56 protein-coding genes (2 of these 56 cut by a window edge) are annotated in these 55,729 nt (G+C 69.9%); 20 read left to right on the forward strand and 36 right to left on the reverse strand.

Going from position 1 to position 55,729, the window contains the following annotated elements:
* The 5 genes from HF323_RS04635 to HF323_RS04655 all read right to left on the reverse strand — a co-directional run.
* Positions 1-1,063 carry the 5' portion of a ribonuclease J gene (locus HF323_RS04635; RefSeq protein WP_169581433.1) on the reverse strand. 614 nt of this gene lie to the left of the window's left edge, so only the first 1,063 of its 1,677 coding nucleotides appear in the window; its start codon is at positions 1,061-1,063; its stop codon lies off the left edge, out of view.
* A 114-nt stretch (positions 1,064-1,177) separates the two neighbouring features.
* Positions 1,178-2,155, reverse strand: a complete 978-nt coding sequence (gene dapA, locus HF323_RS04640; RefSeq protein ID WP_169581434.1) for a 4-hydroxy-tetrahydrodipicolinate synthase — start codon at positions 2,153-2,155, stop codon at positions 1,178-1,180.
* A gap of 46 nt (positions 2,156-2,201) precedes the next feature.
* On the reverse strand, positions 2,202-2,966 hold the full coding sequence (locus HF323_RS04645) for an SDR family oxidoreductase (protein ID WP_169581435.1): 765 nt from the start codon (positions 2,964-2,966) through the stop codon (positions 2,202-2,204).
* A 9-nt stretch (positions 2,967-2,975) separates the two neighbouring features.
* Positions 2,976-3,485, reverse strand: coding sequence for a dihydrofolate reductase (locus tag HF323_RS04650; RefSeq protein ID WP_169581436.1), 510 nt, complete (start codon positions 3,483-3,485; stop codon positions 2,976-2,978).
* Positions 3,482-4,291, reverse strand: coding sequence for a thymidylate synthase (locus tag HF323_RS04655; RefSeq protein WP_169582098.1), 810 nt, complete (start codon positions 4,289-4,291; stop codon positions 3,482-3,484). Before HF323_RS04655 ends, HF323_RS04650 begins: the two co-directional genes overlap by 4 nt.
* Positions 4,292-4,398: 107 nt before the next feature.
* Between HF323_RS04655 and HF323_RS04660 the strand changes: the two genes are divergently transcribed.
* The 4 genes from HF323_RS04660 to HF323_RS04675 all read left to right on the forward strand — a co-directional run bounded on the left by HF323_RS04660 (position 4,399) and on the right by HF323_RS04675 (position 6,878).
* A complete protein-coding gene (locus HF323_RS04660) occupies positions 4,399-4,836 on the forward strand; it encodes a thioredoxin family protein (RefSeq protein WP_169581437.1) in 438 nt (145 codons plus the stop codon).
* A complete protein-coding gene (locus HF323_RS04665; protein ID WP_169581438.1) occupies positions 4,829-5,407 on the forward strand; it encodes a DUF4395 domain-containing protein in 579 nt (192 codons plus the stop codon). The genes HF323_RS04660 and HF323_RS04665 overlap by 8 nt, the downstream gene beginning before the upstream one ends.
* 123 nt (positions 5,408-5,530) lie before the next feature.
* Positions 5,531-5,956 (forward strand): OsmC family protein, encoded by a 426-nt coding sequence (locus HF323_RS04670; protein WP_169581439.1) that lies wholly within the window; start codon positions 5,531-5,533, stop codon positions 5,954-5,956.
* Positions 5,949-6,878 (forward strand): TIGR01777 family oxidoreductase, encoded by a 930-nt coding sequence (locus HF323_RS04675; protein WP_169581440.1) that lies wholly within the window; start codon positions 5,949-5,951, stop codon positions 6,876-6,878. Before HF323_RS04670 ends, HF323_RS04675 begins: the two co-directional genes overlap by 8 nt.
* Before the next feature lies 1 nt (position 6,879).
* Here HF323_RS04675 and HF323_RS04680 read toward each other — a convergent pair whose 3' ends face one another.
* Together HF323_RS04680 and HF323_RS04685 are read right to left on the reverse strand one after the other, a co-directional pair.
* The gene (locus tag HF323_RS04680) at positions 6,880-7,329 is read right to left on the reverse strand and encodes a tetratricopeptide repeat protein (protein WP_169581441.1); all 450 of its coding nucleotides are present in this window, start codon (positions 7,327-7,329) and stop codon (positions 6,880-6,882) included.
* Positions 7,326-8,144 carry a dihydrodipicolinate reductase C-terminal domain-containing protein gene (locus HF323_RS04685; protein WP_169581442.1) on the reverse strand — a complete coding sequence of 273 codons (819 nt, stop codon included), beginning with the start codon at positions 8,142-8,144 and terminating at the stop codon, positions 7,326-7,328. The genes HF323_RS04680 and HF323_RS04685 overlap by 4 nt, the downstream gene beginning before the upstream one ends.
* A gap of 56 nt (positions 8,145-8,200) precedes the next feature.
* Here HF323_RS04685 and HF323_RS04690 point away from each other — a divergent pair, with 56 nt between their 5' ends.
* On the forward strand, positions 8,201-8,695 hold the full coding sequence (locus tag HF323_RS04690; RefSeq protein ID WP_169581443.1) for a GNAT family N-acetyltransferase: 495 nt from the start codon (positions 8,201-8,203) through the stop codon (positions 8,693-8,695).
* On the opposite strand, the gene HF323_RS04695 is transcribed toward HF323_RS04690, so the two are convergent.
* From HF323_RS04695 to HF323_RS04705, 3 genes are all read right to left on the reverse strand, one after another.
* Positions 8,683-9,285 (reverse strand): histidine phosphatase family protein, encoded by a 603-nt coding sequence (locus tag HF323_RS04695; protein ID WP_169581444.1) that lies wholly within the window; start codon positions 9,283-9,285, stop codon positions 8,683-8,685. The genes HF323_RS04690 and HF323_RS04695 overlap by 13 nt on opposite strands.
* Before the next feature lie 337 nt (positions 9,286-9,622).
* Positions 9,623-10,660, reverse strand: a complete 1,038-nt coding sequence (locus HF323_RS04700) for an aldo/keto reductase (protein ID WP_169581445.1) — start codon at positions 10,658-10,660, stop codon at positions 9,623-9,625.
* Positions 10,661-10,931: 271 nt separating this feature from the next.
* A complete protein-coding gene (locus HF323_RS04705; RefSeq protein WP_169581446.1) occupies positions 10,932-13,211 on the reverse strand; it encodes a polyribonucleotide nucleotidyltransferase in 2,280 nt (759 codons plus the stop codon).
* 314 nt (positions 13,212-13,525) lie between these two features.
* Between HF323_RS04705 and HF323_RS04710 the strand changes: the two genes are divergently transcribed.
* Both HF323_RS04710 and HF323_RS04715 read left to right on the forward strand, forming a co-directional pair.
* Entirely contained in the window at positions 13,526-13,708 is a 183-nt protein-coding gene (locus HF323_RS04710; RefSeq protein WP_169581447.1) for a DUF5302 domain-containing protein, read from the forward strand.
* Between the two features lie 10 nt (positions 13,709-13,718).
* The gene (locus HF323_RS04715) at positions 13,719-13,907 is read left to right on the forward strand and encodes a hypothetical protein (RefSeq protein ID WP_223169204.1); all 189 of its coding nucleotides are present in this window, start codon (positions 13,719-13,721) and stop codon (positions 13,905-13,907) included.
* A gap of 47 nt (positions 13,908-13,954) precedes the next feature.
* Here HF323_RS04715 and HF323_RS04720 read toward each other — a convergent pair whose 3' ends face one another.
* Complete coding sequence (locus tag HF323_RS04720; RefSeq protein WP_169581448.1) at positions 13,955-15,406, reverse strand: cation:dicarboxylase symporter family transporter; 1,452 nt, start codon at positions 15,404-15,406, stop codon at positions 13,955-13,957.
* Positions 15,407-15,569: 163 nt separating this feature from the next.
* Between HF323_RS04720 and HF323_RS04725 the strand changes: the two genes are divergently transcribed.
* The 4 genes from HF323_RS04725 to HF323_RS04740 are packed head-to-tail and all read left to right on the forward strand — an operon-like array spanning position 15,570 to position 19,014.
* Complete coding sequence (locus HF323_RS04725) at positions 15,570-16,202, forward strand: YrhK family protein (RefSeq protein ID WP_169581449.1); 633 nt, start codon at positions 15,570-15,572, stop codon at positions 16,200-16,202.
* A 30-nt stretch (positions 16,203-16,232) separates the two neighbouring features.
* Complete coding sequence (locus HF323_RS04730; protein WP_169581450.1) at positions 16,233-17,489, forward strand: ATP-binding protein; 1,257 nt, start codon at positions 16,233-16,235, stop codon at positions 17,487-17,489.
* On the forward strand, positions 17,486-18,163 hold the full coding sequence (locus HF323_RS04735; RefSeq protein WP_169581451.1) for a response regulator: 678 nt from the start codon (positions 17,486-17,488) through the stop codon (positions 18,161-18,163). Before HF323_RS04730 ends, HF323_RS04735 begins: the two co-directional genes overlap by 4 nt.
* 35 nt (positions 18,164-18,198) lie before the next feature.
* Positions 18,199-19,014: a DNA/RNA non-specific endonuclease gene (locus tag HF323_RS04740; RefSeq protein WP_169581452.1), complete on the forward strand. Its 816-nt coding sequence runs from the start codon at positions 18,199-18,201 to the stop codon at positions 19,012-19,014.
* A 3-nt stretch (positions 19,015-19,017) separates the two neighbouring features.
* On the opposite strand, the gene HF323_RS04745 is transcribed toward HF323_RS04740, so the two are convergent.
* The 3 genes from HF323_RS04745 to HF323_RS04755 all read right to left on the reverse strand — a co-directional run bounded on the left by HF323_RS04745 (position 19,018) and on the right by HF323_RS04755 (position 21,911).
* On the reverse strand, positions 19,018-19,662 hold the full coding sequence (locus tag HF323_RS04745; protein WP_169581453.1) for an FMN reductase: 645 nt from the start codon (positions 19,660-19,662) through the stop codon (positions 19,018-19,020).
* Between the two features lies 1 nt (position 19,663).
* Positions 19,664-20,869 carry an LLM class flavin-dependent oxidoreductase gene (locus tag HF323_RS04750; protein ID WP_169582100.1) on the reverse strand — a complete coding sequence of 402 codons (1,206 nt, stop codon included), beginning with the start codon at positions 20,867-20,869 and terminating at the stop codon, positions 19,664-19,666.
* 160 nt (positions 20,870-21,029) lie between these two features.
* Positions 21,030-21,911 carry an alpha/beta hydrolase gene (locus tag HF323_RS04755; RefSeq protein WP_169581454.1) on the reverse strand — a complete coding sequence of 294 codons (882 nt, stop codon included), beginning with the start codon at positions 21,909-21,911 and terminating at the stop codon, positions 21,030-21,032.
* Positions 21,912-22,065: 154 nt separating this feature from the next.
* Between HF323_RS04755 and HF323_RS04760 the strand changes: the two genes are divergently transcribed.
* Positions 22,066-23,241: an acyltransferase family protein gene (locus tag HF323_RS04760; RefSeq protein WP_169581455.1), complete on the forward strand. Its 1,176-nt coding sequence runs from the start codon at positions 22,066-22,068 to the stop codon at positions 23,239-23,241.
* Here HF323_RS04760 and HF323_RS04765 read toward each other — a convergent pair.
* Entirely contained in the window at positions 23,238-24,230 is a 993-nt protein-coding gene (locus tag HF323_RS04765; RefSeq protein ID WP_169582101.1) for a WYL domain-containing protein, read from the reverse strand. The two genes, HF323_RS04760 and HF323_RS04765, sit on opposite strands and share 4 nt — an antisense overlap.
* Before the next feature lie 65 nt (positions 24,231-24,295).
* On the opposite strand from HF323_RS04765, the gene HF323_RS04770 reads away from it, so the two are divergent.
* Together HF323_RS04770 and HF323_RS04775 are read left to right on the forward strand one after the other, a co-directional pair.
* The gene (locus tag HF323_RS04770; protein ID WP_169581456.1) at positions 24,296-25,435 is read left to right on the forward strand and encodes an epoxide hydrolase; all 1,140 of its coding nucleotides are present in this window, start codon (positions 24,296-24,298) and stop codon (positions 25,433-25,435) included.
* Positions 25,436-25,592: 157 nt separating this feature from the next.
* Positions 25,593-26,633, forward strand: a complete 1,041-nt coding sequence (locus tag HF323_RS04775; RefSeq protein ID WP_169581457.1) for an isopenicillin N synthase family oxygenase — start codon at positions 25,593-25,595, stop codon at positions 26,631-26,633.
* Between the two features lie 104 nt (positions 26,634-26,737).
* Here the strand turns inward: HF323_RS04775 and rpsO are convergent, their stop codons facing one another.
* Positions 26,738-27,007: a 30S ribosomal protein S15 gene (rpsO, locus tag HF323_RS04780; RefSeq protein ID WP_005048780.1), complete on the reverse strand. Its 270-nt coding sequence runs from the start codon at positions 27,005-27,007 to the stop codon at positions 26,738-26,740.
* A 198-nt stretch (positions 27,008-27,205) separates the two neighbouring features.
* Here rpsO and HF323_RS04785 point away from each other — a divergent pair, with 198 nt between their 5' ends.
* On the forward strand, positions 27,206-28,513 hold the full coding sequence (locus HF323_RS04785; RefSeq protein ID WP_169582102.1) for an MFS transporter: 1,308 nt from the start codon (positions 27,206-27,208) through the stop codon (positions 28,511-28,513).
* Positions 28,514-28,656: 143 nt separating this feature from the next.
* Positions 28,657-29,625, forward strand: coding sequence for a DMT family transporter (locus HF323_RS04790; protein WP_317451028.1), 969 nt, complete (start codon positions 28,657-28,659; stop codon positions 29,623-29,625).
* Here the strand turns inward: HF323_RS04790 and HF323_RS04795 are convergent.
* The 3 genes from HF323_RS04795 to HF323_RS04805 form a co-directional block, all read right to left on the reverse strand.
* Entirely contained in the window at positions 29,588-30,151 is a 564-nt protein-coding gene (locus tag HF323_RS04795) for a YceI family protein (RefSeq protein WP_169581458.1), read from the reverse strand. The two genes, HF323_RS04790 and HF323_RS04795, sit on opposite strands and share 38 nt — an antisense overlap.
* A gap of 180 nt (positions 30,152-30,331) precedes the next feature.
* A complete protein-coding gene (locus HF323_RS04800; RefSeq protein WP_169581459.1) occupies positions 30,332-30,700 on the reverse strand; it encodes an FKBP-type peptidyl-prolyl cis-trans isomerase in 369 nt (122 codons plus the stop codon).
* A gap of 265 nt (positions 30,701-30,965) precedes the next feature.
* Positions 30,966-32,180, reverse strand: coding sequence for a PrsW family intramembrane metalloprotease (locus HF323_RS04805; protein WP_169581460.1), 1,215 nt, complete (start codon positions 32,178-32,180; stop codon positions 30,966-30,968).
* Positions 32,181-32,244: 64 nt separating this feature from the next.
* Here HF323_RS04805 and HF323_RS04810 point away from each other — a divergent pair, with 64 nt between their 5' ends.
* Positions 32,245-33,108, forward strand: coding sequence for a fumarylacetoacetate hydrolase family protein (locus tag HF323_RS04810; RefSeq protein WP_169581461.1), 864 nt, complete (start codon positions 32,245-32,247; stop codon positions 33,106-33,108).
* A gap of 52 nt (positions 33,109-33,160) precedes the next feature.
* Here HF323_RS04810 and HF323_RS04815 read toward each other — a convergent pair whose 3' ends face one another.
* From HF323_RS04815 to HF323_RS04835, 5 genes are all read right to left on the reverse strand, one after another.
* Complete coding sequence (locus HF323_RS04815) at positions 33,161-33,655, reverse strand: DUF4190 domain-containing protein (RefSeq protein ID WP_169581377.1); 495 nt, start codon at positions 33,653-33,655, stop codon at positions 33,161-33,163.
* Positions 33,656-33,742: 87 nt separating this feature from the next.
* On the reverse strand, positions 33,743-35,218 hold the full coding sequence (locus HF323_RS04820) for an aspartate ammonia-lyase (protein ID WP_169581462.1): 1,476 nt from the start codon (positions 35,216-35,218) through the stop codon (positions 33,743-33,745).
* A gap of 117 nt (positions 35,219-35,335) precedes the next feature.
* Entirely contained in the window at positions 35,336-36,295 is a 960-nt protein-coding gene (locus HF323_RS04825; protein ID WP_169581463.1) for a phosphodiesterase, read from the reverse strand.
* Between the two features lie 51 nt (positions 36,296-36,346).
* Positions 36,347-36,679 carry a peptidase gene (locus HF323_RS04830; RefSeq protein WP_169581464.1) on the reverse strand — a complete coding sequence of 111 codons (333 nt, stop codon included), beginning with the start codon at positions 36,677-36,679 and terminating at the stop codon, positions 36,347-36,349.
* Positions 36,676-37,968, reverse strand: a complete 1,293-nt coding sequence (locus HF323_RS04835) for an inorganic phosphate transporter (protein WP_169581465.1) — start codon at positions 37,966-37,968, stop codon at positions 36,676-36,678. The genes HF323_RS04830 and HF323_RS04835 overlap by 4 nt, the downstream gene beginning before the upstream one ends.
* Positions 37,969-38,161: 193 nt before the next feature.
* Between HF323_RS04835 and HF323_RS04840 the strand changes: the two genes are divergently transcribed.
* Positions 38,162-40,285, forward strand: coding sequence for a S9 family peptidase (locus HF323_RS04840; RefSeq protein WP_169581466.1), 2,124 nt, complete (start codon positions 38,162-38,164; stop codon positions 40,283-40,285).
* Between the two features lie 333 nt (positions 40,286-40,618).
* Here HF323_RS04840 and HF323_RS04845 read toward each other — a convergent pair whose 3' ends face one another.
* The 6 genes from HF323_RS04845 to coaBC form a co-directional block, all read right to left on the reverse strand.
* Positions 40,619-41,542: a hypothetical protein gene (locus tag HF323_RS04845; RefSeq protein ID WP_169581467.1), complete on the reverse strand. Its 924-nt coding sequence runs from the start codon at positions 41,540-41,542 to the stop codon at positions 40,619-40,621.
* Between the two features lie 228 nt (positions 41,543-41,770).
* Positions 41,771-42,799, reverse strand: coding sequence for an ATP-dependent 6-phosphofructokinase (locus tag HF323_RS04850; protein WP_169581468.1), 1,029 nt, complete (start codon positions 42,797-42,799; stop codon positions 41,771-41,773).
* A 156-nt stretch (positions 42,800-42,955) separates the two neighbouring features.
* Entirely contained in the window at positions 42,956-45,106 is a 2,151-nt protein-coding gene (locus tag HF323_RS04855) for a DEAD/DEAH box helicase (RefSeq protein ID WP_169581469.1), read from the reverse strand.
* 204 nt (positions 45,107-45,310) lie between these two features.
* Positions 45,311-45,955, reverse strand: a complete 645-nt coding sequence (locus HF323_RS04860) for a hypothetical protein (RefSeq protein WP_169581470.1) — start codon at positions 45,953-45,955, stop codon at positions 45,311-45,313.
* A gap of 139 nt (positions 45,956-46,094) precedes the next feature.
* On the reverse strand, positions 46,095-46,991 hold the full coding sequence (locus tag HF323_RS04865; RefSeq protein ID WP_169581471.1) for a glycerophosphodiester phosphodiesterase family protein: 897 nt from the start codon (positions 46,989-46,991) through the stop codon (positions 46,095-46,097).
* 78 nt (positions 46,992-47,069) lie between these two features.
* Complete coding sequence (gene coaBC, locus HF323_RS04870; protein WP_169581472.1) at positions 47,070-48,293, reverse strand: bifunctional phosphopantothenoylcysteine decarboxylase/phosphopantothenate--cysteine ligase CoaBC; 1,224 nt, start codon at positions 48,291-48,293, stop codon at positions 47,070-47,072.
* Between the two features lie 47 nt (positions 48,294-48,340).
* Here coaBC and HF323_RS04875 point away from each other — a divergent pair, with 47 nt between their 5' ends.
* On the forward strand, positions 48,341-49,057 hold the full coding sequence (locus HF323_RS04875) for an NRDE family protein (protein WP_169581473.1): 717 nt from the start codon (positions 48,341-48,343) through the stop codon (positions 49,055-49,057).
* A 75-nt stretch (positions 49,058-49,132) separates the two neighbouring features.
* Here HF323_RS04875 and HF323_RS04880 read toward each other — a convergent pair whose 3' ends face one another.
* From HF323_RS04880 to HF323_RS04905, 6 genes are all read right to left on the reverse strand, one after another.
* Entirely contained in the window at positions 49,133-49,996 is an 864-nt protein-coding gene (locus HF323_RS04880) for an aldehyde dehydrogenase family protein (RefSeq protein WP_169581474.1), read from the reverse strand.
* Positions 49,993-51,489, reverse strand: a complete 1,497-nt coding sequence (locus HF323_RS04885; RefSeq protein WP_169581475.1) for an aldehyde dehydrogenase family protein — start codon at positions 51,487-51,489, stop codon at positions 49,993-49,995. The genes HF323_RS04880 and HF323_RS04885 overlap by 4 nt, the downstream gene beginning before the upstream one ends.
* A gap of 15 nt (positions 51,490-51,504) precedes the next feature.
* On the reverse strand, positions 51,505-52,512 hold the full coding sequence (deoC, locus tag HF323_RS04890) for a deoxyribose-phosphate aldolase (protein ID WP_169581476.1): 1,008 nt from the start codon (positions 52,510-52,512) through the stop codon (positions 51,505-51,507).
* Positions 52,513-52,555: 43 nt separating this feature from the next.
* Positions 52,556-52,822 carry a hypothetical protein gene (locus tag HF323_RS04895; RefSeq protein ID WP_169581477.1) on the reverse strand — a complete coding sequence of 89 codons (267 nt, stop codon included), beginning with the start codon at positions 52,820-52,822 and terminating at the stop codon, positions 52,556-52,558.
* 66 nt (positions 52,823-52,888) lie between these two features.
* Complete coding sequence (locus HF323_RS04900) at positions 52,889-53,863, reverse strand: bifunctional riboflavin kinase/FAD synthetase (RefSeq protein WP_169581478.1); 975 nt, start codon at positions 53,861-53,863, stop codon at positions 52,889-52,891.
* Positions 53,860-54,309, reverse strand: a complete 450-nt coding sequence (locus HF323_RS04905; RefSeq protein ID WP_169581479.1) for a hypothetical protein — start codon at positions 54,307-54,309, stop codon at positions 53,860-53,862. Before HF323_RS04905 ends, HF323_RS04900 begins: the two co-directional genes overlap by 4 nt.
* A gap of 165 nt (positions 54,310-54,474) precedes the next feature.
* On the opposite strand from HF323_RS04905, the gene HF323_RS04910 reads away from it, so the two are divergent.
* Positions 54,475-55,729, forward strand: the 5' portion of a protein-coding gene (locus HF323_RS04910; RefSeq protein WP_169581480.1) for an SH3 domain-containing protein. 626 nt of this gene lie beyond the right edge of the window; 1,255 of the gene's 1,881 nt are visible here — the first part of the coding sequence; the start codon lies at positions 54,475-54,477; its stop codon lies beyond the right edge, outside the window.

The following is a 55,729-nucleotide window of genomic DNA, read 5'->3' on the forward strand; positions in this document are numbered from 1 at the left end:
TCAGTCCGTCGATCACGCGGTACACGGCGTTCTCGTTGCCCGGGATGAGGCTCGACGCGAGGATCACGGTGTCGCCGGGACCAGGCTCGATGGCGTGGTCGAGATTCGCCATGCGGCTCAGCACCGCCATCGGCTCGCCCTGCGACCCGGTGGACATGTAGACGATCTGATCCTCGGGCAGATCCCGCGCCTTCTTGTAGTCGATCAGGACGCCCTCGGGGACCGTGAGGTAGCCGAGCTCCTCAGCGATGGTCATGTTCCGCAGCATGCTCCGGCCGAGGAGCGCCACTCGGCGACCGTGAGCGGCCGCGGCATCCAGCACCTGCTGCACGCGATGGACGTGGCTGGAGAAGCTGGCCACGATCACCCGCCGGGGGGCTTTTCCGATCACCTGGTCCAGCACGGGACCGATCGAGCGCTCGAGAGGCGTGAAACCCGGAACGTCGGCATTCGTCGAGTCCACGAGGAAGAGGTCGACCCCCTCTTCGCCGAGGCGCGCGAACGACCGGAGATCGGTCAGGCGCCCGTCGAGCGGAAGCTGGTCCATCTTGAAGTCCCCGGTCGCGAGGACGAGCCCGGCGGGCGTGCGCACGGCGACGGCGAGCGCGTCCGGGATCGAGTGGTTGACCGCGATGAACTCCAGCTCGAACGGGCCGAGGTTCTCACGCTGGCCTTCGGTCACCGTGAGGCTGTAGGGCTTGAGGCGGTGCTCCTTGAGCTTCGCCTCGGTGAGGGCGAGCGTGAGCCCCGATCCGACGATGGGAATGTCGGGCTTGAGCTTGAGCAGGTACGGCACGGCGCCGATGTGGTCCTCGTGGCCGTGGGTGAGCACGACCCCGACGATGTCGTCGAGGCGGCCCTTGATCGGCTCGAAGTCCGGGAGGATCAGGTCGACGCCCGGCTGGTGCTCCTCGGGGAACAGCACGCCGCAGTCGATGACGAGCAGCTTGCCGCCGTACTCGAACACGGTCATGTTGCGGCCGACCTCGCCCAGGCCGCCGAGGGGGGTGACCCGAAGGGTGCCCTGTTCGAGAGCGGGCGGATCGTACGGGGTGGTGGGCATGCTCGGCCTCCTGGAGTCAATCCGGTGCGCCGGGATCGCCGGCGGTCGTTGCGGATGCCGCGGCATCCGTCCACTGTTCACTCCGGTGCGCAGGGCGCCCACCGGTGCGCGTCGTCATCTGGTGGTGCCCGACACCTTCGGCAGGGCGCCGCCGGCGGCGGCATTGCGGTCGGGGCGGAAGTTGGAGAAGTCCGCACCCGGAACCTCGTGCACGAGGGCCAGTTCGTCCTCGATCTTCGCGGCTTCCCATTCCTCGGGACCGACGAGCGGCAGCCGCACCCGCGGGCTGCCGATGCGGCCGAGGCCGTGCAGGATGTACTTCGCCGACACCGTGCCGGGAACGTGGGTCATGACCGCGCGCACGAGCGGCTCGAGCTGCTTGTGGGCGGCCGTCGCGGCAGCCAGGTCGCCGCGGTTGACCGCGTCCACGATCACACGGTACGGCGCGGCGGCGATGTTCGCCGTCACGCCGATGAGTCCGGTGGCGCCGATCGACAGGTGCGGAAGCACGTTGGCGTCGTCGCCCGAGAAGTACATCAGGTCGGTCTGGTTGAGCACACGGCTGACCTCGCTGAAGTCGCCCTTCGCGTCTTTGATCGCGAGGATGTTCGGGTGCTTCGCGAGCCGCAGGATGGTCTCGTAGCGGATCGGCACGCCGGTGCGACCCGGGATGTCGTACAGGATCACCGGCAGGTCGGTCGCGTCGGCCACGAGCCGGAAGTGCGTGAGGATCCCCGCCTGCGTCGGCTTGTTGTAGTACGGCGTGACGATCATGATGCCGTCGGCGCCTGCCTTCTCGCTCGCCTTGTAGAGCTCGATCGCGTGCGCGGTCTCGTTCGAGCCGCCGCCCGTGATGATCTTGGCGCGGCCGGACGACACGTCCTTGCCGACCTCCACCAGCCGGATCTTCTCGGCGTCGGTCAAGGTCGAGGTCTCGCCTGTGGTGCCCGTCACGACGATGCCGTCGGCACCGGCCGTGATGACGTCGTCGATGTGCTTCTCGACGGCCGGCCAGTCGACCTCACCGTCCGCCGTCATCGGGGTGACGAGCGCGACGAGCACCTGTCCGAAGGGGTTGCCCGAGTGCGTCATGTCTTCAGGTTATCGGGATGCCGCGGCCCCCGCCGCGCTCGATGCATCACCGACCGGTCCGCGCGGCGCGCGCCACCAGGCTCGACGGCAGCAGGCGGGCGAGCGCGACCAGCACCTTGTACTTCGGCGACGGGATGGACACCGCCTTGCCGCGGGCCGCGTCGCGCAGGGACTCCTCGACGACTGCCGGGGCATCGAGCCACATCCAGTCCGGCACGCCCTCTTGCCCCGGAGGAAGCCCGGCACGCTCGTGGAAGTTCGTGTGGGTGAAGCCGGGACAGACCGCGGTCACCGTGACGCCGCGCGACGCGTAGGCGCTGTTGGCCCACCGGCTGAAGCTGATCAGCCATCCCTTGCATGCCCCGTACGTCGACCGGGGGGTGAAACCCGCCACCGAGGCGACATTGAGGATCCGGCCGCTCCCGCGCGCGAGCATCCCCTCCAGTGCCGCATGCGTGAGGCGCATCGGCACCTCGACGTGCAGGTGCAGATGACGCACCTCGTCGTCGATGTCGTTGCGCTCGAACGCCAGCGGCAGCCCGAAGCCGGCGTTGTTCACGAGCATCTCGACGGGGCGGTTCGCATCGCCGAGGCGGCGTTCGAGCGCGGCGCACTGGTCCGGGTCGAGGAGGTCGAGGGCGAGCACGTCGACCTCGACCCGATACCGCCCGCGCAGATCCGTCGCGATTCCTTCGAGCGCCCCCCGGTCGCGAGCGACGAGCACGAGGCCGGCCCCGCGGGCGGCGAGCTGCCGCGCGTACTCGGCACCGAGACCGGAACTGGCTCCTGTGATGACAGCCGTCTTCGCCATGCCCGAAGCCTAGGACTCCCGCTCGAGGCGCAGGAAGCGGTAGCGGATGCCGCCTGTCGAGGTGCGCCACCCGTCCGGCGGGTCGATCGCGACCGGGGTCCATCCGGCGCGGTCGGGAGCGAAGGTGTCGCCTTCGACCTCGAGGTCGAGCTCGGTGACCTCGAGCCGGTCCGCCGAGGCGATGACGGCGCGGAAGAGCTCGCCTCCCCCGATCACCCAGATCCACTCCGGATCGTCGTCGGTCGCCAGCTCGAGCGCGTCGTCCAGTGACGCGGCGCGTTCGGCACCCTCCGCCGTCCAGTCCTCGTTGCGGGTGACGACGATGTTGCGGCGACCCGGCAGAGGACGGAAGCGATCGGGGAACGACTCCCACGTGCGGCGACCCATCACGACCGGGGCGCCCATCGTCGTGCGCTTGAAGTGGGCGAGATCCTCCGGCACGTGCCACGGCATTCCGCCGTCCGCCCCGATCACGCCGCCGATCGCTTCGGCCCACACCAGGCCGATGCGTGCGGTCATACGGCGACCGCCCCGCGGATCGCCGGGTGGTGCTGGTAGTTCTCGACCACGAAGTCCTCGTAGGTGTAATCGAAGATCGAAGCGGGCGTGCGTGCGAACCTGAGGTTCGGGTACGGGTAGGGCTCGCGCGTGAGCTGCTCGCGGACCTGCTCGCGGTGGTTGTCGTAGATGTGGCAATCGCCGCCCGTCCAGACGAAGTCCCCGGGCTCCAGCCCGGTCTGCTGAGCCACCATCAGGGTGAGCAGCGCATACGAGGCGATGTTGAACGGCACCCCGAGGAAGAGATCGGCGCTGCGCTGGTAGAGCTGGCACGACAGCCGTCCGTCGGCGACGTAGAACTGGAACATCGCGTGGCACGGTGCGAGCGCCATGTCCGGGATGTCGGCCGGGTTCCATGCCGACACCAGGAGTCGCCGGGAGTCGGGGTTCGATCGGATCTGGTCGATCACCTGCGAGATCTGATCGATATGGGTGCCATCGGGCGCCGGCCAGGACCGCCACTGCACGCCGTACACCGGACCGAGCTCGCCCTCGGCGTCGGCCCATTCATCCCAGATGGTGACGCCGTTCTCCTTCAGCCAGGCGACGTTCGACTCGCCCCGGAGGAACCACAGCAGCTCATAGGCGATCGACTTGAAGTGCACGCGCTTGGTCGTGATGAGAGGGAAGCCCCGCGACAGATCGAAGCGGATCTGGCGCCCGAACGCACTGGTCGTGCCGGTACCCGTCCGGTCGTCCTTGTGCGTGCCGTGCTCCAGCACGTCGCGGAGGAGATCTTCGTAGGGGGTCGGGATCGCGCCGGTCACGGCTGCCACGATACCCGCGCCTCCCCCCGTCCGGCTCTGTTACGCCGGGAGCGTCACATTGGGGCATCCGGGTTCCCCTCAGCCGAACCGAGATACCCTCATCAGTTGTGAACCTGATCGACGCCCTCGTCGCCATCGCCGCGCTCCTCGCGCTGACGGTGGCCGTGGGCGTGTACCTGCGGTGGCGCCAGTCGCAGCCCCATCGCCACATCGCCCACGAGATCGTCGAGCCCCACCGGCTCGGCGCCGACAAGCTCGGCGAGGTCGCCACCCTGCTGCAGTTCAGCACCGAGCTGTGCGCACGCTGCCCGGGCGTGCACCGCACGCTGTCGGCGATCGCGGATGATCACGAAGGCGTCCGCCACCTCGACGTGGACCTGACGCACCGCCCCGACATCGCCCGGCACTTCCACGTGCTGCAGACCCCGACCACGCTCCTGCTCGACCGCAACGGCGTTGTCCAGACCCGTTTCGGCGGCGTCCCCAGTCGAGAGGTGCTCGAACTGGAGCTCACCCGCCTCACCACGGAGACAGCGAATGCCTGAGAAGACGAATGCCCCGCGCGGCATCGACCCTCGTGGGCCCCGCTTCGTCGCCGGCGTCACGGCCGCGCTGCTGCTGATCGACGTCTATCTGGGACTGACCGGCTTGTCCACCGCGTACGGCTACGGCACGTTCGGATGGTTCGCCGGGCAGCGTACGGTCGGCGACGGGGCATGGCTCCTTCCGCAGGCGACAGTCGCGCAACGGATCCTCGACCCGGCGTTCCTGCTGCTCTTCGTGATCGCCGTGCTGTTCCTCTGGGGCGTCCTCTCGCCGCGCACGGCCCCCTGGGCGATCCTCTTCCGCAAGGCGGTCGCGCCGCGACTGGCCGCTCCCGCGGAGCTCGAGGACCCGCGCCCACCCCGCTTCGCGCAGGGCGTCGGCCTCTTCGTCGCCACGCTCGGCCTGGTGCTGCAGCTGTTCGGCGTGCCGTGGGCGCTCACGATCGCGGCCGCGATGGCCTTCGTCGCCGCATTCCTCAACGCCGCCTTCGGGCTGTGCCTCGGCTGCCAGCTGTACCTCGTCCTGCAGCGGCTCGGCGTGCTCGGCCGCGCGCGGCCCGCCTCGGCCTGATCCCTCGCGCGGCGGAACTCGCCGGCGTCAGATCCTGCCGTCAACCCTTCGCGTGCCGTGGCGACCGCCGTTAGGCTGACCGCGAGACGCCCGGCCCGCGGGCGCGACGATAGGGAGGCACCCATGACGGTCACGAGCGAAGCCACCACTGCCTGGAAGGGCGGCCTCTTCGACGGATCCGGCGAGGTGACCTTCCAGTCGTCTGGCCTGGGCACCTTCGACGTCAACTGGAAGGCCCGCAGCGAGGGCTCCACCTCGGTGACCACCCCTGAGGAGCTCATCGCGGCGGCGCATTCCTCGTGCTTCAGCATGGCCTTCTCGCTCGCCCTTGCCGAGAACGGCACCCCGCCCGAGTCGATCGACACGACGGCTTCGGTGACCTTCAAGCCGGGCACGGGGATCACGGGGAGCCACCTCAACGTCAACGCGGTCGTCCCGGGACTCGACCCAGAGGAGTTCGAGCGCCTTGCGCAGGAGGCGAAGGCGGGCTGCCCGGTCTCGCAGGCCCTGGCGGGCGTCGAGATCACGATCGAGGCCACGCTTGCCTGAGGCCGAGACGCCCCGTTCCCCCGCCGGCCGTGTGGTCGTCGCGGGGGGATCGGGACTGATCGGCTCGGCCCTCGTCGACAGCCTGCGCGCCGACGGCATCGAGGTGACGCGACTCGTCCGCCGGCCGCCGGCATCGCCCGACGAGGTGGAGTGGCTGACCGACACCATGCCCCTCGATCCGGCGGTGCTCGAGGGCGCGCGCGCGGTGGTGGGCCTCAACGGCGCCAGCATCGGACGATTCCCGTGGACGCGCAAGTACAAGAACACGCTGCTGTGGTCACGCGTGACCCCGACGCAGGCGCTCGCGCGTGCGGTGCGCGAACTGGGGACGGATGCCCCGGCACTCGTGAACGCATCCGCGGTCGGCTACTACGGCTCGGCGCCGCGACGCACCCTCGACGAGGGCTCCCCTCGCGGCGAGACGTTCCTCGCGGACGTGTGCGCGGAGTGGGAGTCGGCGGCCCGGGGGGCGGGTGACTCCGCCCGCGTCGCGCTGCTGCGCACCGCGCCGGTGGTGCACCGCGACGGCATCCTCAAGCCGCTCATCCTTCTGACCAAGCTCGGAGTCAGCGGGCCGATCGGCCGAGGCACGCAGGTATGGCCCTGGATCTCCCTCGATGACGAGGTGCGGGCGATCCGCCATGTGATCGACTCCGATCTCGACGGACCGGTGAATCTCACGGGGCCGACCCGCGCGACGGCGAACGATCTCGGCTTCGCCCTCGCTGTGCGCCTCAATCGGCCGTTCCTGCTGCGCGCACCGGTCTGGGCGGTGCGAACGGTGCTCGGCCGTGATGCCACCGAGGCGATCCTGACGACCGACGCCCACGTGGTGCCGGCCGCGCTGGAGGCCTCCGGTTTCGAGTTCCGCCACGCGACCGTCGAGGACGCCATCGCGGCGACCGTGCCCGCGGCGGGATGAGTCAGCCGCGGCGCTTCGCGCGCTCCAGCCGGATCGCCCGGCGCACCGCCTCGCGCGCGCGTCGGCGGTCGCCCGAGGCGTCGTACGCGAGCCCGAGGCGGTACCAGGCGCGCCAATCATCCGGGCTGGCTTCGACGGCGGCGCGGTAGGCGGGGAACAGGGCGTCGGCCTCGGAGCGCACGATGCGTCCGCTGGGGAGAACGTCGACCTCTTCTCGAGGGAGGGCCCCCTCGGCTTCCAGCCGCCGACCCAGGGCTTCGGCACGCACTCCGAACCACAGTTCGCGACCGAGCGCCCAGGCGGCGATGAGGGGCAGCACGACCAGCGCCGCACCCATGAGCACCCCCACGGGATCGCCGCTCATCAGCAGCAGCCACGCTCGCTGCGCGACGAGCGCGATGTAGACTGCGAGCAGCACCGCCATCACGGCGACGCCGATGCGTGCGCTCATACTCCCGTGGCCCGCGCCACCTGCCCGGGGACGTCACCCTCGTCGAGCGGCCTCGCGTCGGCGGCGACGGATCCGGGCCGGCGGATGCCGATGTCGAGGAAGCTGTCCAGCCCCACGACGATGCCGGTCGCCTCTCTCGCAGCGGCGAGCGCGAGCCGGATGCCGGGGCCGTACGCCAGCGCCGGCTCGATGGTGTCGTGAACGATCGTGAGCGACTCCCCCGCGCCCGACAGAATCGCCTCCTGCCTCGCGATGACCCCGGGACGGCGGAGCGAGTGGATCGGCACGCTGGCGACCTGCTGGCCGCGAGCGCGCTGGTCGACGTGCGGGGACTCGACCGGGCCGACCTCGTTGCGCGCTGCGGCGATCAACTCCGCCGTGCGCACGGCGGTCCCGCTCGGCGAGTCGATCTTCGTCTCGCGGTGCGCCTCGACGATCTCGATCGACGGGAAGTAGGGCGCGGCCGCGGCGGCGAGCGCCGAGCCGATGACAGAGCCCAAGGAGAAGTTCGGGATGAAGACGGCACCCGTGCCGGCAGCCTCCACGAGCGGCCGCACGAGGGCGATCCGTTCGGCGGACCACCCGGAGGTGCCGACGAGCACATTGATGCCGCGCTCCACGGCCGCTCGCACGACATCGATCGAGACCGCGGGGGTCGAGGCATCCACGACCAGATCGGCGCCCGCGAGCTCGTGAAGCTGTGATCGCGACGACAGCACGGCGACGACCTCGAACTCGTCCTCACGCTCGACCACGTCGCGGATGATCCCGCCCAGCTTGCCGGTGCCGCCCACGATGGCCACGCGTGTCGTCATGCTCTCCATCCTAGGCGGGGCCGATCGGGCGCCCCTGGCGCGCCTAGGCTGGTGCGGTGGTCTCTCTTCGTGAATCACCCGTCGACGCCGCAGACGCGCACGAGCTGCTCGCCGAGTACTTCCGCGCCCGCACCGACGGGTTCGCACAGCTCGATGTGGCCTACACCACGACGTTTCCCGCGCCGGCTGCGTTCGCGCCGCCGGCGGGCGTCTTCGTCATCGTGGATGACGATGAAGGCCGACCGGTCGGCTGCGGAGGCATCCGACACATCCCGGACGGTCCGCACGGCACGCGCTACGAGGTGAAGCACCTGTACCTGCGACCCGAGACCCGCGGCCGCGGCTGGGGCCGCCTGCTGATGGACGACCTCGAGACCCGCGCCCGCGCCCTCGGCGCCCGCGAGCTCGTGCTCGACACCCACCACTCGCTCGAGGCCGCCGCCGCACTGTACGCCAGCACGGGGTTCACGGCGATCGACCGCTACAACGACAACCCCAACGCCTCCCGTTGGTACGGCAAGGTGCTCGAGCCGGGGGCTCAGACGGGGTAGACCTCGGGCAGGCCGGTGCGCAGCTCGAACGGGAGGTGCGCCATGTCGTTGTGCGAGAGCAGGGTCCACGGGCGGCCCTGCTTCTGAGCGATGACGGTCAGGCCGCAGTGCGCCTGGTTGAGCGTCATCCACCGCCACTCGGGAGCCTGCAGGACCTCGCGGACGAACCAGGCGATGACGAAGTTGTGGGTGATGAGCAGCTCGTGCACCTCGCCCCGCTTGCGAGCCAGGTGTTCGCTGACCGCGTCCGCCATCTGAGCCCGCCCGGCTTCGATCTCGGCCTCGGTGACCGAGCCGAAGAACGGCTCGAACACCGCCGGTGTCTCGTCGGTCATCCCGGTCGGCACGCAGTCGAACAGGAGTGCCGAAGGCACGGGCTCGAGCGACGGCATCCGCTCCTGGACGGCCCGGGCCGTCTGACTCGCTCGCTCGAGAGGCGAGTGCCACACGGCATCGAAAGGCACGCCGGAGAGTCGATCGGCCAGGAGCGAGGCCTGCCGCCGACCGCGGGGCGACAGCGGGCCGTCGACGAGTCCGTGCTCGGCATCCTGGTGCTCGCCATGCCGCACGAGGTAGATGTAGTGCGTCACAAAGCTCACTCCGTCGGGGATCGCGTGCCCCGACGGGACACGTCTTCCACCCTACGACACCGCTTCGCGGACGCAGGTCCAAGCGGCGGCGCGTGGGGATACAGGGCAGGCAGCGCAACGAGCGGAGGAGATGTCAGGGAGGGAGGACGGATGACCCGGCATCGCTCCTCCCGTCGTCACATCTCCTCCCCTCGTCGCACCTTCGCGCGATGCGCCGCAGTCCGTTGCGCCGCAGTCCGTTGCGCCGCCGCCTCCGCGCCCGATCGTCCGGTGGCGCGGGTACAGCAGACGAACGCGCGCGGTCGGCCCGAGCGCCGGGATGAGCGGCGCAGGCGCGCTACTGCGCGGCGCGCGCGATCTCGGCGAGCTGCGAGCGGCTGAGCCGGACGCCCACGCCCTGCACGAGCTCCTCGATGTGCTCCGGGGCGTACGCGTTCACGATCGGCGCCGTGACGAGCTTCTGCGCGAGCAGCCAGGCCACGGCGACCGCTGCGTCGGGAACGCCCAGCTCGCCCCCGACCGCGTCCAGCGCGCGCAGCGTGCGACTGCCGCGCCGATTGAGGTTGGCGGCCAACTGCGCGCCGCGCACCGACAGCGCGCCGCGCAGGCGCGTGCGCTGGCGCCCGGCGAGGAAGCCGTGCTCCAGCGCGTGCGACGGCGTGACCGCCATGTTCTGGGCACCCGCGACCAGCCGCAGGTCTGCGTCGAACTCGTGACGTCGCAGCACGTTGAAGGGAACGTCGAGAACGGTGATCCGCGGGAAGCCCGCCGACGAGAAGATGCGGGCCTCGACGAGCTGCGCCGCCGTGTATCCGATCGCGCCGACCGCTCGCACCTTGCCGCTGTCGACGAGCCACTCGGCCGTGGCGAGCGTGTCCTCGAGCGCCGACGCGGAGTCGCTCGTCGCGTCGAGGGACAGCACGTCGATGCGATCGGTGCGCAGGCGGGTGAGGGATGCCTCGACCGCCCGCACCAGGTTCACCGGGCCGAGCCCGGGGTTGTCGGGGTGACCGCCCACGCGCACGGCGAGGACGATGTCGTCGCGCAGGCCGCGCGAGTGCATCCACTGCCCGATGATGTGCTCGCTGCGACCCGCGGCGAAGCTGTCGGACGTGTGGACCATGTTGCCGCCGAGCTCGGCGTACGAGTCGAGGATCGCGTGGCTCGACTCCAGATCGACGTTCCACCCGAACTCGGCCCCGCCGAGGATCAGCGGGAAGACGTCGAAGCCGCTCTCGCCGAGCGGGACGCGGACGTTCGCGCCGACGCCGGGCCCCTGCACCGGGATGGGGGCGGAGGGGTGAACCCCGGGAGCGTGGGGGGCGGCGTTGCGGCTCGACGACGAGAGCGTCGAGTCAACGCCGAAGAAAGCCATGAGTCACCCCCGCACGGGGACTCCCGCAGGATTCTCCGTGATCTCCGATTCCGCACCCCCCGGCGCGTATCTATGAGGGTAGGGCAGTCCGGGGACAAGGCCGTGCGCTGACGCGTACGGTCGGTAAACATTGCATAACGCTTTGGTCACGCCTCGGCGGATCAGGGCCCCGCCGGGACCCGCGGCGTCCGCGTCACGACATCGACGCCGAGACGCCGGATGCCCGCCCCTCCGAGACGGGAGAGACGGGCATCCGGACAGACGTGGCGGATCAGCCTTCGGCGGGAGCCTCCGGGCCTTCGCTCGCGGCAGCCGAGCCCTCCTGGTCGGCGGCCTCTTCGAGCACCGGCTCGAGCGACAGCTTGCCGCGGTCGTCGATCTTGGTGATCTTGACGAGCAGCTTCTGACCGACGCCGAGGACGTCCTCGACGTTCTCGACGCGCTTGCCGCCGGCGAGCTTGCGGACCTCGCTGACGTGCAGCAGGCCGTCCTTGCCGGGCAGGAGCGAGATGAACGCGCCGAACGTCGCGATCTTCACGACGGTGCCGAGGAACTGCTCGCCGACCTCCGGGTTGGTGGGGTTGGCGATCGCGTTCACCTGGGCGCGCGCGGCTTCAGCCGATGGGCCGTCGGTGGCGCCGATGTAGACGGTGCCGTCCTCCTCGATGGAGATCTGCGCGCCGGTCTCGTCCTGGATGGCGTTGATCGTCTTGCCCTTGGGCCCGATGAGCTCACCGATCTTGTCGACCGGGATCTGCACGCTGATGACGCGCGGCGCGGTGGGCGCCATCTCGTCCGGACCGTCGATCGCGGCGTTGAGCACGCCGAGGATCGTGAGGCGCGCATCCTTGGCCTGCGTCAGCGCGGCGGCGAGCACCGACGACGGGATGCCGTCGAGCTTCGTGTCGAGCTGGATGGCCGTGACGAACTCGCTCGTGCCGGCGACCTTGAAGTCCATGTCGCCGAGGGCGTCCTCGGCGCCGAGGATGTCGGTCAGCGCCGCGTAGCGCGTCTGGCCGTCGACCTCGTCCGACACGAGACCCATCGCGATGCCCGCGACCGGCGCACGAAGCGGCACACCGGCGTTGAGCAGCGACAGGGTGGAGGCGCACACCGAACCCATCGACGTCGAGCCGTTGGAGCCGAGGGCCTCCGACACCTGACGGATCGCGTAGGGGAACTCCTCGCGGCTGGGCAGCACCGGGACGAGGGCGCGCTCGGCGAGGAAGCCGTGCCCGATCTCGCGACGCTTCGGGCTGCCGACACGGCCGGTCTCACCGGTCGAGTAGGGCGGGAAGTTGTAGTGGTGCATGTAGCGCTTGCTCGTGACGGGCGAGAGCGAGTCGATCTGCTGCTCCATCTTGAGCATGTTCAGCGTCGTGACGCCGAGGATCTGCGTCTCGCCGCGCTGGAAGATCGCCGAGCCGTGGACGCGCGGGATGACCTGCACCTCGGCGTCGAGCGGGCGGATGTCGGCGAGGCCGCGTCCGTCCATGCGGACACCCTCGGCGAGGATGCGGCCGCGGACGATCTTCTTCGTCACGGACTTGTAGGCCGCGCTGAACTCGAGGGTTGCGACGGCGGGGAGCTCCCCGGACTCGACGGCGGCGAGGAGCTCGGCCTTGACCGCGTCCTTGAGCTCGTCGTCGGCGTTCTGGCGGTCCTGCTTGTCGGCGATCTGGTAGATCGGGACGAGCTTGTCGTATGCCCGGCCGGCCACGAAGTCGTAGGTCTCCTGGCTGTAGGGCAGGAAGACGGGGAACTCCTTGACCTCCTTGGCAGCGGTGTTCGCGACGACGTTCTGCGCCTCGACGAGCTGCTTGATGAAGGGCTTCGAGGCCTCGAGGCCCTGGGCGACGATCTCCTCGTTCGGCTTGGTCGCGCCGGCCTTGATGAGGTTCCAGCTGTGCTCGGTGGCCTCGGCCTCGACCATCATGATCGCGACGTCGCCGTCGGGCAGCACGCGGCCGGCGACGATGAGGTCGAAGACGGCCTCCTCGAGCTGGCTGACGGTCGGGAACGCGATCCACTGGTCGGCGTTCTCGCCGTGGCCGGGGATGAGCGCGAGGCGCACACCGGCGATCGGGCCCGAGAACGGCAGCCCGGAGATCTGGGTCGACAGCGATGCGGCGTTGATCGCGAGGGCGTCGTAGAACTCGCCCGGGGCGATCGAGAGCACCGTGACGACGATCTGCACCTCGTTGCGGAGGCCGTCGACGAACGACGGGCGCAGCGGGCGGTCGATCAGGCGGCACACGAGGATCGCCTCGGTCGAGGGACGGCCCTCGCGGCGGAAGAACGAGCCGGGGATCTTGCCCGCGGCGTAGGAGCGCTCCTCGACGTCGACGGTCAGCGGGAAGAAGTCGAAGCCTTCACGGGGCGACTTGCCGGCGCTGGTGGCCGACAGCAGCATCGTCTCCTCGTCGAGGTAAGCGGCGACCGCTCCCTGGGCCTGCTGGGCGAGGCGTCCGGTTTCGAACCGGACGGTGCGGGTGCCGAAGCGTCCGTTGTCGAGGACGGCTTCGGCTGCGGTGATTTCTGGACCTTCCAAGAGGTCCCTCCTTCTTTGTTTAAGCTCGCGGGTCCGTGTGACGCGCGAGCGTTCGTGAAGGAGCAGGAACAGGCAGATCTCGGCGCGCGGCGATAGCCGCGGATTCGCGCCAGCACTGGCCACCAGTAGAAATCCACCCGGCGCCGCAGCGACGAGGAGACCACCACAGGGGACCAGCTAGCTGCCGGCCTGCTCCGTGAGCTCATGTTGAATTGAGCGGATGCCTCGAGGGCAGCCTTTGCGATCCTACCAGTGACCCGCGTTGCGACGCGGCGCCCTGGTGCCGAGGCACCGCCGGTGCCTAGGGTGGGGTCATGAGCACCGACGAGAAGCCGGCGGGCGCGGCGTCCGAAGAGATGAAGCGCAAGTTCAAGGAAGCACTCGACAAGAAGAACGCACAGCACCGCGAGGGCGAGGCCCACATGGACGGCGACTCCGCCGTCCATGGCACGCACGGAGCGGTCACCAAGCGCGAGTTCCGCCGCAAGAGCGGCTGATGAAGGGCTCATGATGAGCGACTTCCGCGAGCGGATCCCCGACGACGAGCGGGATGTGCCCCTCGACGACGACATCGAGTTCGAGCTGCCGCCCGCGACGCTCGACCCGATGGAGTCCGTCGAGGACCAGATGGACGAGCTCGACCTGGAGGAGCGCGAGTCGGCGATCGAGTCGGGAGAGATCGACCCGACGTCCTGACACGGCGACGGGCCCGCCCTTGGTAGGGCGGGCCCGTCACTCGTGCGTCAGCGGCTGAGTGCGACTTCGCGGTCGCGAGCGCGGCGCTCCTTGGCCTCGGCCTCGGCGACGGCGGCCTCTTCGAGACCCTGCACGCCGACGGCGTCGCGCGAGTCCGACATTCCATCGTGGCCGTCGCCCGACAGGGTCGTCTCGTCGAACGGCAGTCCGCCCGAGAGAACGCGCCGGGCGCGGTTGCCGTCGAACTCCTTCGTCCATGACCCGATCAGCACCGTCGCGACGGCGTTGCCGGTGAAGTTCGTCAGCGCCCGCCCCTCCGACATGAAGCGGTCGATCCCGACGATCACGCCGACGCCGTTGACGAGGTCGGGGCGGTAGGCCTGGAGCCCGCCGGCGAGGGTCGCCAGGCCCGCGCCCGTGACTCCCGCCGCGCCCTTGGACGCGATGATCATGAAGACCAGCAGACCGATCTGCTCGCCGATCGACATGGGGGCGCCCATGCCGCTGGCGATGAAGAGCGACGCCATCGTCAGGTAGATGGCGGTCCCGTCGAGGTTGAACGAGTACCCGGTGGGCACCGTGATGCCCACGACGGGCTTGGAGACTCCCAGGTGCTCCATCTTCGCGATGAGGCGCGGCAGCGCCGACTCCGACGAGGACGTCCCGACGATGAGCAGGTACTCACGGCCCAGGTACTTCACGAGACGGAAGATGTTGATCCGCGTCGTCGCGTAGAGCAGCGTTCCGAGGACGCCGACGATGAACACGACGCACGTGATGTAGAACGCGATCATGAGGGTGCCGAGCGCCCAGATCGCGGCGATTCCCGTGTTGCCGACGACGGCGGCGATGGCGCCGAAGGCGCCGATCGGGGCCAGCCACAGGATCATGCCGAGGATGCGGAACACGAGCGCCTGGAGGTGCTTCACCGCGTTCATGATCGGCTGCCCCTTCTCCCCCATCTGCTGCAGTGCGAATCCGACCAGCAGCGCGATGAAGAGCACCTGCAGCACGCTCTCACCGGTGAACGCCGAGAAGAAGGTCGTGGGGATGATGCCGAGGATGAACTCCTGCGTCGTCTTGGCCTCCCCCGCCGCCTCATAGGTCGAGTTGGCCATGTTGAGGCCCTCGCCCGGGTGGAGGAGATTGCCCACGACGAGTCCGATGGCGAGAGCGAAGGTCGACATCACCATGAAGTAGAGCAGCGCCAGGCCGCCGATCTTGCCGACGGTCGCCGCCTTCGCGATCGATCCGACCCCCACCACGATCGTGCAGAAAATGATGGGCGCGATCATCATCTTGATCAGGGCGACGAACGCCTCCCCCAGCGGCTTGAGGGCGACGCCGATATCGGGCCAGACCAGTCCGACGACGGCGCCGAGCACCACGGCGGCGATCACCGCCATGTACAGCCACGTGTGCTTGTCCCATGCCTGCTTGCCGCGGCGCCAGTTGAAGCCGGGAAGGGTGAACGAAGTCGTCCGGGTCGAAAGAGCCATCATCGCCTCCAAGGTGGTGGACACTCGCTGTCCGCTGTGCGCCGGAGCATTCCCGGCGTGAGCCCCAGCGTGCGCCGTCCGGCGCGCGGCGACGAGTTGTGGTCGTATTGGTCGCAGAGCGGATGCCTCGGCATCCGTCCCCGCCCGCCTGTCCGGAGGACCCATGAACGCACCGCCCACCGCCCGACGACTCCGACGCGAGGCGTGGGGGTTCGCCGTCGGCTCGCTGCTCTTCTTCGCGGGGTCGATGCCGTTCTACGCCGCGTGGGCGGGGAGCGTCGGGACGAACGCGACGTTCTTCGCCGGGTCGGTCTTCTTCACGCTCGCCGCGTTCATCCAGCTGAGCCTGAGCGGGCGCCGGATACCGCACCGGGAGATGTCGCGGCCGGACCGCGTGGACTGGTGGGCGGCGGCGATCCAGTTCGCCGGGACCCTGCTCTTCAACCTCTCGACCGGAGCGGCTCTGGCGGCCGCCGTCACCCAGCCGGCCGAAGTCGGTGCGGGCTGGAAGCCGGACGCATGGGGATCGCTCGCGTTCCTCGTGGCGAGCTTCCTGGCGATCGTGGCGACCAAGGATCGGGGTCGCCTGTGGGACCCCGACTCCCGCACCTGGCATGGCACGCTCCTCAACTTCGTCGGATCGGTCGCCTTCGGCGTCTCCGCCGTCGGCGCCTACGTCGTTCCCTCGACGGGCGACCTCGCCAACGCGGCGTGGGCCAACGGCGGCACCGCGATCGGCGCGCTCTGCTTCTTCGTGGCCGCGCTGCTGTCTCGCCGCACGATCCCGAAGGCGTGAGGATGGAGGAGACCGGCGAGGAGTGAGACGGTGGACGGACAGAAACGACGGCGCAGCGCGGCGTCACGCGTCTTCGTCGTGGTCGCCGTCGCCGTCACGGTGCTCGTCGCGCTGCTCGCCGTGCTTCTGGTGCTGGACGCGCAGCGCGCGGCGCGCACGGAGGCCGAGGAAGTGACCCGTGCGCTGGCCGCGACGCTCGCGCAGACGCCCGCCGTGGCGCAGGGGCTCACCGGCTCCGGCACGGACCTGCAGCCGTTCGCCGAGGACGTGATGGAGGAAGCCGGCGTCGACTTCGTCACGGTCATGACGCCCGACGGCATCCGTGTCACTCATCGCGACCGGGCCGAGATCGGCCGCCCCTACCTGGGCACGATTCCCGCGGAGCCGCGGCCGGTGACGGAGGAGTTCACCGGCACGCTCGGCCCGTCGGTGCGCACCATCGCGCCGGTGCACGACGCCGACGGCGCACTCGTGGGCTGGGTGTCGGTGGGCGTCACGGTCGGAAGCATCGCTTCCGACATCGTGCCGCGCCTGCCGGGCGTGCTCGCCATCGTCGCCGCGGTGCTGGCGGCCGGATTCGTCGGCGCGTGGCTCGCTCAGCGCACGACGCGCCGCGTCGCCGGCGATCTTCCCGCCGGCTCGATCCGCGACGCCGTCTCGTCCTACGAATCGGTGCGCACGCTCGGCGAGGCGCTGCGGGCCCAGACGCACGAGCACGGCAACCGGATGCATACGGCGGTGTCGCTCCTCGAGCTCGGAAGGACCCGCGAGGCGATCGAGATCCTCACAGAGACGTCCCGCCAGAGCCAGGCGCTCGTCGACCAGGTCGCCGCGCGCCGCGACGGCGACCCGACGGTCGGCGCCCTGCTGCTGGGAAAGGCCGCACAGGCCCGCGAGCGGGGGGTCGAGTGGACGGCCGAGATCGACGAGGATGCTCCGCGCAGCGCGCTGACGCCGGTCGACGCGGTCTCGGTCGTGGGCAATCTCATCGACAATGCGCTGGATGCCGCGGCATCCGGAACCGAGCCGCGCTGGGTGCGGGTGCGCTTCTCACGGGCACCGGACGCGTCGCTGAGCGTCGACGTGTCCGACAGCGGAGACGGCGTGCCACCGGAGATCGCGGAGCGCATCTTCGAGCACGGGTTCTCGACGAAGCCCGCAGACGCGAGCGGCCGCGGCGTGGGTCTGGCGCTCGTGCGGTCGATCGTCGGGAGCGCCGGCGGCAGCGTTCGCCTGGCCGAGGCCCCGACCACGTTCTCGGTCACGCTGCCGGCGAGGCGATCGTGATCGGCGTCCTCCTCGTCGACGACGACGCCCTCACCCTCGAGCTGCACCGCTCCTACCTCGAGCGCCTCGACGGCTTCGCGGTCGTCGGCGAGTGCACCGGTGCCCGCGCCGCGATCTCGGCGGTGCTCGAGCACGGCGACGGCATCGATCTGGTGCTGCTGGACGTCACGATGCCGGACGGCACGGGACTGGACGTGCTCCGTCACGTGCGGGCACGCGGCGCCGATGTGGACGTCATCGCGATCACCGGCGTCCGCGATGCCGACGTGGTGCGCCAGATGGTCGGTCTGGGTGTCGCGCAATACCTCGTGAAGCCGTTCACGTTCGCGATGTTCCGCGAGCGCCTCGAGCAGTACGCCGAGTACCGGCGGCGCGCGAGCGAGGCGTCGGGCTCCGCCACGACGCAGGCCGAGATCGACGCGCTCCTCGGAGCGCTGCGTCCGACGACCGCGGTGGCGCTTCCCAAGGGGCTCTCGCCGGACACCCTCGAACGCGTCACCGCCGACCTCCGCGCCCACGAACCCGTGTCGGCCGTCGAGGCGGCCCAGCGATTGGGCATGTCGCGCGTCTCGGTGCGGCGATATCTCGAGCACCTGGCCACGACGGGCGCGGTCGTCCGGTCGGCGAGGTACGGCACCGGCGGCCGCCCGGAGACGGAGTACCGGCGGCGCTGAGCCCCGGCGTCGGAGGAGCCAGGCAGGATGGGCTGATGAGCCACGCGACCGGTTACGACGACGGCTTCCTGGGCATCACAGTTCCTCTGCCCTCGCCCCTGGGCGACGGTCCCGTGCGCGAGCTGACCTACCCGCGGTTCAGTGTGCTGCTCGACCCGACGCGGCGGCTTGCGAACGTCACCGGCGTCAACATCGACGGGGCGACCCTCCACGATCTCCCGCGAACGGGCGAGTGGTATCTCGACCCGCGGGTTCCGGCGAGCGAGCAGGCAGGGCCGTCGATCTACGCCGACAATGACCTCGACCGCGGCCACCTGGTTCGGCGGCGCGATCCGGGCTGGGGATCTGTCGAAGAGGCGCGGGCGGCCACGGAGGCGACGTTCTCGTACACCAACGCGGCGCCCCAGGCGGGGGTGTTCAACCAGTCGAAAGAGCTCTGGCTCGGTCTCGAGGACCACGTCCTGACCTACGCCGACACCACCGATCAGCGGGTGAGCGTGTTCACGGCTCCGGTGCTGGCGCCCGACGATCCCGAGTACCGGGGGCTGCTCGTCCCGCGCCGTTTCTGGAAGGTGGCGGCGTGGGCCGCGGCATCCGATCAGGGCACTCGGCTGGAGGCGGCCGCCTTCGTGCTCGATCAGAGCGAGCTCATCGACACCGACCGCGGCGTCCTCGCCGTGCCGAGGCTCGGCGCCTTCCGCACCTTCCAGGCATCGGTCGCCGATGTCGAGACGCTCGCCGGGGTCGACCTCGGGCCCCTCGTCGAAGCCGACGTGCTCCCGCGCACGACGGTGCGCGGAGAAGGCGCCTGGCGTCTTCTCCGCGCCCCGTCGGACATCGCGGTGTCGTGAGGGCTACTCTCCGGCCAGGCCGCCGAGCAGGTGCCCGAACGAACGACCCTCGCCGAGGTAGTTCGCCGGATCGAAAGGGTCCTCGTTCTTAGCGGGCTCACGTCGTTCGATCGCCTCGGCGAGCTCACGCGCACCGCGCTCGACTCGCTCACCCAGCGGAGCGACCTGATCTCCGGCCGCGCCCCAATCGCTCGACGCGGCGAAGACGCCGGTCGACACCGGCTCTGCGTGCAGGTAGGTGAAGAGCGGGCGGATCGCATAGTCGATCGCGAGGGAATGACGGGCCGTCCCGGCGTTCGCGCCGATCAGCACCGGCTTCCCGGTGAGCGCGTCGGGGTCGAGCACGTCGATGAACGACTTGAACAGTCCCGAGTAGCTGGTCGAGAAGATCGGCGTCACGGCGATCACGGCATCCGCCGAGACGACGGCGTTGATCATCGACTCGAGGGCGGGCGGAGCGAACCCGGTGAGGAGGTTGTTGGTGATGTCGTGCGCGTAGTCGCGCAGCTCGAACACATCGACCTCCACCTGGATGTCGCGCTCCGACAGCTGCTTCGCGGTCGCCGCGGCGAGCCGGTCCGCGAGCATGCGGGTGGACGAGGGGTTGGACAGCCCGGCCGAGAGGACGGCGATGCGGCGTGCGGTCATGTCAGGCCCCCATCCGCGTCGCGGCGGCGCCAAACGCCGAGCCGGCCTTGACCGGCGCGTCCTGATACGGCGAGCCGGCCGTCAGGTTGTCGCCGCGATTGGCACCGGGCACGGCCTGACGGGGAGCGTCGTCGCCGTAGGCGGCCTTCACGCGACCGGCGTGGGTCGGGGCATCCGGAACCTCCGCCGGCCGGTTCTGCTGCAGCTCCCTGCGCAGCACCGGAACCACCTCGCCGCCCAGGATGTCGAGCTGCTCGAGGACGGCCTTCAGAGGCAGTCCCGCGTGGTCGATCAGGAACAGCTGACGCTGGTAGTCGCCGTAGGTCTCGCGCATGGACGCGTAGCGGTCGATGACCTGCTGCGGCGAACCCACCGTGAGCGGCGTCATCTCGCTGAAGTCCTCGAGCGACGGACCGTGACCGTAGACCGGAGCGTTGTCGAAGTACGGGCGGAAGGCGTTCACCGCGTCCTGCGAGTTCTTGGCCATGAAGACCTGCCCGCCGAGGCCGACGATCGCCTGCTCGGGCGTGCCGTGGCCGTAGTGGGCGTAGCGCTGACGGTAGAGAGTGATGAGCCGCTGGTAGTGCTCCTTCGGCCAGAAGATGTTGTTCGCGAAGAACCCGTCGCCGTAGTAGGCGGCCTGCTCGGCGATCTCGGGGGTGCGGATCGAGCCGTGCCACACGAACGGCGGGATCCCGTCGAGCGGTCGGGGTGTCGAGGTGAAGCCCTGCAGCGGGGTGCGGAACTGGCCCTCCCAGTCGACGACGTCCTCACGCCACAGGCGGTGCAGCAGGTTGTAGTTCTCGATCGCGAGCGGCAGCCCCTGGCGGATGTCCTTGCCGAACCACGGGTAGACCGGGCCCGTGTTGCCGCGGCCCAGCATCAGGTCGGCGCGGCCGCCCGACACGTGCTGCAGCATGGCGTAGTCCTCGGCGATCTTCACCGGGTCGTTCGTGGTGATGAGGGTCGTCGCGGTCGAGAGCACGAGGCGCTCGGTCTGCGCGGCGATGTACGCGAGGGTGGTCGTGGGCGACGACGACCAGAACGGCGGGTTGTGGTGCTCGCCCAGGGCGAAGACGTCGAGTCCCACCTCCTCGGCATGCTTGGCCACAGTGATGGTGTTACGGATCTTCTCCGCCTCACTGGGTGTGGTGCCGTTGGTGGGATCCTCGGTGATGTCACTCACCGTGAAGATGCCGAACTGCATTCCGGCCCACGTGCTGCTGTCGCTCACGATCGCTCTCCGCTTCTGCGTCTCGGCGGGTTCTCCGTCGCAGACGAATCTATGCAAATGAATGTATATCGTGCAACGCCTCGTCTTCCAGGTTATTCCCGAGCGGATGCCCCGGCTCGAGGCATCCGTCCCGTCACGCCTCCTGGAAGAGAGCGAGGAGGTCGCGAGCGAGCTGGTGCGGCGCGCTCTCGCACGGAGCGTGGCCCGTCGCATAGGTCTTCACGCGCGCGCCGATGACGGCGGCGTACTCCTCGTGCTGCTCCGACGGCCAGAGGTCCCGCTCCCCGACCGCGATGAGCTTCGGCACGTCGATGCGCGCGACGGCGCCCGCCATATCGGGGGTCTGCATCATGAGCGCCACGACGTCGTCGATGCAGGCGCGGGACGTGACCACCATGCGCTCGCGCACGAACGCGATGCGCCCCGGCGGCGTGCGGTTGAGGTTGTACCGGATGCCCCACAGGATGAGCCCCGCCGCCCGGTGCGGCGTCATGTCGGAGATGGGCCCGATGTGCTTGACGCCACGGAACACCTGTCCGGTCGCCGGGGGCGCCGACATGAGGGTGAGGCTCGCGAACAGGTCGGGGCGCTCGACCAGTGCGAGCTCTGCGACCAGACCGGCGAAACTGTAGCCCAGCACGTGAGCCGGACCTTCACCATCGTCGAGTACGGCCACGAGGTCGTCCACGAACAGGGGATAGTCGTAGTGGTCTCGCGGCGGAGCGAGATTCCAGGGGCCTGCGTTCACGGATCCGTAGTGTCCCGCCAGGTCGTACGATTCGACGCGATACCCCGCGGCGGCGAGCAGCGGGAAGAGCAGGACGAAATCCTCCTTGGAGCCCGCGACGCCCGACACCAGGACGACACGGGGTCCGCCGCGAGCCCCGAGACGCACACGCGCAAGGCCGCCGCTGGGCGCCGCGAACACGTCGAACTCGGCCAGGTCCGGAAAGACCCGCCAGTCGAGATCGGGGATCGCACGATCCCGCGCGAGGGCGTCGTCGATAGTCGTCATGACGCGGTCAGACTACCGCTCGCGCCGCCCGAGGATCACCGGGCTGCGCGCGATTCGCTGCGCGCCCGATGGCGGGCCACGGGCTCGCTGTCAAGCTGCGCGGGCCAGTGATTCGCGGGGCTAATGTGGTGACCGGCAGGCGGGAGGGACCACGATGAGCAACAGCGCCGTTCCACCCGTGACGGCGACGACGGGCACCGTCCCCCGCGCCAAGCGGCGCGTGCCGTTCTGGGACAACGCCCGCTTCGCCTGCATCGTGCTCGTCGTGCTGGGCCACGCGGTGCAGCGCCTCACCTATGACTCCGACATCGCGCTCGGGCTCTACCTGCTGATCTACGCGTTCCACATGCCCGCCTTCGCGATCATCTCGGGCTACTTCTCGAAGTCCGATCCGCCCAATCGCCGCCAGATGGCACGCGTCGTCACCGACATCCTGCTCCCCTACCTCATCTTCGAGGGCCTGTGGGCCCTCACGAAGTGGCTTGTCGAGGGGCGCGCCAACCCGAACCTCACCGAGCCGTCGTGGACGCTGTGGTTCCTGCTCGCACTGGGGATCTTCCGGCTGGTGCTCCCCTATCTGGCGCTGCTGCGGTGGCCCCTGCTGTGGACGGTCGCGATCTCGGTCGGCGCCGGGTACCTGCCGAACATCGACTCCACATTCTCGCTGTCTCGCACCCTGGGACTCCTCCCCTTCTTCGCGCTCGGGTGGTGGCTCCGCGAGCACGACGTCGTCGAGCGCTTCGGACTTCTCGCGCGCCGACGCTGGCCCGTGACCGTCGCGGCCGCAGCGACGCTCCTCGTCGCGGGGTGGGCCGCCTGGTTCTTCGTCGACGCGTGGCGGGCCATGAACCTGCGCGAGTGGCTGTTCTACGACGACAACTACGCCGCGCTCGGCGGGACGGAGTGGTGGGCGGGCGCCGTGAGACTGGCACTCATGGCCGTCGCGCTCGTGCTCAGCGCGGCGTTCTTCGCGCTGCTTCCGCGCGGGTCGCACTGGTGGACGCACTTCGGCCAGTACACGATGTACGTCTACCTGCTGCACTCGTTCGTGCTCTACCCGTTCCGCGAATCCGGCGTCCTGCGGGATCTCGAGCCCACGTGGCTGTGGCTGCCGATCGTCGTCGTGACGTCGGTGCTGATCGCACTGGGGCTGGCCACCCGCCCGGTGCGCCGCGTCTTCCGGCCGCTCGTCGAGCCGCGACCACGATGGCTGTTCGCCGACCCGACGCTGGCGGGCCGCGAGGGCCGTCGCGAAGACCCCACGGGCTCGCGCCGTCCGCGCGAACAGCCGAAACCGCCTCGGCGGGCAGATCCGCGCCAGAACGGCTAGCGTCTCGTTCGCTCGCCGTGCACACGGTCCTCGCGCGGGACCCCGCAGGCTCGCCGGTACCGGTCCGCCAGGCGAAGCAGGTGCGGCAGGAGTTCGTCGGGCGAATCGACGGTGAAGTCCATCCCGAGCATTCCGATGTACGCCGCGATCGTCTCAAGGCTGTCGGCACCGGTGACGAGGACCGACGTCTCGGCGTCGAGGGCCTCCACCACGCCGACCGTGGGATTGATCCGCTCCACGACGCGCTCGGCCGGCGCCGCGATGCGCAAGCGCGCATGCACCTTCCATCCGCTCGCGGCGATCGAGCGCAGCGCGAAGGCGGTGTAGTCGCCGCCCGGAAGGGGGGCGGGCGTGAACCGCCTGCGGGTGGGCATGCGCGGCTGCACCCAGTCGAGTCGGAACGTGTCCCACTCGGCGGTCTCCGGATCACGCGCGACGAGATACCACCGGCGTTGCCAGCTGAGCACGCGGTACGGCTCCACCCTCCGAGGTTCCCCGCGATAGTCGAAGCGCAGCCACTCGGACTCCCGCACCGCGTGCGCCACCGCTCCGAGCACGTGCGGGGCCACCTCGGGATCCGGCGCATCCGTCCCGACGTTCTCGGGGGCGCGCTCGACGGCCGTGCCCAACGCGTCCACGGTCGACTGGAGGTGCGCAGGCAGCACCTGCAGGAGCTTCGCGAGCGCCCGGGCCCCGGAGTCCTCGATCCCCGCCACTCCCGCTGCCACTCGCAGTCCGAGGGCGACGGCGACCGCTTCATCGTCATCGAGGAGCAGCGGCGGCAGCTTGCCCCCCGCGCCGAGGCGGTAGGAGCCGGCGCGACCGCGCGTGGCATCGACCGGGTAGCCCAGACGCCGCAGTCTCTCGACATCGTTGCGGACGGTGCGGGTCGAGACGTCCAGCCGCTGCGCGAGCTCCGGTCCGGTCCAGTCGCGTCTGGTCTGCAGCAGTCCGAGCAGCGTCAGCATCCGCGCCGAGGTGTCGGCCAACGACATTCACCTCTTTCCCTATAACAGGAAGCATTCTTACCTATATTGACCGTAACGTCGAAGACATGGACACCGCAACCGGCACCGCCGACATCCGCCCCTTCCGCGTAGACATCCCGCAGGCCGACCTCGACGACCTGCGCGAGCGCCTCTCCCGCACCCGCCTCCCCCAGCCTGCGCCGAGCGACGACTGGGCTTCCGGCACCCCCGTCTCCTATCTGCGCGACGCCGTCGCCCAGTGGCGTGACGGATTCGACTGGCGGGGCGCGGAGGCTCGTCTGAACGAGCACCCGCACTTCACGACCGAGATCGATGGCCAGACCATCCACTTCGTGCACGTCACGTCGCCGCACCCCGGCGCGACGCCGCTCCTCCTGGCCCACACCTATCCGGGCTCGTTCGTCGACTACCTCGACGTCATCGGTCCGCTCGTCGACCCGGTGGCGCACGGCGGCCGTGCAGAGGACGCCTTCGACGTCGTGATCCCGGACGCTCCCGGCTTCGGCTTCAGCCAGCCCGTCGTCGAAGCAGGCTGGACGACCGCCCGCGTCGCCACGGCGTACGACACCCTCATGCGGCGACTCGGCTACGACTCGTACGGAGTGCACGGCAGCGACAACGGCGCGATGGTCGCTCGCGAACTCGGCCTGCTGAATCCTGCCGGATTCCTCGGCCTGCATGTGCTGCAGCTCTTCTCGTTCCCGTCGGGAGATCCCGCGGAGTTCGAGCGGCTCGAACCGCAGGACTACGCCGGCCTCGAGCACATGCAGTGGTTCCAGTCCGTCGGCGGGTACAACACCATGAACGCGTCCCGCCCGCAGACGATCGCCGCCGGCCTCTCGGACTCGCCAGTGGGCCTGCTGGCTTACTCCGAACTCTTCAACTCGTTCGGCAACGGCACGAGCCTGGTCTCACTCGACGCGATCCTCACCGAGGTGAGCGTCGCGTGGTTCGCCAACGCGGCGGCCGGCATGAGCCGCGCCTACCGCGAGAACGCCCTGGCGGAGGACGAGCCGTGGGTCAGTGACGCACGCACGGGAGTCGCGGTCTTCGCCGACGACTTCCAGACCATCCGGGTCTTCGCCGAGCGCGACAACTCGAACATCGTCCACTGGAGCCGCTTCGAGCAGGGCGGTCACTACGCCGCACTCGAGGTTCCCGCGGTGCTCGCCGGCGACATCCGGGCCTTCTTCGCGGCAGCGTGAGCCCGGGGGCGTCTCGTCTCGCTTTCGCGCGCTCAACGACCGGCACCGGCTGCGGTCGTCGGGCGAGCGCCCTCGCAAGCGGGACGGGACGCCCACGCCGCGGGTAACCAACGGCAACAAAGAAGCGGATGCCTCGGCATCCGCTTACTCTCGCTCCATGACCGACCTGAACCTGCCGATCCTCGATCTCTCCCAGCTCGACGAGGGCCCCGAGGCTGCCGCCCGGTTCCGCGCCGACCTGCGCGCGGCGACGCACCAGGTCGGGTTCTTCTACCTCACGGGCACGGGCGTCACGCCGGCCCTCGAGGAGCGCCTCCATCGCGCGGCCCGGGACTTCTTCGCCCTGCCCGAGGCGGACAAGCTCGCGATCGAGAACGTCAAGAGCCCCCACTTCCGCGGCTACACGCGGATCGGCGGCGAGCGCACGCAGGGCAGGGTGGACTGGCGCGAGCAGATCGACATCGGCCCCGAGCGCGAGGCCGTCACCGACCCCGGCGCCGCGGACTTCTTCCGCCTCATCGGGCCGAACCTGTGGCCGGCCGCCCAGCCCGAGCTGAGAGAGATCGCGTCGGAGTGGCACGACCATCTGTCGGGCGTGGCGCGAAAGCTCCTGCGCGCGTGGGCGCTGTCGCTCGGCGCACCCGAGAACTACTTCGACGAGCACTTCGGTGAGCCCTCGACGCTCATCAAGATCGTCCGGTATCCGGGCAAAGAGGACCCGACGCCGCAGCAGGGGGTGGGCGCGCACAAGGACTCCGGTGTGCTCACGCTGCTGTGGGTGGAACCGGGCAAGGGCGGGCTGCAGGTGCAGCGTCAGGACGCCGCGACAGGCGAGTGGCACTGGGTCGATGCTCCCCCGGTGCCGGGCGCCTTCGTCGTGAACATCGGCGAGTTGCTCGAGTACGCGACGCAGGGCTACCTCGTGGCGACGAACCACCGCGTGATTTCCCCGCGGTTCCCCGACGACCGCATCTCGGTGCCCTTCTTCTTCAACCCCGCCCTCGACAAGCGCCTGCCGCTCATCGAGCTGCCGCCGGAGCTCGCCGCAGAAGCGCGCGGCGTCACGCAGGACCCGTCGAACCCGATCCACGCCCTGTACGGCGAGAACGCCCTCAAGTCGCGTCTGCGCGCACATCCCGACGTCGCGGCCATCCACCACGCCGATCTCGTGGCCGCCCGTTCCGCCCCGGCGCCGTAGCCGCGGCCATCAGCTCTCTCGCGCCGGGAACGATGAAGGCCTCCCCACACCGTGGGGAGGCCCTCTCAAGAATGTTCTGCGCGATTGAACGCTGGCAGCGATGCCTAGCGGCGCAGTCCGAGACGCTCGATCAGCGACCGGTAACGGTTGATGTCGATGTCCTGGAGGTAGCCGAGCAGACGGCGGCGCTGACCGACGAGCAGGAACAGCCCACGACGCGAGTGGTGGTCGTGCTTGTGCTCCTTGAGGTGCTCGGTGAGGTCCTTGATGCGCTGCGTCAGCATCGCGACCTGCACCTCGGGGGATCCGGTGTCACCGGGGTGCGTCGCGTACTCTTCGATGATCGCCTTCTTGACGTCTGCTTCCAGTGCCATAAAGTGATCCCCTTTCTCGTCGTTGCGCGGTGCCCGACGCCTTATGCGTGAGCTCTCTTTCTCCGCGGCCGATCTAACGGCAACCTCAAGAGTCTACCAGCACGGAGGACCCCGGCGTTAACCATGACGGCCCCCGCGCCACCGGCCGGGTTAGCCTCGAGGGATGCCCTTCCCGCCGTCCGCCGACTGCCCGCTGTGATGCCCCGCCTGCGCCGCGACCACTTCATCGACCTGCGGCCGTTCACGACCAGCCCCGCCTTCACGCGCATGTGGATCGGCTCGACGCTCGCCGGCCTCGGCGGGCAGCTGACCATCGTCGCGATCATGCTCCACATGTACGAGCTGACCGAATCGACGTTCGCCGTCGCGATGATCGCCGTCGCCGGACTCGTGCCGATGATCGTGGCCGGACTCTACGGCGGAATGCTCGCCGACGCGTTCGACCGGCGAACGGTGGCGCTGATCGCCGCCACGGTGACGTTCGCCTCGACCGTTCTGCTCGCCGTGCTGGCGTGGGGCGAGCTCGAGACCGCGTGGTGGCTGTATGCCCTGAGCATCGTCAACTCGTCGGCGAACTCGATCGTCATGGCATCGCGCCAGGCGATCGTGCCGCGGCTCCTCCCCCGCGAGCTGCTGCCCGCGGCATCCGCTCTCGGCGGGATCACCGTGGGAATCATGGTGATGGCCGGGCCCGCGCTCGCGGGCATCCTCGTCGCCCTCGTCGGGTACGCCTGGACCTACACCGTCGACGTCGTGCTGATGTTCTCGCTGTTCCTCGGGCTGTGGACGCTCCCCCGACTGCTGCCTGAGGGCGAGCTGGTGCGCCCCGGTCTCGAGTCGCTCAAGGACGGCGCACGATTCCTGCGGCGCGCGTCCAACATCCGCCTGCAGTTCCTGCTCGACATCATCGCGATGACATTCGGCCAGCCCCTCGCCCTCTTTCCGGCGATCGGGGCGGTGCTGCTCGGCGGCGGCCCGATCACGACCGGCATCCTCACCGCCGCCATCGCCGGCGGCGCGTTCTTGTCGAGCCTGTTCTCGGGGCCGGTCGGGCGCGTGCGCCGCCACGGGCTCGGAATCGAACGCGCCATCCTCGTCTATGGCGGGGCGATCGCTGCGCTCGGGCTCGTCCTCGGCGCGGCGGCGCTGGGGTGGTTCGCGCCGCCCGCGGTCGACGCCGACACGCCCAACCTGGTGCTCATCGCGCTGGCGTGCCTCACGCTTGCCGTGGCGGGCGCCGCCGACAACGTCAGCTCGATCTTCCGCAACACGATGGTGCAAGCCGCTGTGCCCGACGCCATCCGCGGCCGACTGCAGGGCATCTTCATCGTGGTCGTCGCGGGCGGGCCGCGGCTCGGGGCGCTCTACGCCGGCGTGCTCGCCACGATCACGGCCCTGTGGTTCCCGCCGCTGATCGGGGGCTTCATCATCGTCGGGCTGGTGGCGTTCCTCGTGCGCCTGAGTCCGCGGTTCCGCGCGTACGACGCCGAGCACCCCGCACCGTAGCCGGACGGCCGCTCATCGGCGGATTTCGGACGTCGCACTCTCCCGACCGGCCCGCCGTGCGCCCGCGGGCGTAGAGTCGCCGGGTGCCCACCGCCCCCGCCTCGTCCGCCGCGTCGACGGCTCGTGCGTCCGCCGGCGGATGGATCACCACGCAGTTCATCCTGAGCGGCGTCGTGTGGGGCTCGAGCTTCCTGTTCATGAAGGTCGCGCTCACCGGCGTCTCGCCCGCTCAGGTGGCGTGGACGCGCATCCTCCTCGGCGCTCTCACGCTGGGCGTGCTCGTCCTGCTGCGTCATGAGACGCTCTCCCGCAGCCTGGCCGTCTGGGCTCACCTCACGGTGCTCGGTCTGACGTTCTGCGTGATCCCGTTCCTGCTCTTCTCGTGGGCGCAGCAGCACGTCACCTCGGGCGTGGCGAGCATCTTCAACGCCACGACGCCGATCATGACCGCGGTGATGGCGTGGCTCGTGTTCCGCGTCGAGCGGCTCAAGCTGCCGCAGGTGGTCGGGATCGGGGTCGGCATCCTGGGCGTGGTCGTCATCATCGCGCCATGGCAGGGCCTCTCGCTCGACGGCAGCCTCGTCGCGGAGATCGCGATCCTCGGCGCCACGGCCAGCTACGGCTTCAGCCTCGCCTACATGCGCCGGTTCGTGTCGAACACGGGGATGTCGGCGCTGGCGTTCACCTTCGGCTACATCGCGATGGCCGGCGTCGTCATGGCGATGCTGACGCCGTTCCTGGTGCTGACGCCGGTGCGCCTGGATGCACCGATCGTCGTGAGCCTGTTGCTGCTCGGATGCCTCGGCACCGCTGTCGCGTACGTGTGGAGTCAGAACACCGTCCGCGCGTGGGGGCCGACCCGAGCCTCCACCGTCACCTACATCACCCCGGTGGTCGGCGTCGTGCTCGGCATCCTGATCCTCGGCGAGACGGTCTCGTGGAACGAGCCGGCCGGCGCGCTCGTGGTGTTCCTGGGCATCCTCCTCGCGCAGGACCGCCTCCGGCTGCGCCGCCCGGACGACGAAGGGACGGCGGCCGCAGCCACCGTCCCCCGCTCGGTCGAGGTCGACGAGCTCAGTCCTGCTGCAGAGCGCCCTGCAGGTCGAGCGTGATGGTGATGTCCTTGCCGACGAGCACGCCACCGGCCTCGAGCGCGGCGTTCCAGGTCAGGCCGAACTCCTCACGGTTCACGACGGTCTTCGCCGTCGCTCCGGCCTTGTAGTTGCCCCACGGGTCGGTGCCGAAGCCGCCGAACTCGAAGTCGAAGGTGACGGGCTTGGTGACGCCGCGGATCGTGAGGTCGCCGTCGACGAGGAAGTCGCCGTCCTGGATGCGAGCACCGGTGGAGACGAACTCCATCGTGGGGTGGTTCTCGACGTCGAAGAAGTCGGCGGAGCGCAGGTGGTTGTCGCGGCCCTCGTCTTTCGTGTCCACCGACGACACGTCCACGCTGGCCTCGACCTTCGCATCGAGCGGGTTCTCGGGGGCGACGAGCGTGGCGCTCTTCATGCCGAACGTGCCACGCACCTTCGAGATCATCATGTGGCGCACACTGAAGGTCACCTCGCTGTGTGCGGGGTCGAGCACCCAGGTGCCCGCCTTGTAGCCGGGAACGTCGATCGTCGTGGAGTCGGTCATGGTCTTCCTTCGTCTGGGGAGTGCCGCGGACGCGGCGGCATGAAGGATCCAACCTGACGGTGGACAGTATCTATTCCCGTGAATGGAAATTCCGACCTCGACGGCGGCGACGGGACACCGGGACGCCGAAGGGGGTGGATGCCGCGGCATCCACCCCCTCGAAGCTGTCGTGCGGGCCGGTCAGCCCACCGAGATGAGGTCGATGATGAAGACCAGGGTCTTGCCGCCCAGGAAGTGACCGCCAGCCGGGCCATACGCCAGGTGCGGCGGGATGACGAGCTCGCGGCGGCCGCCGACCTTCATGCCCGGGATGCCGTCCTGCCAGCCCTGGATGAGTCCGCGGAGGGGGAACTGGATGCTCTCACCGCGGTTCCACGAGGAGTCGAACTCCTCTCCCGACTCGTACTCGACACCGGCGTAGTGGACGGTGACGGTGTCGCCGGGCTTCGCCTCGGCGCCGTCGCCCACGATGATGTCGCGGATGACGAGCTCGGTGGGCGCAGGCCCTTCGGGTGCGTCGAACTCGGGCTTGGTGCGGTCGTCTGTCATGGTTCCATCCAACCCGAGCCCGCGGCGCGGGTCAACGCGACGGGTCTTGACACGTTCGCCGACCCCCCGGCATCCTGATGGCAGACCAACTCAGCGCTCGGTAGTCACGCAGGCATCGCCGCGGCACCGAGCGCTGAGTCTTGATGCGGCACGGGTCAATGCCGCGCAGCGGCGTTGACCCGTGCCGGATCAAGTTTGAGTAGCCGCCGCAGGCGGCGTATCGAAACCTCCCCCGCGCGCAGCGCGCGCCTACTACCTCCGCCCTCTACGGCGCGAACAGCGCCGCTCGTGCCGCTGTCGCACGATGCAGCAGGACGCCCTCGTCCTCGGCCGCTTTCGGGTCGCGTCCGGTGATGGCGCGCTGGCGGGCGGCGGCGAGAGCGGTCGCGTCGGCGATGAAGCCCTTCATGAGGTGGGTGCGATCGCCGCGCAGGGTGCGCGCCCACGCGAGGCCGGCTCTTCGACCGGCGCCCGTGGCCAGCATGTCGGCCTCCTGGTGCGTGAACCAGCCGGCGTCGGCGTACTCCCCCAGCCGCCTGCGGGTGAGACGCGACTCCTCGCGTCGCAATGCGATGACGCCGAGGATGAATCCGACGAAGAGCGGAACCTGAAGGGTGAGGTACAGCCCCCAGAAGTCGCCGAGCACGGCGGAGGCGTTCCAGATCGCGTGGAGCACGGTGGCTCCGATCATGCCGACGATCCACGGGCCGATCGCACCGCCGGTGCGCACGCCGCGCCGCGCGGCGAGTCCCAGCGCGAAGCCGGTGACGCTGGTGAACATCACGTGTGCGAAAGGAGACAGGATGCCTCGCATGAAGAAGGTGATCGTGGTCTCGGCAGGACCTCCGTCGAGGCTGAGTCCGAAGTACTGGATGTTCTCGGTGAAGGCGAAACCGGCGCCGATGAGCGCGCCGTAGACGATGCCGTCGACGGGCCCGTCGAAGGCGCGGCGCGCCGTAGCGAAGATGATGAAGACCCCGAGTCCCTTCCCGAACTCCTCCACGATGGGTGCCTGGATGACGGCCGAGATCACCTCGTCCGCGGGGGTGTCACGCGCCCCGAGCGCGAAGGACAGCAGCCAGTCGACCCCGAGGGCGATGCCGACCGCCGCGATGGCCCCCCACGCGACGGCGAAGATCACGAGGTTGCGGGGCTCCGGCTCCCAGCGGTCGACGATGCGCACGGCGAGGAGCACGCCGGTCAGGGGGATCAGTGCGAGCACCATCCCGACGAGGGACGCTCCGGGGCCGAGGGCCGCCAGGAAGTACCCGATCAGAGCCACCATCACGACGACGAGGATTCCCGCGATCCACACCGGCGCCGTCCGGCCGCGGCGCGGGGGCACCGGCATCGCGGCGGGCGAGCGGGGCGCGGCCGGGATCACGGCGGGCGCGGCGTGCCGTGGCTGAGCCAGCACGGACGGGAAGGCGGGCGGGGTGAGGGAGGGCCGCGAGCGATCGTCGCCGAGGTCGTGCGTCATGCGCTCAGCCTAAGGGGGCGGTGCGCGCAGGATTCGGGCACGCCGCGCCGGGTAGGTTGGAGTAATGCGTTTCGCCCATGTGATCCCGCCTGGGTCGGACGACCCTCGCCTCGTCCTCGTGGACGCCGACGAGGCGCTGTTCGTCGATGAGCTCTTCGAGGGCGCACCCTCGACGCTCGAAGAGCTGATCGCGGGGGGCGACGCCCTGCTCGAGCGCGTTCGTGACGCGTCCTCGAGCGGGACGAGGCATCCGCTCGAGGGCCAGCGCTACGCCTCCGCGGTGCTGAGCCCGCCCGTCATCCTCGCCATCGGACTGAACTACGCGGCACACTCGAGCGAGCTCGGACTCAAGACCGACTCGACGCCGACGGTCTTCGTCCTGTGGCCGAACTCGATCACGGGCCACGACGCGACCACCACCTGGCCGCGGTCGCTCAGCGAGTCGGTCGACTACGAGGCCGAGCTCGGCGTCATCATCGGCACGCCGGCGAAGGACGTGTCGCCCGAGGACGCGCTGGACCACGTGTGGGGGTACACGGTGGTCAACGACATCACCGCGCGCGACATCCAGTACTCCGAGGCGCAGTGGTCGCGCTGCAAGTCCTTCGACGGCTTCACCCCCACCGGCCCGTTCGTCGTCACCGCCGACGAGGTGCCCGACCCGCAGGACCTCCACATCTGGACGGTGCTCGACGGACGCACCATGCAGGACGCGTCGACCGGGCAGATGGTGCGCACCGTCGCGACGCTCATCTCTCACCTCTCCCGCTCGGTGACGCTCCTGCCGGGGACGCTCATCTCCACCGGCTCACCGGGGGGCGCCGGCTACTCGCGAGACCCGCAGGTGTTCCTGCGCGACCGCTCCACGGTGACCGTCGGGATCGATGGCATCGGCGAGCTCACCACCCACTGCCGCATCACCGGCTGAGCACGACGAAGCCCCCTCGCCGCAGGCGGGAGGGGGCTTCGCTGAGAGACGCTTACGGGCAGGTCACGGTGCCGCCCGTCGTGAGCTCGTACTCGCCGGGAGGCATGCCCGCGCACAGCTCGTTGAGCGCGTTCGCGCCGGCGGTCACCAGGACCACGGTGATGATGACGCCCGCGATGATGCCCAGGACGAGGAAGATCCAGCCCAGGATGATGGCGACCTTGGCCGGGGTGTTCTTGTAGCCGGCCGCCTTGCTCTGCGAGCGGGCGACGTAGCCGAGGATCAGCCCGATGATCGACGCGAAGAACACCACGATCACCGCGACGATGCCGAGGGTCTTCCCCGGATAGGTGTCGCCGGCGGGCGGGCCGGCAGGGGCGGGCGGCGCCGATGCGTACTGCGGTCCGCCGTAGGCGGGCGGCGCCGCGCCGTACTGCGGCTCACCGGCCGACGGTGCCGAGCCGGTGCTCTGCGGCGCACCGTACGCCGGGGGCGCCGGCGGCACGTTCGAAGCCGGCGTGTCGGCGGGGTTCTGGGGGTCGGTCATCTCGTTCCTCTCACATGGGACTGAGGACGACCGTAGCGGTCCGCCGCGCGGCGGGGCAATCACCGCCGCCGCACGGCGCGTCGCGGCTCAGATCTGCGGATCGTCGACCAGGGGCTCCTCGACCGGCGGCACGATGGGGATGGCCGCGGTGATCGTCTCAAGTCCCGACAGGCGCGCCGGCGACAGCTGCTTGGTGACCTCTTCGCGCGACATCAGACCGGCCTCGACCACGAGGTCGGCGACATTGCGTCCTGTGAGGAGCGCCGTCTTGGCGAGCGCCGCCGCGGCGGCATAGCCGATGAAGGGCGTGAGGGCGGTGATGACGCCGACGGATGCTCCGACCATCGCCCCCAGACGCTCACGGTTGGCGGTGATCCCCTCGACGCAGTTGATGCGCAGCGTGTGCATGCCGCGTCGCATCCAGGTGATGGACTGGAAGATCGAGTGCGCGATGACCGGCTCGAAGGCGTTCAGCTGCAGCTGGCCGCCCTCGACCGCCATCGTCACCGTGAGGTCGGCGCCGGCGACTGCGAACGCGATCTGGTTCACCACTTCGGGGATGACGGGATTGACCTTGCCGGGCATGATGCTCGAGCCGGCCTGCCGGGCGGGCAGGTTGATCTCGCCGAGGCCCGCCTGCGGGCCGGAGGAGAGCAGGCGCAGGTCGTTGCAGATCTTGGACAGCTTGATCGCGTTGCGCTTCAGCGACGACGAGAACGACATGAAGGCGCCGGTGTCGCTCGTCGATTCCACGAGGTCGGTCGCCAGGTCCAGGTCGAGCCCGCTGATCTCGCGCAGATGCCCGAGCACGGCCTTGCTGTAGTCGGGGTGGGTCGTGATTCCGGTGCCGATGGCGGTGGCGCCCATGTTGATCTCGTACAGCAGGTAGGCGTTCTCGTTGAGCCTGCTGTAGTCCTCGCCGAGGGTCGTGGCGAAGCCGTGGAACTCCTGGCCGAGGGTCATGGGCACCGCGTCCTGCAGCTGCGTGCGGCCGACCTTGAGCACGTCGTGGAACTCGACCGCCTTGGCGAGGAAGGCGCGACGCAGCAGGTCGAGCTCCTCCAGGAGCGTGCGCAGGTCGAGCCCGAGCCCGACCTTGATCGCGGTCGGGTAGACGTCGTTGGTGGACTGGCTGCGGTTGGTGTCGTCGATCGGGGACAGGAACGCGTAGTCGCCCTTCTCGCGCCCGGCGAGCTCGAGCGCGATGTTGGTGATCACCTCGTTCGCGTTCATGTTCGTCGACGTGCCCGCACCGCCCTGGATGACGCCCACGACGAACTGGTCGTGATACTGACCGTCGATCACGAGCTGCGCCGCACGGTCGATGAGGTCGGCCTTCTCGGCGCTCAGCACGCCGATGTCACGGTTGGCGCGGGCGGAGGCCTGCTTCACCATGGCGAGCGCGCGCACGAGGTCCTTGTAGACCGAGATGGGCCGCTTCGAGATCGGGAAGTTCTCCAGCGCCCGGGCGGTGTGGATCCCCCAATACGCGTCGGCGGGGATCTCGAGCGATCCCAGGGAGTCGGTCTCGGTGCGTGTGCGCGTCATTGCGTCCAGGGCCATGGTGCGAATCCTCGTGGGTTGTTCACGGCGGGTGGGGATGCCTCCACCCTACGCGCGTGCGGTACCCGCTGCCGGTGTACTGCAGGTACATCCGCAGGGCTGGCATGTACAGCGCGTCTAGCTCGACGCAGGCTTGCGGGAGAACGCCTCGAGGCGCTCCTGCGGCGTCAGCCGCGCCATCCGCTCGACCCATTCCGCCGAGAAGTAGTCCCCGGTCGGCGCCTCGACCACAGGGACGACGGCGTGCGTGATGGTCTCGTCGTACACATGCACGAGATGAAACGACTGGCCCGCATCCATGCCGTTGACCTCGGCCGCGGGGCGAGCGAGGTTCATCGTGTAGCAGGTGGCGGCGGCGACGCTCACCGGCACCCCGGCGAAGGTTCCGCTCGTGGAGTAGTGGAGGTGCCCGGCGAGGATCGCGCGCACGTCGGTGCCGGAGATCGCACGCGCCAGGCGCTCCTGATCGCGCAGCTCGAGGATGTCGAAGAGCGGCACATGCGAAGGGAGCGGCGGATGGTGCATCGCGAGCAGCGTGCCCAGCGGCGCGGGTGTGGACAGGACGTCGGCAAGCCACTCGAGCTGCGACTCGTCGAGGTCACCGTGATGCCAGCCCGGCACCGTCGAGTCGAGGGCGACGAGGCGCAGCCCGTCGAGGTCCCAGACGCCCGTCACCGGCTCCTCGGTGGCGTCGAGCCCGAGGAGATCGCGCCGCAGCGCCGCACGTTCGTCGTGATTGCCGGCGACCCAGATCACGGGCGCGCCCAGCCGTTCGGCGACGGGCTCCACGGCTTCGCTCAGTGCGGCGTACGCCTCGGGCTCGCCCAGGTCGGTCAAATCGCCGGTGAACACGATGGCGTGCGGACGGATGCCCGTGGCCTCGGCCGCGTCGAGGGTGAGCCGCAGATTCGCGGCGGTGTCGAACCGGCCGGCCAGTGCCCGATTGCCTGCGAGGAGGTGCGTGTCGCTGATGTGCAGCACGGTGCGGTGCGCGGGCGGATACTGCCCGAACTGAACGGACGCAGCCGCGTCCTCGCGCCGGGGCGACGCGCCGTCAGGATCGGAGGTGGGGACCATCCCCACAGCCTAGAACCGGTCGGCGACGGCCCACGTGCCGGAGCGGCTGCCTCAGTGATTGAAGACGATGAGGAGCAGCCCGCCGAGTACGGCTGCCCCCGCCACCGCGAAGGACAGGTAGGCGCCGATGAGCGACAGGCGCTTCTGTCCGGCTGTCAGCGGGTTCTTCCTCGCCGCCTTCGCGGCAGCCTTCTCGGCCCGGCGCGCCTCCTTCTCGGAGATGACGGTGATGGCGTCGGTGAACTCGGCGGGTGCCACGACCGGCGCTCGCCCGGCGCGGACCAGCAGGCGCAGTCCGACCGCGTACGCGCTGACGACGACAGTGGCGGCCAGGAACGCCGCGACGAAGACCTGGACGAAGGCCAGCCAGTTGATGACGATCATCGAGGTCCCCCGTTCTTCGGTCCGCGTGCGGATCGCTCGGCGGCCTTCGCGGCCTTCCGCGCAGCCGCTTCGTCGCCGGCGCGGCGGCGGGCCTCCTCGCGTGCCAGTGCGCGCTGACGGCGGGTCGGCGGCGGATTCCGCTTGACCTTCACGGCTTTGCCGGAGTCGGCGACCTCGCTCATGGCGTTCGACGCGGTGACCTCGTCGCGGCGCGAGCGCAGGAACAGTCCGAGGATGATCAGGACGGCGAGGATCGCGTCGATCACGATGCCCCAGAAGCCGAACCACACGACCACGAGCGCGGCGAGAGCGCCGACGCCGCCCGCGGCGGGAAGGGTAAGCACCCAGCCGATCATGATGCGGCCGGCGGTGCGCCAGCGGACGGTCGATCCGCGCCGGCCGAGACCCGAGCCGATGACCGAGCCCGACGCCACCTGCGTGGTCGACAGGGCGAAGCCGAGCGCGCTCGAGGCGAGGATCGTCGACGCGGTCGAACTCTCGGCGGCGAAGCCCTGAGCCGGCTTGACCTCGGTGAGTCCCTTGCCGAGCGTGCGGATGATGCGCCACCCGCCCATGTAGGTCCCGAGCGCGATCGTCACGGCACACGCGACGACGACCCATGTCTGAGGCTCGTCGCTCGTCTGCAGGCCGACGGTGATCAACAGCAGCGTGATGACGCCCATCGTCTTCTGGGCGTCATTGGTGCCGTGCGCGAGCGCGACGAGCGACGAGGTGAAGATCTGGCCGACGCGGAAGCCGTCCCGGCCGTCCGGCTTGCTGTCGCAGCGCCGGGTGATGGCGTAGGCGATCTTGGTGGCGGTGAAGGCGATGATGCCCGCGGTGAGGGGCGCGATCACCGCCGGGAGCACGACCTTGGAGACGACGACGCTGAAGTTCACCGCCGATGCCCCGACGCCGACGATGGTCGCGCCGATGAGCCCGCCGAACAGCGCGTGGGAGGAGCTCGAGGGGAGGCCGAGGAGCCACGTGATCATGTTCCACGTGATCGCGCCGATCAAGCCGGCGAAGATCACGGCCGGAAGAATCGACGACGAGATATCGCCTTCGTTGATGATCCCGCCCGAGATGGTCTTGGCCACCTCCGTCGACAGGAATGCCCCGACCAGGTTGAGGACAGCCGCCAGCAGGACCGCCATCTTGGGCTTGAGCGCGCCCGTGGCGATCGGCGTGGCCATCGCGTTCGCGGTGTCGTGGAAGCCGTTCGTGAAGTCGAAGAACAGCGCCAAGGCGATCGTCAGCACGACGATGATGATGGTTGCGGTTTCCACCGTTCGCTTTCCGTGGAGGTGATGTGGAAGTGGGTGCCGACGGGATCGGCGTGACGAACGAACAGTTCACCGTGAGTTCAGGAACCGGCAACCGGCCAGAAAGAATCCTTACACCGCCCTGGCCGCGGGTCAACTTGACGGGGGACACTCCCAGCGAGCCGCCGATCGCCGTGACGCGGCTAGCGTGGAGACCGTGACCGCCCACGACGCCCCCGCCGAAGCATCCGCCCCCATCGCCCCGTCCCGACCGGTCGTCCGCAGCCATCATGGCGACGACGTCGAAGACCGGTACGAGTGGCTGCGCGGAAAGGACGAAGCCGAGGTGATCGCGCACCTCGAGGCAGAGAACGCCTACACGAAGTCGCGCACGGCGCACCTCGAAGCCCTCCGCACGCGCATCTTCGACGAGATCAAGGGGCGCACGCTCGAGACCGACCTCTCCGTTCCCGCCCGTCGGGGCGAGTGGTGGTACTACGGCCGCACGATCGAGGGCAAGCAGTACGGCCTCCAGTGCCGCGCACCGCTCGCGTCGCAGGACGACTGGACGCCTCCCGAGCTCTCCCCCGACATCGAGGTGCCGGGAGAGCAGGTGCTTCTCGACGCCAACGTCGAGGCGGAGGGGAACGAGTTCTTCTCGCTCGGCAGCTTCGAGATCTCCAACGACGGCACCCTCATGCTCTACGGCGTCGACGTCGCCGGCGACGAGCGATACACCGTGCGGGTCCGCAACGTCGAGACGGGCGAGCAGTTGGCCGACGAGATCCCGAACACCTTCGCCGGCGCGACCTTCTCGCCCGACGGCCGGTTCATCGTCTACACGACCGTCGACGACGCGTGGCGGCCCGACACGGTGTGGCTGCACGAGCTCGGCACGCCGGTCGAGAGCGATGAGAAGCTCTTCCATGAGCCCGACGAGCGGTACTGGGTCGGGGCGGGCTTCACGCGCAGTGACCGTTTCCTCATGATCGAGGTGGGCTCGTCGATCACGTCCGAGGAATGGCTCGTGGACGCCTCCGACCTTCGAGGCGACCCGCGGGTGGTGTGGCCGCGTCGGGAGGGCGTCGAGTACGAGTCGGCGCACGCGGTGATCGACGGCGAGGACGTGCTGTTCGTGCTGCACAACGACGGCGCCCTCGACTTCGAGCTCGTGCGGGTCGCGGCATCCGATCCCCAGGGAGCGCGCGAGGTCGTCATCGCCCACCAGCCCGGGCACCGGCTGCTCGGAGTGTCGACGTTCCGCGACTGGGGTGTGGTCGGGTATCGCCGCGGCGGACTGCCGCGACTCGGCCTCCTCGATTACTCGGACGGCCACGTCGACGAGCTCGAGTTCGACGAGCCGCTGTACGCCGTCGGGTCGGGAGGGAACCCCGAGTGGGCGCCCCCGCTGCTGCGCGTCGGCTACGGCTCGTTCGTCACCCCCGGCACGGTCTACGACTACGAGCTGGCCACCGGCGAGCTGCTGCTGCGCAAGCGGCAGCCGGTGCTCGGAGGGTACGACCCGGACGACTACGCGCAGGCGCGTGTGTGGGCGACCGCGCAGGACGGCACGGACATCCCCATCTCGCTCGTGTGGAAGCGCTCGTTCGGCGACGCCGGCGCCGCGCCCCGTCCGCTGCACCTGTACGGCTACGGCTCGTACGAGCACTCCATCGAGCCCGGCTTCTCGGTGCCCCGGCTGTCGGAGCTCGACCGCGGCGTGATCTTCGCGGTCGCTCACGTGCGCGGCGGCGGCGAGATGGGCCGTCAGTGGTACGAGGACGGCAAGCTGCTGCACAAGCGCAACACCTTCACCGATTTCGTGGACTGCGCCCGACACCTCGTCGACAGCGGCTACACGACGCCCGACCGCATGGTCGCAGAGGGCGGCTCGGCGGGCGGCCTGCTCATGGGGGCGGTGGCCAATCTCGCTCCCGAGCTCTTCGCCGGCATCCTCGCCGACGTGCCGTTCGTCGATGCCCTCACGACGATCCTCGACCCGTCGCTACCCCTCACCGTGATCGAGTGGGACGAGTGGGGCGACCCGCTGCACAACGCCGACGTGTACGCCTACATGAAGTCGTACTCGCCGTATGAGAACGTGAGGACGGATGCCTCCTACCCCCGCATCCTCGCGGTCACATCGCTCAACGACACCCGCGTGCTCTACGTCGAACCGGCGAAGTGGGTAGCGCGCCTTCGCGAGGTCGGCGCCGACGCCCTGCTCAAGTGCGAGATGGTCGCCGGCCACGGCGGGGTCAGCGGCCGGTACAACGCGTGGCGCGAGCGCGCGTTCGAGCTCGCCTGGCTGCTGGATGTCCTCGGCGTCGCCGACGCCTGACGTCGGAGACGCCTCCCGTCGGCGGCGCCCGGCGACGCCTCCCGTCGGCGGCGCCCGTCGGCGGCGCCCGTCGGCGGCGCCCGTCGGCGGCGCCCGTCGGCGGCGCCCGTCGGCCGAGGCCCGTCGGCCGAGGCATCCGTCCTCCGCGCTCCTCCCCTGCCCTCTCTCGCGTGTCCCGAAGTTCTCGCCTCATGTCCCGAAGTCGACCGCGTGCGAGCGCCACGACGCATCAACTTCGGGACACGCCCCGCGGGGACGTGCCGCGCGGGGACACGCCCCGCGGGGACGGCGGCGCGCGGGGACGGCGGCGCCGGAACACGGCGGGGGGCGACGTCAGCGACCGGGGCGCCAGCCGGCCTGGGTGAGCGCGTCGCGGACTTTGCTGACAGCGGCAGCCCCATCACCGCGAAGGTGGTGATTGAGGATCCGCACGTGATTCCAGCCCTCGGCGCGAATGCGGTCCCATCGGTCGGCGTCGCGCTCGAACTGGCGAGGATCGTGGGCATGCACGCGGCCGTCGTACTCCGCTCCGACCAGCCAGGCGGGAAAGGCCAGGTCGAGTTCGGCGACGAACCGCCCGTGCCGGTCGCGAAGCTCCCAATTCACCTGGGGCTCGGGCAGCCTCGCGTCTTCCAGGAGGAGCCTCAGCCGAGTCTCGCGCGGCGACCTCACGCCGGGTCTCGTGCGCGCGAGCGCCGCGCGCAGCAGCCCACCACACACGTCTCCCATCACGCGGATCTCAGCGCGCAGGTCGTCCGCCGACGCCAGCGGAGCCGGCCCCGAGATGAGGAAATCCGCGGCGGCGACCAGATCCTCGAACCCCCACAACGTTCCGGCCTGGCGCCAGGCACGCGCGGGATGCTCGACGGGCAGACCGTGCAGGCTTGCCTGTGTCGCCGGTTCACGCAGCTGGAGCCGGTGCCCCACCACACCGCTCGTCCGCGGCTCCCGCGCCGGCCGGTGCGCCGACACATGCAGGCGCAGGCGGTGCGGCCATTCCGGCGTGGGCACACCCACAAGGGCGAGTGCCGTCTCGTGACTGAAGAACTGCCAGTCCTTGAGTCGCGGGGCATAACGGAGGCAGCGCTGCACCACGTCGCCCGCTTCCGGCTCCCTCGGATGGAGTGTGCGCACGCCATAGAACGGCGCAGAGAGGTCTGACCGCGACAGTCTGTTCCTGGACACGCCCAGGCTGACGGCCGACGCTACGGCGAAGGCCTCCGGCAGGTCTTCCGGCAGCGGCTGGGGTCGGGGCATCCACTGACACTGCCAGGTGGACGGGCGGCCCTGACGCCTCTGCCGGCGTTCCGACGGTTCTCGCGAATCCCTCCCCGCTGTGGAGGAAGCGACCCAGAGTGAGAATGTCCCGAAGTTGATCGCTCGGACGTCCGTCAGCCTCCGAACTTCGGGACATGCAGCGAGAAGTTCGGGACACGAAACAACGGAGGGACGGATGCCTCGGCCGAGGCATCCGGACCCGAAGACTCATCCGAAGAGCGCAGCGGCCTCTTCGTAGCGGTAGAGCGGCACGGAGTTGAGCTCGCCCAGCGCCTCGGCGAAGGGGACCCGCACGATGTCGGTGCCGCGCATCGCCACCATCTGGCCCCACGCGCCGTCGACGACGGCGTCCGCGGCATGCAGGCCGAGCCGGGTCGCCAGCACGCGGTCGAAGCCGGACGGCGAGCCGCCGCGCTGGATGTGGCCGAGCACCGTGGCCCGGGTCTCGATGCCGGTGATGCGCTCGATCTCAGGCGCCAGCACCTCGCTGATGCCGCCGAGGCGCGGCCGGTTGAAGGCGTCCAGACCCTTGTCGGAGTACGCCTCGTCCTGGCCCTTGAGCTTGAAGCCCTCGGAGACGACGATCAGCGGCGCACGTCCGCGGTCGTGGGCGCGGGACACGAGCGCGGCGATCTCGTCGATCGACATCGGCACCTCGGGGATGCAGATGGCATGCGCACCGGCGGCGACGCCGGCGTGCAGGGCGATCCACCCGACGTGCCGCCCCATCACCTCGGCGACCATGCAGCGCTGGTGCGAATCGCCCGTCGTGCGGAGGCGGTCCATCGCATCGGTGGCGATGTTGACAGCGGTGTCGAACCCGAAGGAGTAGTCGGTCGCGCGAAGGTCGTTGTCGATCGTCTTCGGGACCCCGAGCACATTGATGCCGTCGTTCGACAGGCGGTTGGCCGCGGCGAGCGTACCCTCGCCGCCGATCGCGATGATCCCGTCGAGCCGGTGGCCGTACATCGTCTTGGCGATGTTCTCGGCGCCTCCGCGCGGCCCCTCGTACGGGTTGGTGCGGCTCGTGCCCAGAATCGTGCCGCCGACCTTCGACAGGCCCTTCACCTCGTGACGGGTCAGGGGGAAGAAGTCCCCGTCGACCACCCCGCGCCAGCCGTCGCGGATGCCGACGAACTCGAGGTCGTACGCCGTCGTCCCCTTGAGCACGACGCCGCGGATGACCGCGTTGAGTCCGGGGCAGTCGCCGCCGCTGGTCAGGATGCCGATCTTCATAGCTGTGTTCCTCGCTGTCGGGTGAAGAGGGTCGGCGACGCTGCCTCACCCGACATTAGTGCCGGATGCCTCCACCTGCCACACGCACGGAGCGCTGACGCGGCAGCGCCCGCCCTGCAGGGTGCAGGGCGGGCGCTGGACGAGGCGAGTGGCGGATCAGTCGCCGAGCGCGCGCCGCGTGAGGTGCATGAGCGCCGACAGCTGCACGGAGTCGCTCGACTGCGGATCGACGGCCTCACCGTCGAGCGCGCGGGCGGCCAGCCCCTGCTTGGAGTCGATCAGCTCGGCGATCTTCGTGTCGATCGTGTGCGCGGCGATGATCCGCCACGCGGTGACGGGCTCATCCTGGCCGATGCGGTGAACGCGGTCGATCGCCTGCGTCTGCTCGGCCGCGGTCCACGACAACTCCGCGAGGACGACGTTGGACGACGCCTGCATGTTCACGCCGACACCCGCCGCGGTGAGCGAGCACACGGCGATGCCCACCTCGGGATCGTTGTTGAAGGCGTCGATCGCCTGCTGACGGGCGGTCGCGGCCTGATCACCGCGGAGAGACACCGTCTTGAGGCCCGCCGCAGCGAAGTGCGCCTCGGCCTGGTCCATCACGTCGATGTGCTTGGCGAAGAACACCACCTTGCCCACCGACCGCTGAAGCTGCACGGCGTAGTCCGCCGCGAGGAGCGCCTTCGCCTGGCCGATCTTGCGGACCATCGTGAAGACGTTCTCGGAGCCCGTGCCGGCGGCTTTGGACTCGTCGAGCTCGTTCTGCGCGACCAGGCGCACGATGTCGGCGTCGACTTCGCCCGGCGCCAGACCGCGGTCGCCGCGTGCGTCGATGATCCGGCGGTAGCGCGCCGCAAGGCGCTCCCCCAGCTCGCGCTCCGCCTGGCGGATCGAGCGCCCGAACTCGTCGTCGAGCTCGACCGGCAGATCGGCGATGAGCTTGTCGGGCAGGTCGGCCGCCACGTCCTTCTTCTTCCGGCGGACGATGCCCATCGAGATGACGGCGTCTCGGGCCTCGGGGTAGAACGCCTTGTCGGCGGGCGTCAGGCCGGTGGCGTCGAGCCGCTCCATCAGGACCGGACCCGGCTTCTCGCCCGTCGTCCACCCGAGGAACCGCCAGATCGCATCGAAGTCCTCGACGTCGTTGATCAGCGGCGTGCCCGTGAGAGCGAGGAGCAGCGGGTTGCGGACCTGCTCCCGGATACGGGCGGCGAGAGCCAGCACGTTCTGGGAACGCTGCGACGAGAGGTTCTTGATGAAGTGGGCCTCGTCGACGACCATGCCCTTCAGGCCGATGTCACCGAGCCACGACAGGTGCCGGTCGAGCACCTCGTAGTTGACGATGAACACATCCGCGAAGGCGTCGATGTCTTCGCCGTCCCCGTGGATCACCGTGGCGCGGCGCTGCGGGGTCCAGCGCTCGACCTCTCTGGCCCAGTTCATCTTGACGACGTTGGGCACGACCGCCAGCAGCGGATAGGCGCCGGCGACCGAGGCTGCGAGGACCGACTCGGCGGTCTTGCCGAGCCCTGGCTCGTCGGCGAGCAGGAAGCTGCGGTGGCCGTGCCGGACCGCCTCGAGGAATCGAGACTGGTGCGGCATGACCTCGAGGTTCTTCGGCGACACGCGATCGAACTCGGGGACGGGGGGAAGCTCCATCGAGGCGCTTGCACCGCCGGCGCCCATCTCGAACGCCTTGTAGAGCGGTCCCATCAGCTCCCAGCCGTCGAGGCGGCGGCGCGGGGTCTCTTTGGGGATGCGGAAGCCGAGATCCGGCGCGAGGAACGGGTTGGCCTCGCGGCGCGAGACGACCTGCGGCGGCACGACCTGACGCTCGGCGAGCGCGGCAGGAACGACCGGGGCCGCGACCTTCGGCACGTCGGTGATGATCAGCTCGTCGGGCGGCAGCTCCGCACCGGACTCGAGGAGCCAGTCACGGCGCATGCGTCGAGCCACGGGCGAGGTGGCCTGGTCGACTTCGAGCAGCTGGATGAGCGACGTGTCACGCGCTGCGGTCTTGGCGAGGATCGTGGCGACGCCGTCGAGCCGCTTGAGGAGTTCTGCGCGCACGGCGTCGGTGATGGCGGCGTCTCCCTTCACACGGGCGCGCTCTTCGCGGACGAGGAACGCGATCACCTGGAACTTGACGCGGTTCGTCGGGCCGAGCTTGCCGCGCTGGGCCTTCGCTTCGACCTCGCGCACCTTGCGGGCGAGGATCGGGATGATGGGCGCCTCTTCGTCACGGCGCGCGGACGAGGTCTTCCGTCGTCGCTGGGACGTCTGGGCGGTTGCCGTGGGCGGCATGCTCCTCCTGAGCGTGAATGCCGGTCGGAAACCGGCGGTGATCGGTGGCGAGACCGAAACTGCTGCGATGCTCCCGCGGGCGGCGCGGGCGCCGTCGCGAACGCGGGACGGGAGGTTCTGGCGGACGGCCGCGGGCACTCGCTTCTGCGAGCTGCGGCAATCGTCAGCGGATTCCCTGCACCCAGTCTAGCGGACGGGAGAGGCTCAGCCCCAGACCGTCGCGACGATGTCTTCGGTGTACCCGTCGGGCGAGAAGTTCAGCCACGAGGTCGACACCCAGCCGCCGCCGCCGACGTAGTGCGTCTCGCCGCTGGTGTACTCCTCGTCGTCGAGGGTGATGCCCTTCTGCTCGATCCGGCAGATCGTACCGTCGTCGAGCGACTCGCATGCGAACCCCGATGCGGCGAGCTCCGCTTCGATGAGCTCCGCCTGCTCGGAGTCCACGGCGGTGACATTCGTCGCGAGGCCGTACTCACTCGGCCCACCCCACGAGCATCGGAGGGTGGGCGCGCCGCCGTCGATGATCTGGATGAGGTCGACGTTCTGGGTCGAGAGCATCGTGACCCCCGGGTCGTTCAGCGGCGGGGCATCCGCCTCGAGCGTGGCGATCATCTCGGCCGAGTAGATCTCCTCGCACCCGCCCGGCACCTGGAAGGCGTCCGGCAGCTGGGTCTCGATCGGGGTGGGCGTCGCCGTGATGGTGGGCACCGCCGTCGGCGACGTCGATCCGCTGGGAGTGCTGCTCGGATCGGGCTCGGGCTGGCATGCCACCGTGAGGATCGCGGCCGACGTCAGCAGGAGGGCCGTGGCCGCCGATCGCAGAGCGCGCCGGCGTCGGTCGTGCAGCATCAAGGGTCCTTCCGCCGTCGTGTGGTCGTATCGACCCTACGACGCCGGGCACGGTCGCCGGATGGCGCCGCGCCGGATGGCACGGACGCCGGGCACGGTCGCCGGATGGCGCCGCGCCGGATCGCGCCGAGTGACGCCCTCACTCCCCCGCGGAGACGCGCTGCCACTCCGACAGCGTCAGCGGGTCGTCCGTCACGATCCCGTCGACACCGAGGGACGTGACCGCGTCCCACTGGACGTCCCGGTTCAGCGTGTAGACCACGACGCGCGCTCCCGCGGCGTGGAGCTGGTCGACGACCTCGGGCTTGGCCAGCACCGCCTTTCGATTGACGATGACACCCCGGACCCCCGCCTCCTCGACGGCTGTGACGACGTCCCGCGGAAGGTGCTTGAGGATCAGCAGCCGCGAGACGACCTCGTTGCGCGAGGCGCACAGCGCGAGCGTGCGCGCATCGAAGCTGGCCAAGGCGACCCTCCGCTCGAGCGTGCGCGCGGCGATGTCGCTCATGGCCTGATCGACGGCTGCGGCATCCCACACGCCCTTCAGCTCGATGATCGCGCGACCGTCGGTGTCGGCCAGGAGGTCGAGGAACTCGGCGAGCGTGGGAACCTGCGTCCCGGCGAAGGACGCGTCGAACCACGAGCCGGCGTCCAGCGTGCGCACCTGAGCGAGCGTCAACTCGGCCAGGCGCCCGCTGCCGTTCGTCGTGCGATCCACCTTCGGGTCGTGCATCAGGACGGGATGGCCGTCCGCCGTCAGCGCGACGTCGACTTCCACATAGTCGAAGCCGCCCGCGAGCGCAGCGGACACTGCGGGGAGGGTGTTCTCGGGTGCGCTCGCCGCCCCGCCGCGATGACTGGCGATGAATGCGGCGTCTCCCGGCGTCCGCGGATCGCCCAGCAGTTCGGTCGCGCTCACCCTCGCCGGGCTCGCCCCGAGGAACGCGATGACGAGGCTCGCGAGGGCGAGCACGCAGACGACGAGCAGAGCGTGGGTCCGGTCGCGGGCGCGATCGGATGCCGCAGCGTCGGGCATCGGGCATGTCCTCCGGGGTCGTTCACCGCGTCCCCATCGACACGGTGCGCCCACTCTACATGCGTCGTTACGCTTTCGTTACTTTTTCGCGGACCGGATCTGCCTGACCGTGTCCCACAGCGCGTCGGCGACCTCGCGCTTGCTGCCGCCGGCCATCGAGACGACCTCGCCGCGCGCGTCCAGCAGCGTGATCTCGTTGCGGTCCGACTCGAACCCCTGCTCCCAGCCCACCTGGTTGACGGCGAGCAGATCCGCACCCTTTCGCGCAGCCTTCCGTCGGCCGCGATCGAGAGCCGTCTCGCCGGACTGCGCCGTCTCGGCAGCGAAGCCCACGACGGTCTGCCCGTCGGCTCGCGACCGCACCAGCCCGGCGAGGATGTCGTCGTTCTCGATCAGGTGCAGCGTGATGCCCGGGCCCCCGGCCGCCTCCTTCGCGAGCTTCGCCTCGGAGACCTCCGCGACGCGGTAGTCGGCGACGGCCGCTGCCATCACGACGACCTGCGCCGGGGCGGCGGCCTGCATGACCGCTTCCGAGAGTTCGGCGGCCGTGCCGGCACGGACGACATCGACGAGCGGGTGAGCGGATGCCTCGGCGAGCACCCCCTCATCCACGTGGGCGGCGACGAGCACGACGTCCGCGCCTCGGTCTGCCGCCGCCAGCGCGAGCGCGATGCCCTGCTTGCCGCTCGAACGGTTGCCGATGTAGCGCACCGGATCGATCGGCTCGCGCGTGCCTCCCGCCGTCACAAGCACCCGGAGACCCTCGAGATCTCGTCGTGGCGCGACGACTGCGAGAGCGGCCGCGAAGATGTCCTCGGGCTCCGACATGCGGCCGGGACCGCTGTCGCCACCGGTGAGCGCCCCGTCTTCCGGGCCGACCATGAGGATCCCCCGGCCGCGGAGCGTGGCGATGTTGGCGACGGTCGCGGGGTGGCGCCACATCTCGGTGTGCATCGCGGGCGCCACGACGACCGGGGCCGTGGTGGCGAGTAGGGTCGTCCCGAGGAGATCGTCCGCCAGTCCGGTCGCCATCTTCGCCAGTGTGTTCGCGGTCGCGGGCGCCACGATGACCAGGTCGGCCGCTTGGCCGAGGGCGACGTGACGGACGCGGGCGACGTCGTCGTGGACGGAGGTCGTGACGGGATTGCGGCTGATGGCCTCCCACGTCGGCAGACCGACGAAGCGCACGGCGTCTTCGGTCGGCACGACATGGACCTCGTGTCCCTCTTTCACGAGGAGGCGCACGAGATGCACGGTCTTGTAGGCGGCGATCCCGCCCGTGACTCCGACGACGACGAACACCATCCGATCTTGGCACGACCGGATCCCGGCAGGCAGGAGACCTCTCGATGTGCACCGTGGTGATCCGCGTCCCGGCGTCGGCGGGCGAGCCCACGCGCGTGCTCGCGATCCGCGACGAGGACCCGGAACGCCCGTGGAACCGGCTCGGCCGGTGGTGGCCGGAACCGCACGACGGCGTGGTCGGGGTGCGCGACGTCCGGGCAGGCGGCGCGTGGCTGGCCGCGGACCCCGAATCTCGCCGCCTCGCCGTGCTGCTGAACAGAGCGGATGCCTCCGCACGGCCCGAGTCCGAGCTGGTCTCGCGCGGCGGGATCGTGCTGGACTCCGTCGCGGGTCGTTCTCCCGCTGGTGAGCCGCCCACGCACGGCTTCAACCTGGTGGAGGTGGATCCCGCCGGCGCAAGAGTCCTGACGTGGGACGGTGAGCACCTGCGCTCGACGATGCTCGACCCGGGCACGCACATGATCGCGCACGACGACGTCGACGACCTCGCGACGCCCCGCATCGAGCGATGGCTCGACGAGTTCCGCCGCACGACGCCCGATGAAGGGCCGCGATGGTGGGTGCCGTGGGTCGAGGTGCTCCGCCGCTCCGCAGACCTCGAGCCGACCGATGACCGGGCGATCATCCGCGACAATCGGCCGCTGGGCTATCCGACGCTGTCGCTGCTGGCGTGTGTCGCGTCGGTCTCGCGCGACGGCGTGGACGTGCACTACGGAGAGCTGACGGAGCCCGGGCGCTGGGGCGGGCTCGATCTCGCCTGAGGCGCAGCGTCTCGTCGCTGCGCACCCGCACCCCAGGGTCGTTGAGCGAGCGCGGCGAGACGAAACGCTCCGGCGCTACACCAGGCTCTTCGTGTGCCAGACCGTCTTCGTCTCGGTGAACGCAGCGATGCGCTCGACGCTCGGGGATGCGGCATCCGGACCCTGCTCGGGCGGAAGCACGCGGGTGAGCGTCTGGGCGGCGGCGATCTGCAGATCGACCCACTCGAGGTCGCCCGCACCCACGAGATCGAGTCCGTGCACGTCGGGGTGCGACGCCAGCCACGGGGCGAGCTCGGCCGGCGACCCGGTGAGGACATTGACGACCCCGCCGGGCACATCGGAGGTCGCGAGGACTTCGGCGAGGCTGATCGCCGAGAGCGGGAAGCGCTCCGAAGCGACGACCACGACGGAGTTGCCCGAGACGAGCGCAGGCGCCACGGCAGACACGAGCCCGACGAGTGCGGTGTCCTGAGGAGCGATGACCGCGACCACGCCGGTGGGCTCTGGGACCGAGATGTTGAAGTACGGCCCCGCCACCGGATTGCCGTTGCCCGCGACCTGCGCGAACTTGTCGCACCATCCGGCGTACCAGACCCATCGGTCGATGGCCTCGTCGACCTCGGCCGTCGCGGCACCCACCGAGGCACCGGTCTGCTGGACGATCTCGTCCACGAATTGAGCGCGACGCCCCTCGAGCAGCTCCGCGACGCGGTAGAGCACCTGCCCGCGGTTGTAGGCGGTCGCCCCCGCCCAGCCCTTGACGGCGCCGCGCGCCGCCACGACGGCGTCGCGAGCGTCTTTCCGCGAGGCGAGCGCAGCGTTGGCGAGGAAGTCGCCCTTGGGCGTGACGACCTCGTACGTCCGGCCGGACTCGCTGCGCGGGAACCCGCCGCCGATGTAGAGCTTGTACGTCTTGGGGACGGTCAGTCGCGAGCTCATGCCGAGACCTCCTTCTTGGCGCGGCGGGCTTCGACGCGGCGTCCGCCGACCGAGGCGGAACCGCTCTTCAGGTAGGCGGCCAGGCCGTGGCGGCCGCCCTCACGGCCGTAGCCGGACTCCTTGTACCCGCCGAAGGGACTGGCCGGGTCGAAGCGGTTGAACGTGTTCGCCCACACCACGCCGGCGCGAAGGCGGTCGGCGACGGCCAGGATGCGCGAGCCCTTGTCGGTCCAGATTCCCGCCGACAGGCCATAGGGGGTGTTGTTGGCCTTCTCGATCGCCTCGGCGGGCGTGCGGAACGTGAGCACCGAGAGCACGGGGCCGAAGATCTCGTCGCGCGCGATGCGGTGGCTGGCCTGCACGTTCGTGAAGATCGTCGGCGCGAACCAGAACCCGCTGTCGGGGATGACGCAGTCCGCGCTCCAGCGCTCGGCTCCCTCCTCCTCTCCGATGCGGCTCAGCTCGCGGATGCGATCGAGCTGTTCGCGGGAGTTGATGGCGCCGATGTCGGTGTTCTTGTCGAGCGGGTCGCCCAGGCGCAGCGTGGAGAGCCGGTTCTTCAGGCGGTCGACGACCTCGTCGTGAATCGACTCCTGCACCAGGAGTCGGCTGCCCGCGCAGCACACGTGCCCCTGGTTGAAGAAGATCCCGTTGACGATGCCCTCGATCGCCTGATCGATGGGCGCGTCCTCGAACACGATGTTCGCGGCTTTGCCGCCCAGCTCCAGCGTGAGCTTCTTGTCGGTGCCCGCGACGGCCTTCGCGATCTCGCGGCCGACGCCGGTGGATCCCGTGAAGGCGACCTTGTTCACGTCGGGATGCCGGACCACCGCCGCGCCGGTCGCCCCGGCGCCGGTGACGATGTTGACGACGCCGGGAGGAAGGTCGGCCTGCTGGAGGATCTCCGCGAAGATCAGCGCCGAAAGCGGCGTGGTCTCGGCGGGCTTCAGCACGACGGTGTTGCCCGCGGCGAGGGCCGGCGCGATCTTCCACGCGAGCATGAGCAGCGGGAAGTTCCACGGGATGACCTGGCCGGCCACGCCCAGCGAGCGCGGGTCCGGTCCGAGTCCGGCGTAGTCGAGCTTGTCGGCCCAGCCCGCGTAGTAGAAGAACCAGGCCGCCACGAGGGGCACATCGACATCGCGGCTCTCCTTGATGGGCTTGCCGTTGTCGAGGCTCTCGGCGACCGCCAGCTCGCGGGCGCGCTCCTGCACGAGGCGCGCGATCCGGAACAGGTACTTGCCGCGGTCGCGGCCGCTCATCTTCGACCACGTCTTCTCGTAGGCGCGGCGGGCGGCGGCCACGGCATCGTCGACGTCCGCGTCGTCGGCCGAGGCGATCGTAGCGATATGCGTCTCGTCCGCGGGCGAGATGGTGGCGAAGGACTGGCCGCGTCCGGGCCGGAACTCGCCGCCGATGAAGAGCCCGTACTCGTCACGGAGCTTGAGGATCGCGCGCGACTCGGGCGCGGGGGCGTACTCGAGGAAACTCATGTCTTGTCCAGGTTCTCAGTCGATCGTCACGTAGTCGGTGCCGGAGTAGTGGCCGCTCTTGAGCTTCTGCCTCTGCAGGAGCACGTCGTTGAGGAGGCTCGACGCGCCGTAGCGGAACAGGTGCGGCTGGAGCCATTCCTCGCCGACGGTCTCGGCGACGGTCACGAGGTACTTGATGGCGTCTTTGGAGGTACGGATGCCGCCGGCTGGCTTGACGCCGACCTTCTCGCCGGTCGCGCGATGCCAGTCGCGCACGACCTCGAGCATGAGCAGGGTCGTCGGGAGCGTCGCGGCCGGCTGAACCTTGCCCGTCGAGGTCTTGATGAAGTCGCCCCCAGCCAGGATCGACAGCCAGGACGCCCGCTTGATGTTGTCATACGTGTTGAGCTCGCCGGTCTCGAGGATCACTTTGAGGGATGCGTAGGTGCCGTCCTCACGACGGCACGCCTCCTTGACCCGGGCGATCTGATCGAAGACCATCCCGTAGCGGCCGGAGAGGAACGCGCCGCGGTCGATCACCATGTCGATCTCGTCCGCGCCGTTCGCCACCGCCTCCGCGGTGTCGGCGAGCTTGATCTCGAGCGATGAGCGTCCGCTCGGGAAGGCGGTGGCCACTGCCGCGACGCTCACTTGACCGTCGTCGGGGTCTCCGTGCGCCGCGCCGAGCGCGTCGACGGCGTAGGGCACCATGTCGCCGTACACGCAGACGGCAGCCACGCGCGGGCACGTCGGGTCCGACGCATCCGGGTTCAATGCCTTTGCGACGAGTGACCTCACCTTGCCGGGGGTGTCGGCGCCCTCGAGGGTCGTCAGGTCGATGAGCTCGATGATCTTGTCGAGCGCCCACGCTTTGGACGAGGTCTTGATGGAGCGGGTGCCGAGACCCGCCGCGCGCTGCTCGAGGCCCACGGCATCGACTCCCGCAAGTCCATGCAGGTAGCGGCGCAGCGTCGTGTCGTCGGGTTCCCCGCCGAGCAGCGCGACGGCCCGCTCGGGCAGCGTCTGGAGTTCGGTGCGGCTCATGGTTCTCCCTCTGTCTTGTGGTCTGGGCGAGGGCGAGGATGCCTCACCCGGTCGCACGCGTCGTGGCACCAAGGGCGACCACGGTGCGCGAGTGCTTCAGCCGGACGAACACGCCGGTCCCCACAACCACCGCGAAGGCGATACTGAGGCTCGTGATGGCGAACCCGCTGTCGTCGAGTGCGAGCACGATCGCCGCCGGGATGACCGCGATCGCTGCGGCCGTCTGCCTGGACGCGAACGTCAAGCCTACCCCGGGCGCGAGGCGGCCGGCGGGCGGGCCCCCTCGCGCGAGGATGTCGAGCGGGTGCACGCCTCGATCGTAGGCTCTGCGGCCCGCACCGGTCTACGGGTCGGGACCACGATGGCGCGGCTGGCGTCAGGACAGCTCGGCGCGCACGTTCGCCACGTCGTCCGTCATCTGGGCGATGAGCGGCTGGATGCCGTCGAAGGCGACCATGCCGCGGATGCGGGCCACGAATTCGATCTCGACGGTGTGGCCGTACAGGTCGAGGTCGGTCTCGTCGAGGACGTACGCCTCCACCTGGCGGGCATGGACATCGTCGAAGGTCGGGTTCGTGCCGATGCTGATGGCGGCCGGGTAGCGGATGCTGCGCCTGGGCTCGCCGGCGTGATCGGCGGGGGGCGGCCCTTCGTCGACGAGCCACCCTGCGTAGACGCCCTCCGCGGGGATGAATCCCTCCAGGTCGGCCGCGAGGTTGGCGGTCGGGAAGCCGAGCTCGCGTCCTCGCTTGAGGCCGTGCACGACCTCTCCCCGCACGGCGTGGGCACGGCCGAGCAGCCGGGCGGCCCCGGCGACGTCACCGTCGGTGAGCAGTTCTCGTACCCACGTCGACGACACACGGCGCCCGGCCTCGATCGCGCGCACATCATCCACCACGTCGACATCGAAGCCGAAGTCCCGCCCGAGATGGGCGAGAAGGTCGGGTGTGCCGGCCCCGCCGCGGCCGAAGCGGAAGTCGCTGCCCACCATCACGATCTGCACGCCGAGCGCCCCGACGAGCACGTGTTCGACGAAGGATCTCGCGTCGAGATCGGCGAGCGCGCGGTCGAAGGTGAGCACCAGCGTGGCGTCCACGCCCGCCTCCGCGAGCAGTCGGAGTTTCTGCTCGACGCCGACCAGACTGTCAGGGCAGATGTCGGGGCGAAGGAGCGCGAGGGGGTTGCGGTCGAAGGTCACCGCGACCACGCGAGCACCGGCTGCGGCGGCATCCACCCGCGCCTTGGCGATCACCGCGCGGTGGCCGGAGTGGACTCCGTCGAACTTGCCGATGACGACCACCGACGGGCCGAAGCCGGCCGGTACCTCGCCCGGAGCCCGGAAGACCTTCACGACGCCACCGCTGCGGCAGCCTCAGCGGACGCATGTTCCGACGGGCGGTGCGTCACGAGCCACCAGAGCCCGAGGAAAGGCAGGACGAGCGGAACGAAGAGGTAGCCGACGCCGAACCACGACCACACGCTCGGGTGTGCGAAGAGCTCCGGCGCGATGAAGCTCAGGGTCCCGACGAGGAGCACGCCCACGAGCTCGAAGGCGATCGCGATCCACGCGACGATGTACCAGCCCCGCGATCCCGCGAACACGAGCGCGAGAGTGGCGACGATGTACACGACGGCGGACAGCGCCGAGAGCGTGTAGGCGACGGGTGCCTCGTCGAAGCGCTCGACGATCTGGACGAACGATCGGCCGGTCGCGGCGAGCGCCATGATCCCGTAGACGATCACGAGCACTCGCCCGATTCCGGTCATGCGGCGGCGTGGACGTGCAGGCGAACTCATGGCGCCTCAATCCTAGTTGCGTGCGGACCGCGGCTTTCGCGAACTGGATTCTCATAGACCACATGAGTCACAGCAGTAGACAGACACACCGTTAAGTGCCAACATTCACAGGACGGGCCCCCGACCGCACCTTCTGTCCCCACACACCACCACGAGGCGCACACCATGCGATCGATCCGCACCATCTTCGCGGCCGGAACCGTGACCGCCGCGCTCATCCTGGGGCTGGCCACTCCCGCCGCCGCGTCGCTGACGGCCGCGCCTCTCGCGGCGGCCCCCACTGCTGTGGGAACGGCCACGACCCCGGTCGCGACGACATTCCGGCTGCCGCTCGCCGCGAAGTCGTATGCCGTGACGTCGTACTTCGGCCCTCGCTGCATCCCGGTGCAGTACGGCCCGACCGTGCACCGCGGCGTCGACCTGGGCGCGAAGGGTGGAGCGCCGATCTACGCGATCGCCGCCGGAGTCGTCACCGCCACGGTGCACGGAACCTCGTCGACCGAGGGGTATGTGAAGGTGCGGCACCTCATCGGCGGCGTGCAGTACACCTCGGTGTACATGCACGTCTGGAACGCGACAACTCGTGTGAAGGTCGGTCAGACGGTTACCGCGGGCCAGCACATCAGCGAGGTGGGGAGCAGCGGGGCCTCGTCCGGCAACCACCTTCACCTCGAACTCTGGCAGTCGACCCCGACCGGTTCGGTCGCGATCGATGCGGCTCGCTTCCTGCAGGCCAAGGGCGTGAACCTGTACACCTCGTCGTACGCGGTGACGGCGAAGCCCACGCCGGCAACATGCACCTACTACACCGTCGGCGGGGTGAACCTGCGTACCGGCGCTTCGACGACTTATCCCGCCATCCGACTGCTGCCGCAGGGCACCGCGGTGGTCCACGTGCCGGGACTCATCACCTCGGGGTTCATTCCCGTGAAGGTCGGGACGCAGGCGGGGTGGGTGTCGGCTTCCCTCGTGTCGCCCACCAAGCCCGCCGCACCGGCGGCGACCGTCACCTACTACGCGAAGGTCGCACTCGCCTTCCGCGCCACCGCCTCCAGCACCGGCGCCGTCCTGCCTTCCATCCCCGCCGGCGCAAAAGTCGGCGCCATCCAGGCCACCTCCGGCTCGTGGGCCAAGATCACTCACAACGGCACCACCGGCTGGGTCCAGCAGACCGGACTCACCACCACCGCACCCGCACCCGCACCCGCACCAGCACCAGCACCAGCACCAGCACCAGCACCAGCACCGACGTACTACGCGAAGGTCGCACTCGCCTTCCGCGCCACCGCCTCCAGCACCGGCGCCGTCCTGCCCACCATCCCGATCGGTGCGAAAGTCGGCGCCATCCAGGCCACCTCCGGCTCGTGGGCCAAGATCACTCACAACGGCACCACCGGCTGGGTCCAGCAGACCGGACTCA

Origin of the sequence: Microbacterium sp. MF43 (assembly GCF_012847295.1) — a bacterium.
Lineage (GTDB): Bacteria > Actinomycetota > Actinomycetes > Actinomycetales > Microbacteriaceae > Microbacterium.

What these genes read in the sequence shown, in the direction of transcription:
- rpsO (WP_005048780.1), bottom strand. Translation starts at nt 27,007, where the DNA reads ATGGCACTGGAAGCAGACGTCAAGAAGGCGATCATCGAAGAGTACGCG.
- deoC (WP_169581476.1), bottom strand. Translation starts at nt 52,512, where the DNA reads ATGAGCCGCACCGAACTCCAGACGCTGCCCGAGCGGGCCGTCGCGCTG.
- HF323_RS04750 (WP_169582100.1), bottom strand. Translation starts at nt 20,869, where the DNA reads ATGCAGTTCGGCATCTTCACGGTGAGTGACATCACCGAGGATCCCACC.
- HF323_RS04740 (WP_169581452.1), top strand. Translation starts at nt 18,199, where the DNA reads ATGAGCCACGCGACCGGTTACGACGACGGCTTCCTGGGCATCACAGTT.
- HF323_RS04850 (WP_169581468.1), bottom strand. Translation starts at nt 42,799, where the DNA reads ATGAAGATCGGCATCCTGACCAGCGGCGGCGACTGCCCCGGACTCAAC.
- HF323_RS04755 (WP_169581454.1), bottom strand. Translation starts at nt 21,911, where the DNA reads ATGACGACTATCGACGACGCCCTCGCGCGGGATCGTGCGATCCCCGAT.
- dapA (WP_169581434.1), bottom strand. Translation starts at nt 2,155, where the DNA reads ATGACGCACTCGGGCAACCCCTTCGGACAGGTGCTCGTCGCGCTCGTC.
- HF323_RS04815 (WP_169581377.1), bottom strand. Translation starts at nt 33,655, where the DNA reads ATGACCGACCCCCAGAACCCCGCCGACACGCCGGCTTCGAACGTGCCG.
- HF323_RS04725 (WP_169581449.1), top strand. Translation starts at nt 15,570, where the DNA reads ATGAACGCACCGCCCACCGCCCGACGACTCCGACGCGAGGCGTGGGGG.
- HF323_RS04710 (WP_169581447.1), top strand. Translation starts at nt 13,526, where the DNA reads ATGAGCACCGACGAGAAGCCGGCGGGCGCGGCGTCCGAAGAGATGAAG.
- HF323_RS04865 (WP_169581471.1), bottom strand. Translation starts at nt 46,991, where the DNA reads ATGCCCGACGCTGCGGCATCCGATCGCGCCCGCGACCGGACCCACGCT.
- HF323_RS04700 (WP_169581445.1), bottom strand. Translation starts at nt 10,660, where the DNA reads ATGGCTTTCTTCGGCGTTGACTCGACGCTCTCGTCGTCGAGCCGCAAC.
- HF323_RS04785 (WP_169582102.1), top strand. Translation starts at nt 27,206, where the DNA reads ATGCCCCGCCTGCGCCGCGACCACTTCATCGACCTGCGGCCGTTCACG.
- HF323_RS04810 (WP_169581461.1), top strand. Translation starts at nt 32,245, where the DNA reads ATGCGTTTCGCCCATGTGATCCCGCCTGGGTCGGACGACCCTCGCCTC.
- HF323_RS04855 (WP_169581469.1), bottom strand. Translation starts at nt 45,106, where the DNA reads ATGCCGCCCACGGCAACCGCCCAGACGTCCCAGCGACGACGGAAGACC.
- HF323_RS04685 (WP_169581442.1), bottom strand. Translation starts at nt 8,144, where the DNA reads ATGACGACACGCGTGGCCATCGTGGGCGGCACCGGCAAGCTGGGCGGG.
- HF323_RS04770 (WP_169581456.1), top strand. Translation starts at nt 24,296, where the DNA reads ATGGACACCGCAACCGGCACCGCCGACATCCGCCCCTTCCGCGTAGAC.
- HF323_RS04670 (WP_169581439.1), top strand. Translation starts at nt 5,531, where the DNA reads ATGACGGTCACGAGCGAAGCCACCACTGCCTGGAAGGGCGGCCTCTTC.
- HF323_RS04720 (WP_169581448.1), bottom strand. Translation starts at nt 15,406, where the DNA reads ATGGCTCTTTCGACCCGGACGACTTCGTTCACCCTTCCCGGCTTCAAC.
- HF323_RS04805 (WP_169581460.1), bottom strand. Translation starts at nt 32,180, where the DNA reads ATGACGCACGACCTCGGCGACGATCGCTCGCGGCCCTCCCTCACCCCG.
- HF323_RS04795 (WP_169581458.1), bottom strand. Translation starts at nt 30,151, where the DNA reads ATGACCGACTCCACGACGATCGACGTTCCCGGCTACAAGGCGGGCACC.
- HF323_RS04820 (WP_169581462.1), bottom strand. Translation starts at nt 35,218, where the DNA reads ATGGCCCTGGACGCAATGACGCGCACACGCACCGAGACCGACTCCCTG.
- HF323_RS04880 (WP_169581474.1), bottom strand. Translation starts at nt 49,996, where the DNA reads ATGAGCTCGCGACTGACCGTCCCCAAGACGTACAAGCTCTACATCGGC.
- HF323_RS04860 (WP_169581470.1), bottom strand. Translation starts at nt 45,955, where the DNA reads ATGCTGCACGACCGACGCCGGCGCGCTCTGCGATCGGCGGCCACGGCC.
- HF323_RS04715 (WP_223169204.1), top strand. Translation starts at nt 13,719, where the DNA reads ATGATGAGCGACTTCCGCGAGCGGATCCCCGACGACGAGCGGGATGTG.
- HF323_RS04885 (WP_169581475.1), bottom strand. Translation starts at nt 51,489, where the DNA reads ATGAGTTTCCTCGAGTACGCCCCCGCGCCCGAGTCGCGCGCGATCCTC.
- HF323_RS04875 (WP_169581473.1), top strand. Translation starts at nt 48,341, where the DNA reads ATGTGCACCGTGGTGATCCGCGTCCCGGCGTCGGCGGGCGAGCCCACG.
- HF323_RS04825 (WP_169581463.1), bottom strand. Translation starts at nt 36,295, where the DNA reads ATGGTCCCCACCTCCGATCCTGACGGCGCGTCGCCCCGGCGCGAGGAC.
- HF323_RS04680 (WP_169581441.1), bottom strand. Translation starts at nt 7,329, where the DNA reads ATGAGCGCACGCATCGGCGTCGCCGTGATGGCGGTGCTGCTCGCAGTC.
- HF323_RS04830 (WP_169581464.1), bottom strand. Translation starts at nt 36,679, where the DNA reads ATGATCGTCATCAACTGGCTGGCCTTCGTCCAGGTCTTCGTCGCGGCG.
- HF323_RS04645 (WP_169581435.1), bottom strand. Translation starts at nt 2,966, where the DNA reads ATGGCGAAGACGGCTGTCATCACAGGAGCCAGTTCCGGTCTCGGTGCC.
- HF323_RS04845 (WP_169581467.1), bottom strand. Translation starts at nt 41,542, where the DNA reads ATGCCCCGACCCCAGCCGCTGCCGGAAGACCTGCCGGAGGCCTTCGCC.
- HF323_RS04665 (WP_169581438.1), top strand. Translation starts at nt 4,829, where the DNA reads ATGCCTGAGAAGACGAATGCCCCGCGCGGCATCGACCCTCGTGGGCCC.
- HF323_RS04905 (WP_169581479.1), bottom strand. Translation starts at nt 54,309, where the DNA reads ATGAGTTCGCCTGCACGTCCACGCCGCCGCATGACCGGAATCGGGCGA.
- HF323_RS04800 (WP_169581459.1), bottom strand. Translation starts at nt 30,700, where the DNA reads ATGACAGACGACCGCACCAAGCCCGAGTTCGACGCACCCGAAGGGCCT.
- HF323_RS04745 (WP_169581453.1), bottom strand. Translation starts at nt 19,662, where the DNA reads ATGACCGCACGCCGCATCGCCGTCCTCTCGGCCGGGCTGTCCAACCCC.
- HF323_RS04775 (WP_169581457.1), top strand. Translation starts at nt 25,593, where the DNA reads ATGACCGACCTGAACCTGCCGATCCTCGATCTCTCCCAGCTCGACGAG.
- HF323_RS04650 (WP_169581436.1), bottom strand. Translation starts at nt 3,485, where the DNA reads ATGACCGCACGCATCGGCCTGGTGTGGGCCGAAGCGATCGGCGGCGTG.
- HF323_RS04760 (WP_169581455.1), top strand. Translation starts at nt 22,066, where the DNA reads ATGAGCAACAGCGCCGTTCCACCCGTGACGGCGACGACGGGCACCGTC.